The sequence below is a fragment of the Buttiauxella izardii genome (assembly GCF_003601925.1).
Taxonomy (GTDB): domain Bacteria; phylum Pseudomonadota; class Gammaproteobacteria; order Enterobacterales; family Enterobacteriaceae; genus Buttiauxella; species Buttiauxella izardii.
The window spans coordinates 1-53,125 of record NZ_QZWH01000011.1 but is presented as its reverse complement, the minus strand read 5'-3'; the positions used below and the strand labels follow the sequence as shown (position 1 = coordinate 53,125).

Sequence of the window (53,125 nt, the reverse complement as noted above, 5' to 3'; positions counted from 1 at the left end):
ATGACGCTAGCGCTTATCCACTATACAAAAACAAAGGCTTATGAAACCGAGTAGGCCGGATAAGCGAAGCGTCATCCGGCAAAACCCGGTTACTGAAACAACTCAGAACAACCCTAACGGTTTCTCGGAATAACTCACCAGCAGGCATTTCGTCTGTTGGTAATGCTCCAGCATCATTTTGTGAGTTTCACGCCCAATACCGGATTGCTTGTAGCCCCCGAACGCGGCATGTGCCGGATAAGCGTGATAACAGTTGGTCCACACGCGCCCGGCCTGAATGCCCCGGCCCATTTTGTACGCCAGGTTGCCGTTGCGGCTCCAGACGCCTGCGCCGAGGCCGTATTCGGTGTCGTTCGCCAGTTCCAGCGCTTCTTCCATGGTTTTAAACGTCGTCACGGCGAGTACCGGGCCGAAGATTTCTTCCTGGAAAACGCGCATGTTGTTTTTACCGAACAGGATGGTTGGCTCGAGGTAATAGCCCGCTTTCAAATCACCTTCCAGCGCTTTTCGACGCCCGCCGGTGAGCACGTCTGCGCCCTCTTTTTTGCCGATATCAATGTAATTCAGAATGGTTTCCATCTGGCCCTGGGAAACCTGCGCCCCCATTTGCGTGTGCGCATCCAGCGGGTTGCCGCTGCGGATGGATTCCACGCGACGAATTGCGCGTTCCATAAAGCGTTCATAAATAGATTCCTGCACCAGCGCGCGGCTCGGGCAGGTACACACTTCGCCCTGGTTGAAGGCGAACAGCGCAAAACCTTCCAGCGCTTTGTCGAAGAAGGCGTCCTCTTCGTCCATCACGTCGGCAAAGAAGATGTTCGGGGATTTGCCGCCCAGCTCCAGCGTCACCGGAATGATGTTTTGCGTGGCGTACTGCATGATTTGCTGGCCGACTTCGGTCGAGCCGGTGAATGCCACTTTAGCGATGCGTTTTGATGTCGCCAGATATTCACCGATTTCGCCGCCCGCACCATTCACCACGTTGATGACTCCCGGCGGCAGTAAATCCCCCACCAGCTCCATCAGCAGCAAAACAGACAGCGGCGTTAAACGCGCCGGTTTAAGCACGATGCAGTTGCCTGCCGCCAGCGCCGGAGCCATCTTCCAGCTCGCCATCAGCAGCGGGAAGTTCCACGGAATAATCTGCGCGACCACGCCGAGTGGTTCATGGAAGTGATACGCCACCGTGTCGCCGTCAACTTCGCTGATCCCGCCTTCTTGCGCACGAATACAGGACGCAAAATAGCGGAAATGGTCGATAGCCAGAGGCACGTCTGCGCCGCTGGTTTCACGAATCGGTTTGCCGTTATCCCAGGTTTCTGCCGCCGCCAGCAGCTCGATGTTTTGCTCCATGCGGTCAGCGATTTTTAGCAGGATATTGGCGCGTTCCTGAATCGACATGCCGCCCCAGCCTGCTTTGGCTTCGTGCGCCGCATCCAGCGCCAGATCGATATCGCCTTTGCTGGAACTGGCGATTTCACACAGCGGCTGGCCGGTAACAGGCGTCAGATTTTCGTAGTATTTTCCGTCGACCGGCGGCACCCATTGGCCACCAATAAAGTTGTCGTAACGGGGTTTAAGTTTGAGTGGGAAACCATATTCGCCGGGAATGATTCGGGTATTGGGAGGGTTATTTGTCATGGAGTTCTCCTTGTCGGTTTGCACTCTCAAGCGTAGTCGCCAGCGGTGATTTCTTCGCCAGTGTTTGGAGGCTTTACGACACAGGTCACGGATTAAACATCCCAGGATTAGGACGATTCAATCGGCAGGTTATTGGTTTTGATACATACTTAAAGATTACCTTTTCGCAAACCCCTGAGATTTTACAAGGATTGCTCATGCGCCTGTTTATAAGCTTCGACGTAGGCGGTACCCATGTTAAGCATGGTTTATTCACTGAAGAGGGGGAGGTGCTGATCGCCGAAGAGTACGACACTCACTATGACCGCCAGCAGTTTCTCGATGCCTGGCAAAGTGTGGTGGCGGGCTATCGGCAGCATAATGAAATTGCCGGTATCGCGATTAGTTTCCCCGGCTATATCAACCCGCATACCGGGAACGTCCCTAAGGCGGGGGCACTGGAATTTCTTGATGGTTGCAATTTGCTGGAGATTTTCGGCGAGTTGACTGACCTGCCGATCACGGTTGAAAACGATGCGAATTGCGCGGCACTCGGCGAAATGTGGCTCGGGGCGGGCAACGAATATGATTCGCTGGTCTGCGTCACCATTGGCACCGGCATCGGCGGCGGCATTATCGTCAATCGTGAATTAATGCGCGGTTCGCATTTTCGCGCCGGGGAGTTTGGCGTGTTGCCGGTGGGGAAATACGGCGAAGACATGCATCAGTTGGCCTCGGCCAAAGGGCTGATGGACGCCTGTCGCCGTGAGATGAACATTCCCGCTGATGAGAAAATCCGTGGGCAGGATATTTTTGCTCGTGCCGAAACGGATTTGCATATTCAGGGCGTTATCGACAACTGGGTGAAATACCTGGCGCGCGGGATTTATAGCGTGGTGTCGCTGTTTGATCCGCAGGCCATTTTATTGGGCGGTGGCGTCAGTACGCAGCCGATGTTGTACCCGATGCTGGAGCGTCATCTGGAAGGCTTCAAATTCTGGGATGTGCTGAAAGTGCCGATTCGCCCCTGCAAGCTGGGAAATAAGGCGGGCATGTTAGGCGCAGTCTGGCTGGCAAAACAGAAATAAAAAAAGCCCGGCGACAAGGCCGGGCAACGGACGATTTTGAAGCTTGTTATTCTATTTACTGCACATCAAAGATTTATTGCGGTTCGTAGGTCGGATGAGCGCAGCGTCATCCGGCAAACCCGTACCGTTACTGCTCGCCAGCAATCTCAACCACCACTCGGCGATCCGGTGCCAGGCAGTCAATAAGCTGAGATTTCGGCATGTTGTTATCGCAGCTATTACCCGTAATGGAATCACTCTCACCACGGCCTTCGGCACGCACGTTCTGAGCTGGCATACCTTGCGCCACCAGCGCATCAACTACGGCTTGCGCACGCTGAGCGGAAAGCTGCTGGTTGTAATCTTCTGAACCCAGGCGATCGCTGTAACCCACAACGGTGGTCGAGCTGTTTTTCGCCGCCTGCATTTCAGGGCTGCTGTACAACTGCGAAATGGCCGCGTGGCCTGAAGAAGTCAGTTCTGCTGAGTTAAAGCCGAACAGCACATCAGATTTCAGGTTGAATTTTTTCACTTCTGGGGCCGCTGGCGCAGGTGCTACAACAGGTGCGATAACTGCGTCGTCGTGCTGACCAAAGCGATACACCACACCGGCTGAGACAGAGCTTACATCGCTGCTGAAACCAATCTGGTTGGAGTTACCGACGTTGCTCACCCATTGGTATTCCAGGCGGCCTGCCCAGTTTTTGGTGAAGGCATATTCAGTACCGACTGCGGCCAGCGGGCGGATACCCGTTTCAAAATTGCTGTGACCTGCGTTGTTCACTTCTGCGCGATAACCCATCGCACCGGCACGGCCATAAATATCCCACGCGTCAGTCAGGCCGTAGCTTGCTTTCAGAGACAGTTGCAGGCCCTGGCTTTCCATTTTGCCGCCAGCAACGCCGTTATTACCGTTGATACCCATGTTGCCGAGGTAGTCATAACCCCCTTCAACCGCTAACCATGGCAGAACCTGATAACCAGCAAACACACCGCCGCTGACGTTGTCTTTATCGAAATCGAAGTCAGTTGCGTTGCTCACGTTATCGTTGAAATCTTTGTTGCCACTGGCATCAAAATAGTGCGACCAGCCCATTTTAGCGCCGCCGTACCAGGTATTCGCGTCTGCCGCAGCAAATACGTTAGAAACTGCGCAAGCGTTCAGCACGATTAAAGCTACAAGAGTCTTTTTCATATATTCCCTAACATATCCCGTTTCTGAGCAAACGACCCAGAATTAAAAAGCCATAAGTTTGTCGACACGGATAATAGAGGGAGAGTTCACGAATTTGAATTTTTAATAAGTTTATTTTTAAACGTTTTATTTTCAATATGATCAACTACTAGTGCCATCACATAATGGAAACCGGTAATTGACATAAAATGCTAAAGCCACATTTTGATTATTCGTGCTGGCGTCAGATTTTCTCTGGCAATTCATTCATCTCTATTAAATAACCACCTCTTTTTAGATCGAGATGATTCGCAGCCTTCAATGCAAACAAGACATTAAGAACACTGCTGCGTGATAAATGCGTTCTTTCTTGAATGTATTCAAGCACTGAAACACGCATTCTCGTCTCCAGCGGCAACTGAATAATTTCCTGTAGATGATTGCAAATAACGGAATAGGTTCGCTGCTGAACCACCAGATCGTCACGATAAAAGAGATAACTATTAAAGTAAGCTAATGTAATAGACACGTCACGCCACAGGTTTTGTTGGTCGAATATTTCCATGGCTTTTTTCGCGCTGACACGCAATATCGTCGACTCGGTATCGACGCGCAGAATATGGCACCGCAGCGTTTGCAGAGACTCTGCCAGGCCAAACAAATGGGGGTCGTAGGCCCCAGCAATCACCAGCCCGTCAGTGGCACGCAACACCGACAACTCGCCTTCCAGAAAGAGATAAAGCTGCGCTTCCCCTTTGTATTCCCAGTGCAATCTTTTACGCGGCACCACTTTCATTTCGCTGCTAAAAGGCTTCAGTGCCTCAAGTAAACGTCCAATAGATTCATCCGGTCGGACGGGCGCAGATAACGGCATAGTTATTCCTCGGTGAATGATTTCATTAATGATTATAGACATCTTGCCAGAAGTTTAAAATTAATTAAATTATTACTAGTCAGGATAACTATTTTACCCTACCTTTTCCGGTTCCCATTTCACTGGAAATTATTCTTATGTTCTTAGATTATTTCGCACTGGGCTTATTATGCTTTGCCTCTCTTGCGGTATTTTACGGAATAATTGTCATTCACGATATTCCCTACGAAATCGCCGTTGAGCGTAATCATCCTCATCAGGATGCTATTCACGCCGCCGGATGGGTCAGCCTGTTAACGCTGCATGTGTTATGGCCTTTCATCTGGATTTGGGCAATGTTGTACCGCGAAGACCGTGGCTGGGGATTCCGCGCCAAAGAGAACGACAATATGGCGCAACTGCAAGCCCGCCTCGCTTTGCTTGAACAACAACTCGCCGCACAAAGCACCAACAACCAGAAAGAGTTACCACATTCAGACTAATTAAATGACCAGGAAATATCGTGGAATTATTACTGATCCTTATTTATGCTGCCATTTGTATTTGTATATTCAAACTGTTCAAAATCCCCCTGAATAAATGGTCAGTGCCAACCGCAATATTAGGCGGGGTTATTCTGCTGAGTGGTTTAGTTCTGACGATGAACTACAACCATCCGTATACCGAACGCGCGCAGATGCTGACCGTGACGGTGCCGATTATTCCTGAAGTCCAGGGAACGGTTACTGCAGTCACATCCAATACCAATAAGATGCTGAAAAAAGGTGATTTTCTTTTCAGTATCGACCCCACGCCGTACCAGTCAAAAGTTGATGTGATTAAAGGCGAAATTGAAACCGCGCAGCAGAATGTCGAAGTGCTCAAAGCCCGACTCGCCTCGCAAAACGCCGATATCGAACAGTACAAAGCGAATCGTGACCTGGCGTTAAAAGATGCCAATCGCTACCGCAAAGGCAGCCGCGACCGCATGACAAGCCCGTTTACCGATCAAGAAGTGGTAACGGCGCAAGAACATTACCTGGCGACACAAGCGCAATGGCGTTCAGCTCAATCGAAACGCGACCAGACCAAAGCCCAGTTAGCCGCTCTGGTCGGCAATGAAAATGCCACGGTCTACAAGCTCAAATCCAGCCTGAAAGAGGCGCAATATAACCTCGACAGAACCACCGTTCGCGCACCAGAAGCCGGTTATGTCACGCAAGTTTTACTCAAACCGGGCATGTTCTTACGCCCGCTGCCGCTGCGCCCGGCGATGGTGTTTGTGCCACTGCAAAAAACTGATATTTATGCGGCATTCCGCCAGAATTCAGCACTGCGTCTGCATGCGGGCGACAAAGCTGAAGTGGTGTTTAACGGTATTCCTGGCAAAGTTTTCCCAGGCACGGTGAAGCAGATTTTGCCGGTGGTCGCCAACAGTAGCTTCCAGGCACAGGGGTTCTTGCAGGGATTGAGTCAAAATCCGGGACTCGACGGTATTTATGCCGACATTTCCTTAGACCCGAACCCTGAGATTAAAGCGCTGCCAAAAGGCACAACCGCGCAGGCGGCGGTGTATAGCGACCACGTTGAGCACTTGTCGATTCTGCGCAAAATCCTGCTGCGCATGACGAGCTGGACACATTATCTCTATCTTGATCATTAACAGATCAATGGGATCTCTGATTACAGAGATCCCAACGATCCCGCTTTACTCGCCGTTCACCCAAATGCGCATTTCCCCTTCCCCACGGTTCGCCCAACTAAACCACGGAATAAAGGTCAGCTTTTTGGCCTCGGCTTTTACTGGCGATTTATCATAGTGATACAACGCCTGTTGATTGGCTTGCTCGCAAGATTTGCGCTCGCCGTCCGCCTGAATCAGCACTTTGTGGGCGAAAATCCCTTTGCCTTCAATCAGGCTGAAAGTGCTCTCTTTCGGCAAATAAAGGTTATGCAGTTCCGCGCCGTTATCCGCTTCTTCGAGGCAATAAACCAAAGGCCCACGCTGCACCGCGACTTTCCCGGCCACATGGCGCAGCAGCGGGTTGCCATAAACGCGACGCACTGGCATCGGTAACGTCAGGCTGATGCGGTCGCCCTCCTGCCATTCGCGGTTAAGATGCAGATAACCTTTGCGAATTTCCCCTTCACAGTTTTCGCCATTTAACAGAACCTGCGGGTTTTCACACCAGTCCGGTAAACGCAGAGCAATCGTATGTTGCAGCGCGTGCGGCGAGGTCACGGTAATATCGACCTGCTCATCCCACGGGTAATTACCGCTGATTTTCAGGCGCAGTTCTTTCTCCCCCACAGGAACGGCCATTTCGTTGCCGACGTACAAATGCACATACAAAGCCCCCGGCTGCGGGGTGTAAATGTAGTGGCCGAGCGAAGTCAGCACACGCGCGATGTTCGGCGGGCAACAGGCGCAACCAAACCAGCGTTGGCGAACCGGTTTTACGTGGTCATAAATGTGGTTGAAGGCCAGCGTTTTCGGGTGAACTTCCAGCGGGTTCACGTAGAAGAAATGTTTGCCGTCCAGTGCCATGCCGCCCAAAACGGTGTTGTATAACGCGCGTTCCATCACGTCGGCAAAACGGCTGTCGGCTTCCATTTGCAACATGCGGCGGGCGTACATCATCAGGCCAATTGAGGCGCAGCTTTCGGCGTACACCGTGTCATTCGGCAGATCGTAATCCGAGCTAAACGCTTCGCCACTGCTTTGCGAGCCAATGCCGCCGGTGATGTACATCTGGCGCTGCACCATGTTGTCCCACAGGCGCAGACAGGTCTGGCGTTTCTCTTCATCTTTATGCAGCCGCGCCAAATGCGCCACGCCTGCCATCAGGTAAACAAAACGCACCGCGTGGCCGATTGCCGTTTGTTGCAACGCCAGCGGTTCATGCGCCTGGCTGTAAGCTTTGTCTTTCACCATCCACGCCGGGCCGTGAATGTTCCAGTGCGAGGTACGCCCACGTTTTTCATATTCGATATCGTAAAAATGCGGCTGTGCTCCACGTTCTTCGACAAAGTAATTCACCAGGTTCAGATAGCGCGGGTTGTCAGTGACTTCATATAAACGCATCAGCGCCAGTTCGATTTCCGGGTGGCCTGGATAACCGTGAAGCTGGCTCTCGCCGGGGCCAAACACGCCGTCGATATGGTCGGCGAGGCGGCAAACCACGTCTAACAGACGGCGCTTTCCGGTGGCCTGGAAGAACGCCACGCCAGCTTCAATCATGTGCCCAGCGCAGTAAAGTTCGTGGCATTCTGCGAGGTTCGTCCAACGCAGTTCTGGCGCTTTAACGGTGAAATAAGTATTCAGATAACCGTCTGCACACTGCGCCGCTTCCACCAGTTCGATGACTTCATCGGCGGTTTTTTCCAGTTCCGCATCCGGCTTCTGGCACAGCGACCACGCCACGGCTTCCAGCCATTTCGCCACGTCGCTGTCCTGGAAAACCATGCCGTAAAACTCGCCGTCTTTACGCCCCGCCGCGATTTCAAAGTTTTCGATGGCGTGGCTTGGATCAGCCTCGGTAATGCGGTCGTTCAGCGCATCCCACTGATACGGGATCACCACATCGCGCACCAGCCGCTGGTACTGGCCCAAAAACGCATCGGTCACTTTCAGTTGGTGCAGGTCTACTTCCTGTAAAATATCAGGCTGATTCATAACAACTCCTCAGGCGGTCTGGACATGGCGCTGACGTAAGTCAGTGGAAATCTGCGCCATCATGGGATTATTCAAACGGCAGCGGCGAATCGCCAGCGCCAGTAACAGGTGGAATGCGGCTGGCAGCAGGGTTTCCAGCGCGGTAATGCCGGAAAGCGATGCCGCCGTCTGGTGTTCCGGGCCGGGCTGGTAGGCCACGAAAATAAACACCAGGCTGATGATTCCCGCGCTGGCGGCCCAGGCCAATTTGATGAAGAAAAGGTTGAAGGCGAAGTTCATGCCCGAAGAACGCACGCCGGTTTTCCACTCGCCGTAATCATCGGCAAACGCCATGATGGAAAAGTGCAGCGGCAGTGTGAAGCCAAGAATGATGCCGTTTGCCAGAATCACGATTAACCATAAGCTCTGGAATGCCGCGCCCGTAGGCAGAAGCCACATTCCCGCTGCCAGCACCGCCAAAACCAGGTTGGTGTAGTAGTAAAGTTTGACGGTATCAAAGCGTTTAGCGAGCGGGTTAACAATCACCGCGCCGAGAATGGAGGCGAAAGTCACCATCGTGAAGAACAGCGAGGCAAACCCGGCGCTGCCTTGTAGCACGTAAGTGATGAAATACATGTAGCCGCCGCCGCGCAGGTTAAAGACGTTAATCAACAGAAACGACATCACCAGGCTCAGCAAAAGTTGGTCATTTTTACGCAAACCCGCCAGGTGTTCGCGCAGGGTAAATTTGCCCATCAACGCCAACGGCACTCGTTCGCGAACCCAGAAGAAACAGCACAGGAACATCACGACGGCGATGGCGCACAAAATGCCGACGCCCATCTGGTAGCCTTTCGCGGCATTCCCCTGGCCGATAATTTCCACCAACCACGGCAAACCCACCGACACCAAAAAGCCCGCCACGCCGCACAATACAAAGCGCCAGGATTGGCAGGAAATCACTTCATCGTGACGCGTGGTCATGGTGTTAATCAGCGCGCAATAAGGCACGTTGATGGCCGTGTAACCCACTGAAAGAAGAAGATAGGTGCCGAATGCCCAGAGTATTTTCATATTGGCGCTGAGATCAGGCACGGTAAACGTCAGCACGCCGATGACGCCAATCGGCACCGCGACCCACAATTGCCATGGGCGAAAACGCCCAAAACGGCTTTGCGTGCGGTCTGCCAGAATGCCCATCAGCGGGTCAGAAATAGCATCGAATACACGTAAGGCAATAAACAACGTGCCGACGATAGCCGGGGTTAAGCCAAAAACATCGGTATAGAAAAAGGTCAGGAAGTTCATGATAAGGCAAGTTATTACCGTCCCGCCTGCATCACCTAATCCGTAGCCTATTTTCTCGCGAATGGAGAGCCTGTCATTTAAATCGGAGGTCACAATATCAGTATTATTTATAGGGGTAGAGGTCATGATTTTATTTACACCTCGTTTCAGGTTAACAACCGGAAGTTTTTATTAGAATGCTGACAAAGGTCACTTCTGAACGGGTTTTGTAGGGTGGATAAGCGTTAGCGTCATTCACCATTTTCACCAGTTTTGTCGGATGACGCTGCCGCTTATCCGACCTACGAAGAGGTTTGTCTTCAGTCTCTTATTATTTTTTATTTGCAAAGTACCCCAATAAATTGGCACTCAATCTAAATACCAACAAGGCGAGAGAAAAGTATAAAAAGATGACAATTCCGACCTGAAGATAAAACTGTGAAGGAGATCGCCAAACGCCAGCATAGATCCCGCCATTCGGTTTATTTTATCTACACTAGGTCGAAGGAATGGATTAGGGAAAACTGTAATTGTTTGATTTAAATATATCTTTACCCATCAGCGTGCAAAACGGCGGCCTGTTTATTTCACGCGGCGTGGGTAGCCATCCGCAGCGTAAACTGGATTCATGGGAATTGATTTTCGTTGAAAAAGGGACACTTACGATCAGGGAAGATGACACGCTTTTCAGCGTCAAGGCGGGGGAAAGTTTATTACTCTGGCCACATCGAAAACATGTCGGGGTAGGAATCTTCCCGGCAGATTTAAAATTCTACTGGCTGCACTTTGAGCTTAATGCGCAATGCAAGCAAAACGCAGACAACCCGGTATCGTTAATTTCAATGCCACAACATGGGCAAGTGATTAATCCACAATATGTTATTTCGTTATTTCGCCAGTTTTTAAGCGAGCAGGAAGCGATTAACCGCAGCGGCTCGCTGGAGTTAATTCTATTGCTGATCATGCAGCAACTTTCCGTCGCGGCGAATAACCATACTCAAGCTGACGAAAGCGGCGCAGCGCTGGCGTACAAAGCGCAGCAGTTAATCCGCACGCAATTCCATTTGCCAGTTTCTACGTCATCACTCAGCCGTCAATTACATTGCAATGCGGATTATCTTGGGCGTGTTTACCGCCAGACATTCCAGTTAACGATCACCGAGGCTATTCACCGCCAGCGCGTTTTGAGCGCCGAGAAAATGCTGATTAGCGATTCGTGTTCGTTAAGCGAAGTGGCGCAGCGGTGTGGATTTCAGGATGTGGGATATTTCAGGAAGGTGTTTCGTAAAGCGATGGGATTGACACCAGCGGCGTGGAAGCGGCGCTATTGTAAGGTGCATATTAATTCGGATTAGGGGCGTTGAAGAAGGCGGGAAGCTGGCGCGTTCCCGCCCTAAGTAAAGATTAATAAGCTGGCTGTGCGCCTCGTGCATCCGTAATGTCATACAACGAGTAGCGTTTCTGCAGCGGCTGGCCGCCATCGCGCGTCAACGGTACCCAGTTGAAACCGGCTTGCGTATTGGTCGGACGGGAGCTCAACAAATCCAGAGGGATAGAAATATAGAACCCTTTGGTGAAGCTGCCTTCGCCATAATCGTGCGATGAAACGTTGGTCAGCGTCGCGTATGCACCGGCGGTTATCCCACTTGCGAAGCGACGAGAAACATCGAAGGTGCCGCCTTTATCGCCAGCCAGATAACGGCCTACGCTTACTTTGACGAGGAACTCGTCGGCAAACGATGGCTGCCAGTAACCCGTCAGATTCCCGGTCGTCACACTGTAATCGGCCATGCGCATCGGATCGTTCCAGTCACGCTGCTTCACCCAGTTCACGTCAGCACCCACGGCCCACTGGCTATCCAGCGGACGATAGATAACTTCACTGCCCACACCGGCAAACATCATCTCCAGATAGCCGCCGTAGTTCTGCATATACCAACCGTCACCCAGCGCGCCGATGCGCGTCAGTTGCAAGTTGTTCAGATACAGATCGCTGCTATCGACATACTCACGAATATGCGTTCGCACCTGCGGAATGTGGCTGTCCGGCGGTGGCGCGGTGAAGTTAAATTTATCGTAGTTGTTGTACAGGTTGAGCCAGGCGACGCCGCCGACTCGCCAGTTGTCGGTGAGCTGGTAATCGACACTACCGCTCAACGCAATCTGGTACATGTAGAACGATTCAGGCCCGCCAAACGACTGGTTTAAAATCGGTGACCAATCGAAGCTAAAGGCTGATTTTTTATCGGCGTAACCCGCCTGTACCTGCGCTGGCAGTTGCGGTTCCTGGTGAACGTCAATATTGGCAGGCTGTGGTGCGCCAAGCGGCACGCCGCTAAATGCATTATCCAGCGATTCGACATCACTGCGGTGGCTGATCAGTGGCAGACGCTCGTTTTTCTCGGTGACAACAATCTGACGCGTGCCTTCTGGCAGATTGTTCATCATGATTCTGTTGGCGCGCTCAACCCCTTCGACACGATCACGGTAATCAGTTTGTTCACCGCTGACATACACCGTATCGCCTTCCCGTTCGATTGCCGGGGACGATAACCCTGCGTTGTCACGCAATGCTGCAAGCTGAGCATTCGCTACTTGCGGGTCTAGATCCGCAGGCTGCGTGGAAGGTGCATAAGCAGGTTTCAAAGGTTTCTGAGCCGGGCTGCGCAGGGATTCAAAGTTGGTATTGAGCGTCACGCCAAAGGTCAGCGTGTTACCGCGTTCGTACCCTAAGTTGAGATCGCCCCAGTCACCCAGGCGGTAGAGCATCCCGACGTTAATCGGCGTGCTTTGTACCAGACGACCCGCGCGATCATCACGATAGTTATTGGCGTCGTATTCCACTTTAAAGCGCAATGGCTGCCATGGCGTTTGATATTCCACACCACCAAACAATGCTGCCGGGCCATGGAAGAAGCGTTCTGAATCAACCTTGCCGCCGCTGCCGCTGTAGCCTTCGTCACGCTCGCAAAAACGATCGCTGGCTTTGCAGAATGGGTTAGTGATATTGCCGCTGTTAGCAACGTAACCCCAGCCCATACCGAGCGTGAAATCGAACGGGCCTGCGGCTTTGGTCGCAACCAGGTATTCGCTATCGAACAAACCTGTGCCGCCAATATCTCGGAACCCGAGAGAGATATCCGGCGTCCAGCGCGTTTCTTCCCACAGACGAGCTTTAAGATCGATGGCTTTGTCTTTGTAGGTCTGGTCGCCACTAAAATCTTCCGCACCGTAGCGCTTTGTGCGCACATCGGTATAGCGGATGGTAGTTTCCAGCCACGGCATTAACTGCAACGACAGCGACCAGAAACGGTACTGGTCGTTATCACGATAGTTGACGCTGAATTCCCCAGAAGGTGCCATGCGCGCGGTCGTCGTTTGCAGCAATCCCACGCCACCAAAATCGGACTGCGACGGCGTGACATATGGCGTATACAACGGCGTGCCCCAGTCAGCATGGGCCGCCGCGCTGAAGCCGCCAAGGGACAGCGCAATCATAGAACTGAGAGTAGTGAGTTTCATGGCGCGACAGTCCGTTGTGTGAGCAGATGGATAATTTCCTGATTAAGCGATTGATACTCCTGCCCGAATGCAGAAGTTTGCAGGTTTAACCAAATTTGGCTGCCAGGCTGCGGCTCATGATAGCGACGGTTCCAGTAACCTGTTGGGACGGTTTCTGTGCTGCCGTCTGGTGCAATGACAGTGACGGTATCGGCATCAATACCCGGCTGCTGTTGCTCTATCCCCACATATTCGGAAGTCTGTTTTCCTGGAACCCAGGTCATCGAAGTGCGAGAACTGTTCCATAACGTGAGTTCACGCTGCGGGATGCTGCTGATAGTCAGTCGATAATCACCCGCAAGCTTCGGAGAGTATTCTGGCTTGAGGCGAACAACATCAGGATCCAGCGACAGCGGATACGCGCCAATCGCTTTCAACTCGGCAATGCGCTGACGCAGAATATTAATGCGTTGCGCCTGGATAACGTCACCCTGCTTTTGCAACTGTTCAGCAAGAGCGGCAAGTTTTGTCACCAGTTGCTGTTGATGCAATTGCTGTTCTGCATCACTTGCAGGTGTGGAAAGTTTTGCAGTTTGCCAGTCGATATTTGTAGGCAACGCGGGGTTCGTCACCAACTCGCTGAGCTCATTCGAGCTGACAGAGGGAACGGAACAAGCAGGCTGACAAATCAGGGTAATCTGCCCCTGACCGTAACTTAACGGGGCAACCGCCAGCAGAGCGGCAGCAATAAATAGAGGTTTCATCATCAGGAATAAGGCTTCAGAAGAGTGAGGGACCACACCGGGCCGTGAGGATGCAGAGTTTGTTCGCTATGAACAATCTGCCCGGTTTGTGCATCAACCCAGTAACGCTGGGTGTAGCTTGCGCCATCCGTCGTCGAGGACACTTGTTCTTCCAAAAGACGATAATTGCGCGTGGTGCCAACAATGGTGAAATCCTCTGTGCCAGCCCACTGGAAACGTGATGTCACAGATGCTGCGTGGAAGGAACCACTCTGCCATTGTGTTTGCGAAGTCCACTGCTGACCGTCTTTGATAGTTAACGGTTGGGCAAGCGGGTCTGGTTCGCTGCTTGCAAACGCCAGCAAGTTATCCGCAAAACCGATCGTCTTAATAATGCGACCATTTTGCGTAGCAACCATTTTGGCATCGGCAGTTAGCCATTTCTGAATGTTATTTTCATTCCAGGCCAACACAATAAATGCCAGCGGGCCATCATCCACTTTTAATGACATGGATGCATAAGGAACGCGTGCAACTTTATTACTGTCAATAACCGCGTCCTGCGAAGAAAAAGTCTGTGTAATAGTCTGTGAAACAATACCAGGGCGATACTGGTTGCAGGCGCTAAGTAAAATAACCGCGCCGGCCAGGCATATTTTTTTATACATATTAGAGGCCGTAAGCTGGCAAAAAAATGGGGTTCAAAAGAACCCCATGAATAGGAAAAAAGATTAGCGTGTAGAAGTTGTGGTGCTGGTGCTAGTGCTGCCACCATTGCTGCGGTTATTGCTGACAACTGCTGCGGTAACAGCAATCGCGCCAACAACACCAACACCAATGGCCGCTGCAGTACCTGCTGCCATACCTGCCGCTGCTGCAGAAGTCCCTGCCGCAGTACCAGTAGTAGAACCAGCAGTGCCAGTTGCTACTGGAGCAGCCATGGAAGCCATTGGTGCAGCCAGTACGCAAAGCATCAGCGCAGATAATTTATTCAATTTCATTGAAAGTCCTCTGTTATTGTTTCATTGGTGTATTTCTCCGGCGGAATAGGTTCCACGCAGACAAATGGGGGGGATTTTCATCCTTAATTTAGAAGGATATTCGTAAAGTAGTTCATCAACCATTTTGCCAATTTTGTAGGTGCCGAAAACGCTGGCACGACATACAAACCATATTTAATTTAAGATTATCTAATAGCCTTAAACTGAAATTGACTAATGCCTATTGAGGATGAAAGATGAAGGTAAAAATAGCCTCAATTATATTATTAGCTAATAAACTTACATATCACACCACATGGAATTAACAAATCGAAACTTTATTGATTTCCCGGTAGTTTATTTATTATGTTTGACGGTCTAGAAACCTCAATAGATACTGCATCCAAATTATAGCCACAATTAATATGTAGTGGTTGAGTAAGAATCTCAGTGTTTATAATTTAACACCAACAATTTTATAAAGACGAGTAAGTATGTGGTTTAATTTAGTTATTTTATGCAAAACAAATAAATAAGGTTTCATTTTGTTGTTAAAGAAGCTTAAGCCCGTGTGTTTTTTCCAGAGAACCAAACTTTGTTGTCGGGTTAAAGATCGAACAAGTTGGACAAGATCATTCGTTATGTTTTGTTTTATCAAAAATCTAGATCTTTTTTGAGGTATTTGAATACCCGCTTTCCTAGCTTTATTGACCCTATAATATAATCCCTTATGTCGATGGTTAAAACTTCCTTGCTGAGATAATTTAATCTCAGATAAGTCAATTCTATCTAATTTCAACTCTTTTAGCGCAATGCCATTTTGCAATAGTTCATCAGCCAGCTTGCTTCGAGAGATAATAATATTATTTCCTGCACCATCTTCTTTATATGGTTTTATCCAGGCATCACCAAGTGAGATATCAGCAAGTTCTGTCGCTACATCATCGCAAAAATCACAAGCTTTTGATTTGAACAAACCAGTCCCCCACATATCACCTAAACTTTTCATATCAACAGAGTGATATCTTTTGCTTTCAGTCTCAATACATGAAAATTGATAGTCTAATGCAATACTGCTATTATTTTTTACACGATATTCAGGCACCATATATTCAGTGACACACCCAGATGACTGCGCTAAAAAATCAGTATAATGCTTACTTTTCAACCCGCCGCATATTATACCGACTAAGAATGGTATTTTTTCTTTGAGTGTAGGATAAAAATGTTGTTTTAGTCTTATGGACTTTACAAAGCAAGCGACGCCAGAAATAGCAATTTTCCCATCTATATCATCTATAATGTCGAATAAAGATGATAGGGTTACCGGAAAATATCTTGTTTTTGAAATCTGTTGTATATCATCGATACTACTGAATATTTTATATCCATATTTACCATCTATCTCACTAACTACAAATAAATGATCAACATATTTATCTCTAAGTAACCTTTCAAATATATACGTTGCGAGACCACCAGAAGAAGATGTTTCTCTATACTTAGTTGAATAACCTGCATACAAATTATTATATAACCCTATTTCATTATCAGCTAACACTGATGTCGTGAGAAATTCTTTAGCTAAATGGTCTTCATTTAAAGTTTCATCATTATTTAGACTAAATGGACACACACGATCAAACTCAAGCGACTCTGAGTTGGTACTGTATATAAGGTTCGCTTCCAAGAATCCATCCGAGTTCCATTGCATGCGAGAGTCATCACTACAACTTTCGGATATACATGCACCGCAACCTACGCATAATCCTTGTTCAACTATTTTTTTGATGGTCATTTTTCTTCTCAAGAGATGAGTCGCAATCTAAATCTTTTTACTTTAAAAACTAAAAGAATATAAAAGAATGCAATAAATATAATTGAGCAAATAACTCCAGGTAAAAATGCCCAGTGAGTTTCACAAAAAATTCTATGATTTATTAAGCACCCAACAAGTAAATAAAATAGCAGGTGTTACTTGTAATATTAACAGGTTATCATGATAAATTGAAACCTGAAGTCACAGATGAAAACTTCATAAACAGTTTCAATATTGATATTGATATTGATGATAAATACTCTAATGTCAAAAATATGAACATAAGCATTCAAGCAGTCACATGAAAAACATTATATTCCCTGTAATTCCATGTTCATACATTATGAATAAAGAGTAATCAATGTAGATATAATCGTAACACTTACAAAGTGTAACCATGATTAGAAATTTACATTGCTAATCACCGAATTATTTTTCTCAAACTATGAATAAACACCAGCATCATTCTTGCAACAAAAAACTGTCGGAGTGCACCAGCATACAATATGATTTTATTATAAATAGGCAGAGGACTACGCCAAATAAAATCATTGGTCCCTTGGAATATATCCCATAACGATGTAGGAATATTATTTCTATTACAATATAATATCCAAGACTTTTGATTCAATTTAAAGAAAGCAAACTGCTTCGATAAACAACCGTATAGCTCGAATTTTTTTAAAATAGAAGAAATAACATCAGTGGCAGAGATTATTTCTTTAACTCTTTCTTCATTAATAATCGCAGTAATAGAATGCTCATTCATTTTATTATAATAAACCAAAGGAGATTCAATGTAAGAAATGATTTGTGCAGCAAAAAACACCTGCATAATAAGAATGAAATCCTCAAGGTAATTAACACCCGGGTAAAACCCGAAGTTATTATCAACATATAATTTACGTTTAACTAACTTGTTCCAGGTTGAGCCATGTAACTCTCCGCTCAACAATTTCCGGACACAATCAACACCATTGATAGCTATAGGTTGTTTAACATGTATATTTCTCGTTGAATATACTTCTGTATAATCACATATCACCACATCGGCATTTTCTGCAATAGATTTGGTGTGCATCGTCTCTAGCCAATTATCCTCGGCCCAGTCATCACTATCTAAGTGAATGATATAATCACCAGTAGCAAGAGTCATGCCTTCAGCACGGGTGGCAGCAACGCCACGATTTTCTCGGCTAATTAAGATAACATTATTTCTTTTCCCAGGATAACAAGCTATTACCTGATTGATAATAGCTAGAGAATTATCTTCAGAGCCATCATCAATAATAATAAATTGCACATCATCAAGGGTTTGTTCCAACAGACTGGTAATTGCTCTCTCTACATATTGCTCAGCATTGTAAACTGGCATTATAACAGACACTTTCGGCATGTTATTTCTTTTCCCCTTGCAGGGCTTCCTGTAAAAAAGTATATGCAATCTGTTGCTCTGCCATTTTTAACTTATTTACCGCACCGAAATTAACAGGCTGATTGATTTTATCTATGGTTAAATCTTGCAATGAAAATACCAATCGTTCTTCTAAGCCAAACTTTGCCAGAATTGAGGTGAAACGTGCAAGACCCCGATCATGATTACCAATAGCAATAAAGGGCTTATTAAAAATAATAGCGAAGGCAACACCATGAAACGAATCGGTGACAACATACTCTGCATCCATAAAACCACGGAGCCACTGTGTAACTGGTGGGTAAATACCGGTAGTTTCATCTTGCATTACAGTATAAGGGGTTAGTCCACGAGCGTTTGCAACCGTACTAATTATAGCCTGCTTTTCTGGATCCTTATCGAGCACATAGACCATCATATTCCCCATTGACGGCTGAATGTAATCCTGGTTAACCAAGGTACAATAGTCTGCTTTGTCCAGTAAAAGAGTGGGATCGATGACATGCACAGCATCAACCGCAAAATAGTCACGGCAAAGCTCTACGGCTGAATCTTCACGCACGCCAATTGCATCAAATTGCTGCAGCCGTTTGGCATAATGTGACAAGTCATTTTTACGAAATTCATTACAGTGGTCTACGCCAAAAGAGGCCGCATAAGCAATCCGCTTACTTTGGCGTTCGTCACCTAAAAAGTCTAAAAAAAAGGCAGGCATACCAGGGGAATAAAAAGGTCGCCATACCTGATCACTTCCCACTATATACGCATCAAATTGATACTGCTTGATGTAAGTAAACTCGTTAAGTGATGTAATGATTTGAGTGGTACGAATATGCTCAGAAGCAAAGCGCCTAGTGTGCTGACCATGAAATTGCTTTTTTTGTTCTGTTATAGGAAAGACATGTTTTACATGTCGGCAGAGTATATATTTTTGTATCGAATTAAGAATGATTCCTCTTATTCCCCAAAAGCGCGGTTTATTACGCCCTTTGAAGTCAACTGTTAATACTTCGTGCCCTTGCTTCACTAAATAATACTGCAGTGCATAGGCTTGTAAGAGACCACCATAGTTATTATGTAAGGGTTGGGTAAGTATGCCTATTTTCATTAGATAAGTGACACCTCAATTAAATTTCTCAATACTTCTTAACGGCTATTCGATAAACTAAATATATAAAGGTAACTCAACACTATCTGGCCATAAAAAAGCTAACTAGATATGAATCTTCTCGACCATCACATCAACAACCATTCCTATGGGACAAAGTAAACAATATAAACTTTAATTTTTTAAAAATAAATTCCCGTTCAACGGGTTCAAGTCCTAGTGAAGTAATAGCAAGTAAACAATATATAGAGATGAGCGTTGACCCACACCAAAATCCAAGTGTATCAAACAAAAAATAAATTGTGGCGTAATATAATGCAATGACTGCAATAATAATTAACACACTGCGTAAAACCACTTCTCTTAAATATTCCACAACGGGAAGAAATGTTATTTTTTTAAGAATAACCAACCTTACTAAAAACGCAACTACAGAGATAGTAATACCAACATATATCACTGTTTGAGGTTGCCCACCAGTCTTTAAAATAAAATAAGATAAAGGTAAATTTAGTAATAAAACACCACCCACTATACTTTGGTATAGTTTTATTTTCCCTGTAGCTTGAACTGATGTCATCAATGGTGCAGATATACAATCCACAAGTATATTAGCAATAATTAGCCGAACAAATATAGATGTATATTCGGGTGTAGATCCAAGCCAGGAATTTAATATAACATCAGTATTTATAATTACTGGCATGGATAGAAAAAACAAAAGAAAGAAATTGTATTTAGCCCCATAACAAACTAACTTATGCATATATGCCATATCCTGAGATGCATATGATTTTATAATTTGCGGATTAATTGCAACCTGTAGACTTTGCACGAAATTATTTAGCGCTGAGGAGACCAACATCGCAATAGCTCTGGCGGCGTTGACCGAGGGCCCAAAAAATATATTCAGAAGGATATTTATACCTTGCCCACTAATTACTGCCGCGATATTACCCCAAAGGTTCCACCCCGTATAAGAAAGCATAATCCTGAATAGTTTCTGATCCCAATAAATTCTAAACTTAGATTCAGAAAATATCTTCGTGCAATATGTTGCATAAATTGCACAAATAATAAAGGAAACAACAAGACTAAGTGAGCCATATAAAATTAGCTTGTCAATTTTCATTGAACCAAGAATAAATACGATCAATAGCTTCAGCATCACATCAATAATGCTTACCCACGCGAAGACACTCATTCGTTCATGAGCAATTATTAGAGCATTATAGGGAACACTGACGATGGTAATCATGAATGAGAAGAGTGCTAAATGAAATACCCATTCTGCTGCATATACTCTATCAGCCGGTATAGTAAGGTGTGTCTGAACGAACCACAAACCTACTGTTTCCCCAATTAATAGTACAAACAAAGCAATAGAAACATGAATATTCATACTCATGCTGAAAATACTACGCACGTCTTTATCTTCAGATTTACCTAACTCAAATGCAAGAAAACGTTGTGTCGCTGATGACATTGCACCGTGCAGGAATCCAAGCATCGTAACAAAACCGGCTACCACATTATAAATACCAAAATCATCGACTCCAAGGGTTTGGAGTATGACTCTTGATGTGTATAAAGAAACAGCCATTGTGAGTAGCATGCGAAAATACAACATCATTGCATTTTTAGCCATGCGTTTATATTTTCTATTTTGCATATTAATTAACATTTGTTTATATCAAAGTAGAGAAGAGCTGGTTGGAATTTTGCAGGAATAGGCATAATTTCCAAAGTATCCATATCGTGTTGCTAATTGGTGTTGTGAGTATACCAAAAAGAATCTTTGTCTATAGCCATTTTTTCATCTTTCTCTTTGGCACAAACGTTAATCCTTTATATTTTGTCAAGATATTACTGATAACATAATTTCCCTTCTCATCCCTTTTGTGGCTTTTTAAATGTATTTCCCCCCTCCCTGTTTATAGTTTTTCATGCTCTTCATTGTACGATGTAATAATAAAAATCAATCCTAACATGCAAAGTGCACTATTAAGAGAACTGACTGAAAACCCATTTAGCAAAATACATGCAAAGGCTATAATAGAAGATCTAACGGATAAATGTGTACTCAACAACCGCCACAAAATTAATAGTGTTAATATGAAACCTAAAAACCCAAAATCATAGATGACACGTAACACAAAAGAATGCAATATAACAGAGTAACATTCATAACTCCCATTATAACTAAAGAGAACTTGATAAAAAGATAAACGAGAACATGTGTAAGCATCTAAAGGCGCTAGAATATAATTTCCAAAAATATAATTTAATATACCCCAACCTTTAATCGAGTGCAAAAAACCCTCAAAAAAAACATATCTATCAATTTGCTGCAACTCCATCCCAACCATGCGAGATTCAAATATCTTAAATACTGTCAACGCAAGCAAAGATAAAAAAATTAGCTTTAGAATTATCTTATAATCTATTGTTTTGAACATATAACAAAACATCATAAATAATATACACAACAGGCCAGAACGTGATCCAGAAAGTAAAAAAACAGATGGTAATATGATCATTTCCAGCTTAGTTAACCCACCAACTCTTTCAATTTTTACAATCGATAAAAGAATCAAAAAAAGCAATTCGAAATTATTTTCAACAAAAATACCAGGCCGACTCGAATCGGATAAAAAATGCCAGAGTATATACTTAATTAAGAAGGAATAGAGTAGAAGCGTATATATATTTTTGATAAAAAGCGGACTAAAAGCACACTTACCACTTAAATAAAGGAGAATCATAAAATAAACAACAAACTTATTAGCCAAAAAATAATCTAAATAATTCACCCCCATTATCCCGACATTAATAATTGTCTTGATAACGATATAAATAGTAATTATATAAAAAACTGTTGCGCTAAATTTTGAATCAAACTTTGGCCTAAAGAAAAAAGATGTTGATAGTATTATCACTTCTAATATATTATCCACCGGAAGGATATTATATTGGCTATAACTAATTAACCCTCCGATGATGAAAGAAACCAAAGAAATAGAATATATTATTGTTAATGGCATAAATTGTCACAACTCTGATTTTTACTTGTTAATTTTACGACAAGTAGTAGCATTAATTTTACTTCTGAGTATCAAATATTTATTCTTCCCTATCAAAAAAACCATTGCAGATATTACTTTTTTTAATACTCTATGCTTTAATGTGAACCATGAGCCATTGAAATGATGTATGGATACACTATTTATATTCCTCGTTATTTTTCCCGTCATATGATTTTTTGGACTAAAGATAAACCAAGGATAGATATTCAATCCGCTTTTAAGTTGAATATGTTTATCAAAAGACTCAGAGATGTTAGTCAAACCATATTCTCTATTCAGTATTCCACTTATAATAACTGTATTAGGTATCATGCTGTATTTCCCACGTTCTTTAATGAAACTGTTTTTGGAATAATATTCTAAAACACGTTTTATTAATGGGTGATTTTTTTCAGCTCCAATTACAGCAGTAGAAATAAGCGCGTTATCTTCAAATCCAAGAAATGCATTATGTTCTAAGTATGGCGTTAATGGTTTTAAGAGCTCCACATCAGTGTCTAAATAAACCCCTCCGAACTCATTTATCACATAAACTCTAACAAAGTCCACCACAAAAGCCCATTTTTTAGTTTGGTAAGCTTCAAGGGCGAATTTATTTGCGCTAAAATCAAAATTATCTTCATTCCATTCAATTATATCATACTCAGGACACATTATTTTCCATGATGCAATACACTCCTGTATGAGTTTACTTTTCTCTTGCCTTCCAAACCAGCAATAATGAATGATTTTTGGAATCATGATCTTAGTCTTTTCTGAATTTTCATATTTATACTTTCATATATATATCTAATAATAAATCTTGGATATGTTTTAATGACCTTGACCCTAACATGTTTATGCATTATAATTCTTTGAACCCAACGCAACCCTGTTTTTTTCACTATGAAATTATAATACTCTTCTTTAATTGATGTTTGTGTAATAAATCCGCCACAAGTTATAACTAACCTGTGTTTATTAAGCATGTAAATATCTAGAGCAACCCGCTCTTGCCTTGGCGCCCCCATTGCTATAATTACAACATCAGAGTTTATTGTTTTCTCAGCTATGGTTTCTATATCGCCGTCGCCAAAATAACCATCATTACAACATCCCAGTCGTAATAATGGATATCTTTTTTTAAAAATAATCAAAGCTTTATCAAGTTCTTCTTTTTTAGCTCCAATAATAGAAATAATTAATTTATGGGATTCACAGAATCTAAAAAAATCGTCGGCAATAGAGGAAAAATCAAAGCTTATTCTTTTTACTTTTCTTTTATTAAAAATATTATGCATTAGACATAATAATGCACCATCAACAAAAAAACCATCTATACTCGATGAAACGCTCTTATCCTCTTTCAACATGTAATACGAGAATGGGTTGACGAATGACACTATTTGACCAGTTTCGTTGGTGATTATTTTTTCTTTAATATCTGAATAATCATTATAACTTAACAACCTCATACGCAGTCCTATGCTTTTGTCCTATTTAGATTTATTGCTCTACCCAATCAATTATATGAATAAGCTCCATATTCATAATAATTACTGGCCCTTTTTTCTACACCATTGAATATCACTCCATTAATTGCCAAGTTGTTTTGTTCAAAGCGCTTAGCTGATGCAGCCATTTCTTTCAACGTATTCTGCTGAAAACGAGCAACAAGCATAGTGGTTCCAGCATATTTAGCTGCAATACAAGCATCACTTACGGCTAGAACAGGTGGGGTATCGACAATGACTAAATCATAATTCTCTGAAGCCCATTCCATTAAGGTTTGAAAGTTTACATTCATCAACAATTCAGAAGGATTTGGGGGGACTTGCCCACGGGATATAAAATCAAGATTTTCAATTTCTGTTTTCTGAACTACTTCAGTGAAGGGCTTGGTACTAATTAGGGCATCTGAAAGACCATTCTTCTCATGGCAACCAATAACATGGTGTACTTGTCCCTTCCGCAAATCAGCATCAATCAATAGTACTTTTTTATCTGACTGAGCAATCACAGCAGCTAGGTTACAACTTACAAAAGTTTTTCCTGCTTCTGGAGTTGCCCCAGAAATTAGTAAAATATTATTTTCAGCCTGCATCATGGCGAAATGCAGACTTGTTCGGAGACTACGAATAGCTTCGACAGATAAATCGGTAGGGTTATCTGTTGCAAGCAAATTAATTGAACGCACTGTTTTTCGTCTGCTCTTTATAAGTCGCTGGTTTTTTTCTTTTAGCCATTTGGAATTGGGAATTGTGGCATACACATTTAGACCCAAACTCTCAATCTGCTCACTACTTTCAATACCGTTATGCAAAAATTTTCTTAATATACAATAAGCTAACGCACCTAACATCCCAGATACCACACCCAGCAAAACAACTAATGTTTTTTTCGGTGCAACTGCTTTTCTCTCCGCCACTGCCGTATCAATAATACGAACATTCCCAACAGTACTAGCTTTATTAATATTAAGTTCCTGCTGCTTATTTAACAGCAACATATAAACCTCCTGCCCGGATTGAACATCGCGCGTTAGGCTTAGTATTTCTTGCTGGGTTTTCGGCATATTACTAATACGAGCATTCAACTTATCGCGCTCTTTCAGCAATAATCCTTTCTTTTCCAGCAAGGTGCGGTAGGCCGGGTGGTCGCGGGTGTATAGTTTTGATATCTCTGCTTCTTTAAAGGTCAGCTCATTAATCTGTGTTTCAAGCGCAACCGTATTATCAAGAACTGATTTAGCTTCTAAGGATAAATCAACGGATTCATTTTGCTGGCGGTACTGGTTCAGGCGGTTTTCAGCATCATCCAGTTTGGCACGTACCAGAGGTAGTTGTTCTTTCAGGAAATTGAGGCTTTTAGCGGCTTCTTCAGATTTACGACCAACGTTTTGTTGGAGGTAGTTATTGCTGATGCGGTTTAAAATCTGGGTAGCTTGCTTAGCACTTTCCCCTTTAAAGGTTAGCTGCAACATGCCACTGTCTTTACTCAAATCTGTTACTGAGAAATTCTCCAGCAGGTTGTTAATCGCTGTCAGTTTATCCAGTTTGGTAACGACAAAGGTTGTACCCACTGGTGCAACAATTTCACTAACAAGTAAGTTTATATTGTCTTTGTCTAACAGAACTCCCGTCTGCCCTTGCAATATTGATCCATCGATACTGACTTCATACTGAGTGCGGGAAAGTACTTTCAGATAAAAGGGTTGATCTAACAATTCATCACGCAGCGTTAAACGTGAAATAGCGATCACGCCATCCTTGTTTCCTAATAGACGAGCCAGCCCTTTACCAATAATAGGGAAGTACTTTTCTTCTACTACGGTATCCAACGCCAGCTCATCAACCGTTTTCCCCAGCACCATACGAGATTTTAATAAGCCAATCTCAGTCTGCGATTCAGGTTTGCTATCCGGCATAATGTCGGATAGCTTGCTCAATACGCTGCTACCTGCACTTTGTTCAACTTGCACCAATGCGCTAGCGCTATAAATTGGTGTCGCGAGTAACGCATAAGCAATACTCACCATAGTGAATACCATGGTGATAATTGCTATCTTCCATTTGTTATCCTGCAGTACACCGACGAGCTCATGGAGTTCTATCTGATCGCTTTTATTATTGCTTTTATTAATACTAGAAATTTGTTCTGACATTTATTTAAATCTCTGTTCTGTATTTATTTCTTTAACGCCAGGACCCAGCGCGCGGTGCTTTGGGATAATTGGGTATAAACCAGTTGGTACATTTCACGGCTTTTCTTATACGGGTCGCCGATTTCCAGCTGGTTCTGCCAGTGGCCGAATAACATGGTTTTTCCGCTGACTTCTGGGAAACTCTTTTTAATCCGCTCGAGGTGAGATTTTTCCATCACCAGGATTAGGTCATATTGCATCGCGAGTTCTGATGAAAATGCCTGTGCGCAATGCCCTTCAAGTGATACCCCATGTTCGGCCGCCACTTCAGCGGCCATGGCGTTCGCTTCGTTGCCGACTAATGCACCCAATCCTGCGGAATCAATTTTTTTGCCAGGCAAAGCCTGACGCATTAAACGCTCCCCAGTAGGGGAGCGGCAGATGTTACCGATGCAAACCACTAAAATAGAATCAAACATAATCGTTACCAGGTCTTAATCATACGGACGGTTTCAGTCATGTCGTGAACACCGTTAATGGTTGGGACTAACTGGCCGATTACGCGGTTCCAGCGAGCAAGTGGCGCGGTAGTGACATACACGATGTCATACGGTTGCAGTTTGAATTCGGTGCCCATCACCAGCGCGGTGGCATCGGAAACATTCAATTGGTAGACGTTAGCAATCTTGCCGCTGGTGTCTTTGCCGCGCGTTGAGCGAATAACAAAAATACCGGTCGCGTCAGATGTCAGCTGGTCGATACCTTCTGCATTCCCCAGCGCTTCGGTCAGCGTCATGCCGCTGCGGTCCATTTTCAGGGTGGTTTGTTTTTTCACTTCACCCATCACGAACACTTTCAGGTCGTCGTTGCGCGGCACATACAGAATGTCGCCGTTGTACAGCAGGCGGTTTTGTTGCAGGTCGCCATTTTTCAACAGTGCCTGAAGGGAAATCCGCTCGTCTTTGCCGTTATGGGTCAGCACCGCATTGTTCCAGTCGGCATTTTCAGCAAGGCCACCGGCCTGGTTGATCGCATCCATAATGGTTAACGGCACGTTGGTAATTGGTTGTTGACCAGAACGGGCAACTTCACCGGTGATATAGGCTTTTTGAGAGCGGAAGGCTGCAACGCTGATATCGATTTGTGGGGTTTCAATATAGGCAGCCAGTTTATTGGTCAGCTCTTCACGCAGTTGAGCCAGTGTGCGACCAACCACTTTTACCTTGCCCGCATACGGATAGAAAATGGTGCCGTCGGACTGCACCCAGTTACCGGTGTCGGAAGCACTACGATACTGGCCTGCTGGCGTCGTCAGTTCCGGGTGATCCCACACGGTGACCATCAGAATATCGCCCACACCAATGCGGTATTGGTAGTTCTGCACTTCATCTTCTAACTGCGGATTGGTGCGCGCCACGACTGGAGCAGGGTTCAGGGAATCAATCAGTTTTGGAGTAACGGTATAAACGTTAACTTTGTCGTTGATATTTACGGTGTCGTCTTTATTGACGATGGTTTTGCCGGAAGTCGTAAGGTTGCTGCCAGGAACAATGGTGCAGCCACTCAGCAGAGCCGCCGAAATCAAAAGCGGAATTGCTGCTAATTTTACAGTCATCATGTTGGTCACTTGGTTCATCAAAGAGTGTAAAGCCCAGCGGCGCTGGGCTTTTATGCAAAGGGAATTCGGGAGTTAGCGATTGCCAGCGGGGATATTGGCACTCGCAGTGATGTTTTGCGGCTGGGTGTGCTTCGCTCTCAGGTCTGGGTTCCGTTTCTGTAGCTTATTGTTTGTGAACAAATAGCCTGTGAATAACCCGAGGAACAGCAGCAGAGAGAGCCACTCCGCAGTGCCAAGCTGGGAGAGAACAATCCCAAAACCGGCAAATAGAGCAGTGAGCAAAGTCATGACCAGCACCGTCTGGCGGCCAGTTAACCCACTGCGCATTAAAATATGGTGCAAATGATCGCGGTCCGGATGGAATGGGCTGTGCCCACGGCGGATACGGCGCACCATAATGGTGACCATGTCCATGAGCGGCAATGCGATTACCCACAGTGCGGTGACCGGTGCCATCACGGCTTTATTGCCTTGGCTACCAACAATCACGAGCCACAACATGGTGAAACCAATCACCATGCTGCCCGCATCGCCCATAAATACTTTGAGGCGTTTCGAGCCAATCAAGCCCATGTTGAGCATCAAGTACGGGATCAGGGCAACGATCATTAGCAGGCACCACATGGCACGCGCGTGAGCTCCAGCGAGTAAAAATACCACCATCAAAGCGGCGAATGTCGCGCTGGCAACGGAGCCGAGTAAACCGTCGACGCCATCAACCATATTGAAAGCGTTGATTGCGGCCCAGGTCGCGAAGAGTGTCACCAGGTAGCCGACGAGGCCAAGTGTGAGTTCGTAGCCGCCCAACACATGGCCGAATGTCTGGAGGTAAAAACCATCGACCATAATGATGACAGCAGAGAGTGCCTGGATGAAAACACGCGGCACGACTGGGAGGTCATAGCGATCGTCGGCAATCCCGACAAACAGCAATAAAGAGATGCTTATCAGGTACGGAAGGAAGTGCGCAGTGGTGTGAGGCAGAACTTCAGGCCAGAACAGGTAGAAAACCACTATCGCGCAGTAGAAAGAGATCCCACCGACCAAAGGAATTTCTCCTTTGTGCTGTTTACGCCCGCCGGGCTTGTCCACCAGACCACATTTCAAGGCTACGAAGCGAGCGATAAGCAGGAATGACATCGCTGTTAAAAACATGATGAAAATTTCTTTACCCATGGTCATACCTTATTTCTTTCAGGCAAAGCTACCGCCCATGGCGACTGCGGAAATACCCACATACCATTCTGGATTATCAATTAATGTGCATTTATGGACATTGCGACAATACCACCCACTTGCGTAGGATAATTCTGAAGCGGGTGCATTCTATTACGTCTGATTTTCAAGGTCAAAATTACAGCGCTCAACTTAAGCTGACCTTTAATTTATTTATCTACGTTACTATTTTTATTGAATATAATTTTTTTACATTAAAATCAAAGGTTTAAATTTATACAGCGCGTTTTCGTTGGATATCTTTCGATTATAACCAACAACCATGAATGTATATTCAAACCGAACTTAATAATAAGAGGCCGGGATATTATCCATCAATTTAATTTAAGTAATAGAATTAATAATTAATGATTAAATAGATTTAAATATGGAAATCGATAATTGTTAAATAACTTTATTAGTGCTGAATGGTAATTTTATTAAACTGGTACAACCAGATGCAGTAAAGAATCAAAAAATTTTAGTGTGGGAAATTTAAAAACGGGAATGGGGCTGATTGAGGATATAGCGAGGGCAAGAAGGGGAAGTTCATAAAAAACAACAATGGGTAGGTTCTTAGCTATTCGTGCTATAAATGTTAGTTATAGGAATAATCTCAGGTCAGTGACTTAAACACTACAGTGACTTTTTGCATCCAAGGGCTGCTTGATGCAGCGGCACGTATAACACCATTTACATAACACGCTGAAATATAGACATTTTTATATTTAAAATCTCATATTACTTTCCCGTTTAATATTGATTTAAGTGGTTAACTGATTGGTTTTCTGGTTTTTTAACGAATTTTTACAGTATACGTGTGAAGGAAATGTAGACCAGCAGGTCAATTTTGAGGGTGGTTATACCTAAAAGGAGGGGGATCATAAAACACATGGAGGTGGGCAGTTTTGTATTATAAATCACAATTCTGGAAAGGTTGGTTTGCAGAAATCTACGTAACCTTACAAAACATATTCACATCGTGAATAGATTTAAATTTAAACAAAAAAAATGCAGGTGAAGATTGGCAATTTTTAATCATTGTGCTATCTAAACCACACCGCCGTAGCCTGGTTGTTGAGGTGTGTGTGATGGCATTAATGAGAATAGTTCTCTAAAAGTTGGTTTATTTTTTAGCACCTAACAAAAATTTTTTTAAAAATTTTAAATAAGAGAAATTTAATGAGCAATGTCCTGTAGTTTATTTTTGATACTCCATTCAAAACATCAAGTTTAAACTAACAAAATCAATTACTTAAATAACGCGCGACGTTGACATACCCACATAGTTTACTCAGGATTGTCTGAGTGATGGCTCATTAACCTTTCGATAAATGAGAGGAAGCATAAATAATATTGCTATAACGCTCATAACAGGTACCCAACTTAAACTACAGGCAATGCAATGAGTGACAACATATCTACATCTTCGGCAACAAATCAGAACTTAGGCTTTTGGATAATCGAGAAGAGATCGAGCGCAGGGTGCTAGTTGAAAGGGTTTATAGAGGGATAAGAGAAGTCAAAGACCAGGGGGGCAAAGAAACTTAGCAGAAGAGATGAAAGAAAATGGGTCAGAAAATGCCAGTCGGCGCCGTAAGAGTGATAAATGCCAGTCTTACAGCGCCAGAGGTTTTGTTCTTGTGTCGCGCATATGCTCGCTGCCGCTGAGCATTAAGCTGATAGTGGATTACAAATTGAACGGGATTTCGCACCCCACTCCCACACCTGCATCGTTATCACTTTTGCTGGCGTCGGTGTACCACGCTCCAACTTTCAATCTTGCCGAGCGATAAACATCGCCGCTCCAGCCGAGTTGCAGCCCGGTCAAAGTATCTGACTGTGGGAAAGCCCGGTTAATATCTCTACTTTCAGGATTGACCCTTGCGTAAACCAAACGAGCACTCCAACGCTGACTATCTTCAGTAGCCAATTCTACCTTGCCCGCCAGTAGCCGCCCATCGCCACCAATCGCATCCCCCAACGGATACCCCTGCTGATAATAGCCATCGGTGTAAATATGATGGGTGTAGCTGGAACCCAGGCGCCCGAAGTTTCTGCGTGTGTCATGAGCTTCTACATACCAGTTAATGGCATCTTTTCCGGCTATATGATGACCTTCAACGCCACCGAGGAAGAGATTTCCACTAGGCATAAACCCCGCTTCGTCTTCGCCGATCATCTGACCATAAATGTTGACTGGCCAACCAAGCGTGGGTTGGAGCTTCAATTTGAAATCAAAGCCCGCCAGTTGGTTACCCGGCTCATTCCCCGTGCCGGTATTATCCTGGCCGGCAAAGCCGTTCATAAATGTACTGAATGACTTTGATCTACCATCCCCACCCCACTGCATCATGCGTGAAGCGCCAAGCTCCAGTGATGAAAGTGGAGAAAATGTTAGCCGCCCTCCGGTCAGCAGAGTATGGGGTACAGCGGTATATTGATTGAGTTGACCTGCCGTAATTTGATATTGCCATGGGCCAATCCAGTTCAGCCACCAGGTTTCGGGCGCAGTTTGCTCCGCACGCTGCATCAAAAAACCCGTTACCGGACGCGCAGCATCAGAACGAATCAGGCTACCTTCATAGCCCGGCCCCCACCACTGCGGGATCTGCCCAAACGCGAGCCATTGGTTCGCAAATCTAAAAGCACCGTAGGAATTATTGAGATTGTAGGGGGAACCATTACTGATCTGCATATCAGCTTCTGCATTTCCCTGCAGATGCACATCCCACGCATCGCCGCCCAAATTGAAGGCCAACGACGCCTCCTGTCCGGCATAAATCGCATTGCCAAATCCCTGCGGCGTACCGGGTTCATTGCTATATGAATGTGCGGTTATTCGGGCATCGGCTTTGAGGGTGTAAAGGCGATGATTCGCGCGTTCCACAACGGCACGCTCAGAAGGATATTCTGTCCGGGCATTTTTCAGAGCCCTCTCGACTTCATCCTGGCTAAGGGGCCAGGTGGATAATCCCAGATTGATAATGCCCCTTTCGGAAAGGAAGGCGAGATCGTTGCGTAGCATTTCATCGGGTAGAAGCAGGCCTGCAGTGTGCCCGGTAATACTAATACTTAATAAGGCGATACCGGTTGTTGCACGGAAAATATTATTAAATATAGAGTGCACAGAATATCCTTTCTGGTGAATGCAGAAATCCATTGAAGCAACGCGTGGTTTATTTTATTAACCAGTAGTTCTTAATTATCCCCAAAAATATCTCGCGTATAGATTTTATGTTCCACATCTAAAAGCTCTTCCATCATGCGATTAGAAATAATCACATCTGAGATTTTTTTAAATTCATCAAGCGAATGGATAACTCTGGAGTTAAAGAATTCCTTTTCTGGTAGTACAGGTTCGTAAACGACAACTTCAATACCTTTGGCTTTGATACGTTTCATGATCCCCTGAATAGAGGAAGCACGGAAGTTATCTGAACCCGCTTTCATTATCAGGCGATAAACCCCTACACACTTAGGCGAACGGCTAAGAATCGCATCGGCAACAAAGTCTTTACGGGTACGGTTTGCATCAACAATGGCATTGATAAGGTTGTTTGGCACATTGCTGTAATTGGCTAATAACTGTTTGGTATCTTTAGGTAAGCAATAGCCGCCGTAGCCAAATGAAGGGTTGTTATAGTGGGTTCCTATTCGCGGATCCAGACAGACACCTTCGATAATATGGCGAGCGTTCAAATTGTATGATTCAGCATAGCTATCAAGTTCATTAAAATATGCCACACGCATCGCCAGATAAGTATTTGCGAACAACTTGATGGCTTCCGCTTCGGTGGAGTCGGTAAATACAACAGGAATATCTTCGGCTACTGCACCTTCGACCAATAGGCTGGCAAACAATTCAGCACGTTTGGAACGCTCCCCCACAACGATACGGGATGGATATAGATTATCGTGCAACGCTCTCCCTTCTCGTAAAAATTCCGGCGAGAAAAGTATGTTGTCGATACCGAACTGTTCTTTGATACGCTTTGTGTAACCAACTGGAACTGTTGATTTAATAACGATTACTGCCGAAGCCGAAGGATTGATTGCCAAAACATCACTGATGACAGCTTCTACCGACGAAGTGTTGAAGTAATTTGTCTTCGGATCATAATCCGTGGGTGTTGCAATAATTACAAAATCAGCATTGCTATATGCTTCTTGTTTGTTGGTCGTCGCGAAGAAATTTAATTCTTTAGTTTTAAGATAGTGCTCAATATCTTTATCAACAATTGGAGAGCAACGATCGTTGAGTAAGTCAACTTTATGCTGAATAATATCTAATGCAACGACCTGGTGATTTTGGGCAAGTAAGATCCCATTGGATAGCCCAACGTAGCCTGTACCGGCTATGGTGATTTTCATTCTATACGCTCATTAAATTTAATTATAAAAGGTTCAAAGTGTTATTTGATTTATCAAAAACACTAAATGTTCAATTTTTAGTAATTGATGCTACGTCCTTTGTAACTCCCTTATTTACGCATGAAATCAAGCCAACAAAGATTATCAGAATTAAATGCTACGACTGCATAACCATCAGAAAGGCCAGAAATATTACAGAGATATATTTTAGAAATTTTATAATTCGTTATAGAATTATCATGAATGTCATAGTGCCATCCAGTTAATGTACGGATATCAAAAGCTTGTGACCTAATAAAAATACCACGATTGGTATTTTGGATTCTGTTCCCATAAATGAATATATCACTGATAACTGAGGACAATTTTGATTTGATACTAACCACAACAGCAGCTTTCCCACCAATATTTGAAAAAATATTGTTAGAGATCGTGATTCTTTTCACCACATGCTCTTTATTTCTGTTGGGCTCTATATCAATTGCACCGGGCATATCTCTTCTTGTTGTATTATAAAATTGATTGCTTGTTATTTTAATATTAGTACCGTCAATTATACTGATCGCATTTCTATTATTCTTAGTTATACCATCAAAAGTCGCGTCACTAATGGAAATGTTCTTATTGTGTTTACCATGAAAACCTAGATAAATACCATCCCCACGAAAACCACCGAGTTTTACATGATGAATATCAACATTACTTGCACCAAAGAGTTCGATCAAATGCACATGCTCAGAAAACCCCAGCACAGCAACATTACCTTGTAATGATAGGTTTTGAATCGTTAGATTTTCTGCTTCGTCAAAATTCTTATTTGTTATCAAACTATCTGGGTTAGAATCTTCACGCCCATCGACTATAAAAGTTTTGTCTTCACCCGCACCAATAATTAAAACATCACTTCCAATTTCTATTTCTTGTTTGAAAATACATTTCCCATTGGTAAGATGTAATCTTACATTCTCCAGAGTCAATTTTTCATTAATAACCGTCTCATTATTATCTTTTGAACAACTCAGAGTTAAATCTTGAGGTTGAGCGTAACCATAACCAACCCGAAAGATAAAAACTAAAAAAAACATTAATCTAATGATCATCTGCAATACCATTACAATATGCTTTAAAAAAATCATAACGTTTAATTGCAAGTATTCCTGCGTCAAATATTTTTGCTGTTTTTATTGAGGATGCAACACATTTGTTAAACTCACTTTCATTCCCGATAACTCTGGCAATAATATCAGCCAGAGACTGATAATCTCCGGGTTCATGGAGATATTCCGGTGTGACTAACTCAGGCATACCTCCCGCAGAGCTCAGGACTACTGGGCAGCCTCTCGACATCGCTTCAATAACAGAGCGCGGAAGTCCTTCCTGGTTACTCGGCTGCACATAAATATCAGTTGTATCTAAAAAATCGTAAATGTCTTTTCCTGGTTTGATATTCCCTTTAAAAAAGACTTTATCCTTAATACGCAGATTAGATAAAAGTGCTTCGTTTTTGTATTTATCCCCACCACCAACGATGTGCAACGAGATATCTATATTTCTATTGGTTAATATTCGCAAAGCATTATAGATAGTATCAAAACCTTTATGGGGACTATCCAGAGATCCAATCAGCCCTACTCTGATTGATTTTTTGGGGTAGGTTTTAGCTAACCGTTCTTGAGTTGAATCAAGCAGTTCAACGTTGGATACTGCAATCGCACGATTGTTAGGATAGCGCTTTTGCAGGAAATTATCCGTTACGTAGATTGCCCCCCATGCATTCTTCACCGCCAGCCTGGTTCTCAGGGTTAAGAACGGGGCATATAAATACCCTTTTACTGATTTGTATCCAGTCATCGCATCCCAGGGACATGCAACAACTTCGGCTATATATTTCTTCCCGAGTTCACGTGCAATTCCAGCAACCATAATTCCTATTTCACTGGGAAGTCGGACAACGATACCGTCAGCCTCTCTAACTAAAGCATAGAGTTCTTCAATTCTTTTTTTATCTTTAAGAAACAAACCGGATAAAGAGGATTGGTTTTCCATTTTGAAAAAGTCAATATTTGCACCACTGGATATAGACCAATTAGGAGCCACCGAGTCCATTTCTTTATAGCGGCTAACCACGCTGATACTATCAAAATGATTAAAATATCTTTGAAATGATGCATAGGGTAACTTCCCTGCTGAATATACATTTCCATTAACATGGTAAAAAAAGTGATCGTGGGCAAAAATCATCTTCATAAAATATCTTTCTTCTTTGTTGCAGGAATGCCCACATATAAGCCACTGGACAAATTATGTTTCACCACCGAATTCGCTCCAACGACTGTGTCCGAGAAAATTGTCGTTCCACCCAAAACCCTTACTCCACATCCAATCCAAACATTGGAGTGAATTTCTACAGGTTTCATAATGACTTTCTGATATTTGAATGGTGTGCTGCTTTTAACATAAGAATGATCGAATGTTAAAATAGATGTTCCATGAGCAATGGATACATCACTACCTATAGATAACTCGCCAAATCCATCAATGTAATTGTAGTCATGTATGCTGACGTTATCCCCAACACTGATGCTTCCAATGTTCTTTATATTGCACCATCGACCTATATATACATTATCACCACAGCACTTAGACAATGAGCTAAAGATTATATATCGCAGAACCACTCCAGGCTTCCCAGGTAAACCCGAGAACATTGTCATCAATGTTACCCTTATAGACGTGGGAAGGATGGAAACGATCTTTACTAAAAATTTAATAAGCCATTTCCATCTACTGAATTTCTTTCTTCCAGTTTCAAGCATTATAAATCTCTATTACCGATCGGATGTTATTTGAAATTGAATATCGACCAGAACAAATGTCATAGTTAACACTCTTCTGCATTTTTTTATTGCATAGAGTTTGTATTTTTTCTATCCATAGAGAAGGATTTGAAACATCTATGCTGTAATAATCGTTCGTTAAACAAACCTCGTCCGGGATGGATGATGATGCAATAACGGGTAATCCTGCAGCTTGAGCTTCAATCGCAGCTAAACCCAATCCTTCATTATGTGAAGGGAATAAAAATAAATCTGCGGCATCTCGTAGAATCCGTAAGACATCTTTTGACGCACCCGCAAAAAACACCCGGTGTTCTACATTCATTTCAGTCACAAGGATCATTAATTCTTTGTAAAGATTACCGTCACCGACAATTAGAAGTTTATATTTAGCATCAAGCTGCGGTAGTAAGTTTATTAAAAAAGATTGGTTTTTTACTGCAGTAAGCCTTCCGACATTGACCAAAACAAAATCATTCTCTTGAAAGCCAAATTCTTTCCTATCCAGTTTTTCTTCTATTCTAACTAAATCTGAAAAATCCTTACCACAGGGAATAATACTAACACCATTGACCTTTTTATAGTGGCAAAGAGCTGACTCTCTACTCACAGCTGTCTTATAGTTTGAAAATAATCTAGTCAAGAGTATCTGTATATTGATTAGTGCTTTCCTTGCTAATCCTTTATTTTTATAAAAATTACTTCGATCACTATGTGAGTAAGAAATTACTTTATTAACTCCACAGACCCTTGCGACTAATGATACTATTCCATTAGTAAAGCTCACATGACTATGGCATATATCTGGATTTATTATTTTTATAGTTGCGTATAAATCTTTAATATAACTGAGTTTGTTTTTTGGGGACGATATATGATATGTTTTGCAACCTAAATCAATCAGATGTTGTTCGTAATATCCCTTCTCGGGTCTATCAACAATGATATGATATTCATAATCCTGAGAGGTCTTATTTATAAAATCAACGAGCCATGACTCTATTCCGCCAATATTGAGCTGCCCCAATACATGCAATACTTTTTTCCTAATCTTCATTCAAATTCTTTCTCATTAACAGCATAAGTGAAAGCATTACCATTGGAATTATTAATAGCTGCTTTCTGAACATAGCATCACCAGCGCGTCCTAATTCATAAGTCCCTTCCTGGTTGTCAATAGAATAAAACCCAACCAAAGTCATAATTGCAGAGAATATGAAAACGACGATAAATGAATTAACTAAAAGTGAATCAAAAACAATACTTTTAGTATTTATAAATTTAACCAATAAATATAAAGCGATCCCAACAGTACAAAGGACAGGGATTAAAGTAAAACTGGAGTAGTTGGTAATCTGGATTGGGTTTGGAGCGAGATACATAAAGCCAGCAATCAACGGCCAGTTAACGATTACGGCAAAATCCTTTAATGTAAAATATAATATAATAACAGCAGTAGTAAGCAAAGATAGTTTAATGTATTTTTTAAAATCCGTGAAATAAAGACTATATAATATTGCCACAAATGGCGAGTATGGCCTCAGTAAAATACAGTAAGAAAATAATGCCATTATTACAGTAAATAAACCTATTTTTAGTCTGAGTGAATTACATGACAAAAATTTGATAATGGTTATACATAATAAAAAACACAACATCATGATGAAGATGTCCTTCCCCATCACGCTCGAAAAATATGTTATCGTTGGAGACACTGCTATTAGTACAACTATAAAGAATGAATATTTCTCTGAATGTAATGTGCTAAATATTTCTTTAAGCGTAAAGATCAATAGCATTTTGCAAATATTATTGAGAATGACAATATAGTAAACATTCTTTGAAGGCATTAATAGATAAAAATAATGCACCGGGATACCAAAGATAAAGTATGAACCAGGGCCACTTAAAACCCCATTATCTTGATTTTCACTTACCCTAAAGATCCCATCTCGTAAAATGTCTGAAATACTATTGTATGAGAGTAGAAAATCATAATATCTGGTCGCATCCAATCCTGGCATAATATCAAATTGATATATACATACCATGCTATAAAATAATGAAAAACTTAATGCCAATATAACTACAGTTACTCGAAATTTATTTTCTACATTAACAATAAATGGGATTTGTATAAACAAAGAAAAGAGTAAAAATACAAAGATAGAAACTCTCGGGTCAAAGTTAGCTAAAGCATTAGTGACAAGTAGAGCGATAAATAAGTTACATAGCCCAATAGTTAAAAACTTAGAATAAAAATAATTCAAAAATCACTCCACATTTTGAAAATTTAACTTCCTGAAAATCGCAAGATATATAAGGACTGAAATTGCAATATTAGAAGCCAACAATACCATTGGGATGTAAAATATATTTAACTTTACGCACACGAAATAGAGTAATAAAGCATGAATAACACCGCCAGCAAACGTACAGTATGAAATCTTCTTATTTTCATTGAAATACATGCACGTGGTTGCCATGATCATATAGAACCCTTGTGATAAAAATGCTGGCACCATCAAAAATGAAATATCTTTAACATACACGTAGCCCTTGCCTGTAATAATTTCGTATAACTGATGCGGTAGGAAATATGATAAAGAAGTAATAACCAGGCAGAGTAAAAAGTACTTAATGAATATGTTGTTAAAAAAGCTTAAGTCATATTTATTGTTTTTAAGGTTTTCGTATATATGTGGCGTCATGGCTTTATTGATAGCCATAAGCACCACTGTAATGAATACAGTTAGCTGAAAAGCCGCTGAATAGTTACCTAATAAAGATTTTGAAAAAAATTTCGCAATTAATATTCTATCCAATCCTGAACGCGCAAAAAAGCTTAGATTATGTATAATTAAAGGAAAACCAAAGGAAAACAATCTCTTAACCGCAACAGTAATATTGGCTTTCGTACTGATGTGGAAATACTGCTTACTTAAGTATATCGAGATTAATATTGAAGCTAGATAACTTGCGGCAACAGCATATACCCTAAGTTTGTATGTTATTGGTAGATAAGCCAGTAACAGAAGGGTCAACACAAACGAAATAATTGCATTTGAAACCTGTATCACTAAATATTTTTTCGCTTCCTTGCGCGCTTGTTGCTGCGATAATAGGTTGGTGTAAATACACTGTAATGATGTAGTTAATACTGCGAGCTGAAAAATTGCGCCAGAAAAAAAGATGCTTGAAATTATTAAAAACAATATGGTTAGTAATAAGACTATTATCAATGAAGCATTAAAATAATCACTATCTTTTAACCCATTGGGCACGAAGTAGAACTGAATAATTGCAGAAGAAGTATTGATACCGATGAATATAAATAGTATTGAAACATATGTGTTAAATAATGATATGTCACTATACCCCTCAGGACCTAAAGCTCTTGATAATATAGGCAAGAGCACGAAAGGGAACAGTTTGACTAATAGCTCACCGCCAACATATATCAATGTATCACTTGTTATCTTGCGCATTATGTCCTGCTAAAATTGGTGATGACTTCTAAAGAATAAAATTATGGTTCCAATACTCAAATTTCATAAGTTCGATTTATGCTAGTTATGCATATTAGAATCATCACCAAGTTTGAATTTACTAGTATTAGCTATGGTAGTTTACTTTATTACATAATTAAAAATGAATGATTTTATTTAACCGTTAATAATCTGCATATACTTATTAATAACGATTTTTTCATCAAAAATTTTCTCAATAATCTTTCTTCCTGCCATCCCAAGACTGAGTCTTTCCTGGTGGTTAACGTTTATAACCTTCTCCATTGCCTCAGCTAACGATACAGGATTTTTCTTTTCACATAAGAAACCGTTTACGCCATCAAATACCACATCACGACAGCCAACGTTATCAGTGGCTATCAGAGGTTTCCCCATAGCAGCCGCTTCAAGCAACGAACGAGGCACACCTTCACGATAATATGACGGAAGCACAACGCAGTCATAGTGCTCGACTATTGAAGCCACATCGTCACTGGTTCCCAGATAGTTAATAATATGCTGCGAATTACATTCAAACAGATTTTTTTCATCTATCGAATTGGGATTGTTGTGATCTATTGGGCCAAGAATTGCAAACTCAACATTGCTATATTTTTTTTGTAGCATTGTTGCTGCTTCGATATATTCAGGCACTCCTTTCTGTTTCAAAAGGCGAGCAACAAGAAGAAATCTTACTTTGTTGTCATCAGGAGAAGGTTTTACAAAAAACTCGTCCAGGTTAACTCCTGATCCTGGAATATTTTTTGCCTTATACTCTGGCACAATCTTATGCTTTAAGAAGAAATGTAGATCTTCATCATTTTGGAAGAAAATGGTGTTAGTAGCCAGGTTAGAAATTCTATATGCAAGACTAACAATTTTGGTTAGCAGGTTGTTTTTAATAAACACTGCTCCCAATCCTGAAATGTTATTAATGACCTTTGCTTTACAAGCCCAGGCACCGATACTGCTGTAAATGTTTGCTTTTGGTGTAAAGTTTAAAATAATGGAAGGTTTTTCTTTAAGATAAATCATTCCATAATTTAAAATGGTCTTCATTTCCTTAAAAATATTTCGTCCAGACCTGTCAATCTCGATTCCTATATGTCTACACCCCATAGATATTAATTTATTTTCATACCCATCCTTAGGTGTAATAACTATGACCTCATGACCTTTTTTTAGGAGTTCAGAGATTGTTCCTTTTCTAAAATTAAATACATACCACGAGGTGTTCGCAGAAATAACAATTTTTTCCATGATAGATCCATTATCTACGAGAGAATAATAATAAGGTTATTATCATTGCTGATTGATTTTTAATAAAAACGGAGAGTCTTACTTATATTCGTAACTGCCATATTCGTAATAATTGCTTGATCTTTTCTCGACACCATTAAAAATTATGCCGCTGATAGCCAAATTATTCTGTGAGAAACGCTTCGCCGAGACTTCGATTTCTTTTAATGTATTTTTTTGGAAACGCGCGACTAGCATTGTTGTCCCGGCATATTTTGCTGCGATGCAGGCATCACTGACGGCCAGAACGGGAGGGGTATCTATAATCACCAAATCATACTGGCTCGCCGCCCATACCATCAAATGCTTGAAGTTAGCATTCATTAATAGTTCAGAGGGATTCGGTGGTATTTTTCCTCGGGAAATAAAATCAAGGTTTTCAATCTCGGTTTTTTGCACCGCTTCAGCGAAACTTTTTCTACCTACTAATACATCTGATAAACCGTCTTTTTCATGACAGCCCATTACGTGATGTACCTGCCCTTTACGTAAATCGGCATCGATCAATAAAACTTTTTTATTTGATTGAGCGATCACTGCCGCAAGGTTACAACTGACGAAAGTTTTACCTGCTTCCGGTGTTGCACCGGAAATAAGAAGTATATTATTTTCTGCCTGCAGCATGGCGAAATGAAGGCTAGTACGCAGACTACGAATCGCTTCTACAGATAAATCTGTTGGATTATCTTCAGCAAGCAAAGTCACCGAACGAACAGACCGCTTTTTGCTCTTCATTAGCTTAAGGTTTTTCTCCTTGAGCCATTTTGATACTGGGATAGTGGCATAAACATTCAAGCCCAGATTTTCAATCTCTTCACCGCTTTCAATACCAGTATGGAACAATTTGTACAGCAGGCATGCCGCTACAGAAATGAATAATCCAGACACAACCCCAAGTATTACGATTAAAAACTTTTTAGGTGATATCGGTTTTTTCTCTGCAACCGCAGTATCAATGATCCTAACATTACCTACCGTGCTGGCTTTGTTTATATTAAGCTCCTGTTGTTTATTTAATAACAACATATAGACTTCCTGACCGGATTGAACGTCGCGCGTCAGGCTTAATATTTCCTGCTGAGTTTTTGGCATATTCCCAATGCGGGCATTGAGTTTTTCACGCTCTTGTAATAAAAGTGCCTTTTTTTCTAATAGGGTTCGGTATGCAGGGTGGTCACGAGTATAAAGCTTCGAGATTTCAGCTTCTTTAAACGTTAATTCATTAATTTGTGTATCCAAAGAAACGGTATTATCCAATACGGATTTTGCTTCAAGGGATAAATCAACGGATTCATTCTTTTGGCGGAATAAATTTAATTTATTTTCTGCATCATCCAGCTTGGCACGAACCTGTGGGAGTTGTTCTTTTAAGAAATCCAGGCTTTTGGCCGCCTCTTCAGATTTACGCCCCACGTTTTGCTGCAGGTAGTTATTGCTGATGCTGTTTAATATCTGAGTAGCCTGCTTCGCATTTTCGCCTTTAAATGTCAGCTTCAGCATTCCACTATCTTTGCTCATGTCCGCTACTGAGAAATTATCAAGCAATTGATTAATTGCCGTCAGTTTCTCAAGCTTCGTAATCTCAAAGGTAGTATTTTCTGGTGCATTTATTTCACTCACCAGAAGATTTATATTTTCTTTTTCGAGTAATTCCCCTGTCTTGCCTTCAAAAGTTTCATCATCAACGGTGATGCTGTAGCGTGTGGGAGAAATTACGGTCAGTGTAAATGTATTATCCAGTAATTCATTTGCTACTGTAAGGCGCGAAATAGCTATTTTCCCATCCTGGTGTCCTACCAGGCGGGCCAATCCTTTTCCAATAATTGGGAAGTGCTTCTCCTGCACCACAGTATCTAATGCCAGGTCATCTACTGTCTGGCCCAGAACCATACGTGACTGCAGTAATCCAATTTCAGTCTCTGATTCTGTTTTACTATCAGGTAAAATTTCAGAAAGCTTACTTAATACATTACTACCCGTATTCTGTTCAACTTGTATTAAAGCATTAGCGCTATATATCGGAGTTGCCAACAAGGCATATGCTATTCCCGCCATAGTAAATAGAAGGGTGATAATTGCGACTTTCCATTTATTATCGAATAATATTCCAAATGCATTTTGTAGGTCTAATTGTTCTATTCTGTTTGTATTGTTATTTCTATTAAGATAGGAAGTTTGGTCAGACATTTAACGACATCTCTTTACGGTATCTATTTCTTTAATGCCAGAACCCAACGCGCGGTGCTTTGAGCTAGCTGTGTATAAACCAGTTGGTACATTTCACGGCTTTTTTTGTAGGGATCGCCGATTTCCAGCTGGTTCTGCCAGTGGCCAAATAACATGGTTTTGCCACTGGCTTCCGGGTAGCTCTTTTTAATACGCTCGAGGTGAGATTTTTCCATCACCAGAATCAGGTCGTATTGCATCGCAAGTTCGGAAGAAAACGCCTGAGCACAATGTCCATCCAGCGATAAGCCATGTTCAGCCGCAATTTGCGTGGCTATTGAATTCGCCCCTTCCCCCACTAATGCACCCAATCCTGCGGAATCTATCTTTCTCCCCGGCAGTGCCTTGCGTAATAACCGCTCCCCGGTTGGGGAACGGCAAATATTGCCGATACAAACCACTAATATTGAATCGAACATAATTACCAATTCTTAATCATGCGGACGGTTTCAGTCATATCGTTAACCCCGGTAATCGTCGGAACCAACTGCCCCAGCACGCGGTTCCAGCGGGTAATCGGTGCGGTGGTAACGTACACAATGTCGTAGGGTTGCAGCTTAAACTCGGTGCCCATTACCAGCGCCGAGGCATCAGAAACATCCATCTGATAAACGTTGGCAATTTTGCCGCCGTTATTTTTGCCACGTGTTGAGCGGATGACGAAAATCCCGGTCGCGTCTGAAGTCATCTGGTCGATGCCTTCCGCATTGCCCAACGCTTCGGTCAGGGTCATACCGCTGCGGTCCATTTTCAGGGTGGTTTGTTTCTTCACTTCCCCCATCACGAACACTTTCAGGTCGTCATTGCGTGGCACAAACAAAATGTCGCCGTTGTACATCAGGCGGTTTTGTTGCAGGTCACCGTTTTTCATCAGCGCCTGAAGTGAGATGCGCTCGTCTTTCCCGTTGTGGGTCAGCACCGCGTTGTTCCAGTCGGCGTTTTCAGCAAGGCCACCGGCCTGGTTGATCGCATCCATAATGGTCAGCGGTACGTTGGAAATAGCCAGTTGGCCGGAGTGCGCCACTTCGCCCGTGACATACGCTTTTTGGGAGCGGAAAGCGGCAACGCTGATATCAATTTGCGGGGTCTCGATATAGGCCGCCAGCTTGTTGGTCAGCTCTTCGCGTAATTCGGCGAGTGTGCGGCCAACCACTTTTACCTTGCCCGCGTACGGGTAGAAAATAGTGCCGTCGGACTGTACCCAGTTGCCGGTATCTGAGGCGCTACGGTATTGACCGGCTGGCGTCGTCAGTTCCGGGTGATCCCACACGGTGACCATTAACACGTCGCCCACACCAATACGGTATTGATAATTCTGCACTTCTTTTTCAAGCTGCGGATTAGTACGCGCCACCGCAGGAGACGAACTCAATGACTCAATCAATTTTGGCGTCACGCGATAGACATTTACTTTGTCGCTGATATTCACAGTGTCGTCTTTATTGACGACAGTTTTGCCGGAGGTGGTGAGGTTACTGCCTGGGACAATCGTGCAGCCACTAAGCAACGCTGCTGAAATGAGTAACGGCACAGCAGCTAATTTTACAATCTTCATGTTGGTCACTTGGTTCATCGGATAGAGTAAAACCCAGCAGCGCTGGGCTTAAATGCAAAAGGGACGAGCGGGGTTAGCGATTACTCACTGACGCATCGGGCGGAACGATTTGGCTCTGTTTGAGTTGAGCTCTTGGGTCTGGGTTGAGCTGTTGAAGTCGATTGTTTGTAAACAGGTAGCCCATAAATACGCAGAGGAATAGCGCCAGCGAGAACCACTCCGCAATACCGATAATCGAAAGTACGATTCCGATAGCGGCAAAAATCGCGGTCAACGCAGTGATAAACATCACCGTCTGGCGTCCCGTTAACCCGCCGCGCATTAAAATATGGTGTAAGTGGTCACGGTCTGGATGGAATGGGCTTTGCCCTCGCCGAATCCGGCGCGTCATGATGGTGACCATATCCATTAACGGCAGCGCTATCAGCCACAATACGGTCACGGGTGCCATCACAGCTTCATCGCCCTGGCTTCCCAGCATCACCATCCACAGCACGGTAAAACCAATCACCATACTGCCCGCATCACCCATAAATACTTTCAGGCGATGGTGGCCTAACAAGCCCATGTTCAGTATCAAATAGGGGATCAAAGCGACAATCATTAACAAGCACCACATGGCATGCGATTGTTCGCCCGCAAGCCAAAACACCACCATCAGCGCTGCAAATACGGTGCCTGCCACCGAGCCGAGCAAACCATCCACACCGTCAATCATGTTGAAAGCATTGATAGCGGCCCATGAAGCGAACAGCGTCACCAGATAACCCACTGGCCCGAGCAGCAATTCTTGCTCACCCAGCACGTGGCCGAAGGATCGCAAATACAGACCGTCAACCATGAGAATCACCGCCGACAATCCCTGAATCACAACGCGTGGCGCGACCGGCAGATCGAAACGGTCATCGGCAATACCGATGCCTAGCAACAGAGACACGCTCAAGAAATAAGTCAGGAAATGGGCTTCGGTGTGGGGCAGCACTTCTGGCTGGAACAAATAAAACATCGCGATAGCGCTATAGAAGGAGATACCGCCCACCAGAGGAATTTCACCTTTGTGTTTTTTTCGCCCACCAGGTTTATCAACCAGACCACATTTTAAGGCCACCATTCGGGCGATAAGAAGTGCAGCCATCGCTGTGATAAACATGATGAGAATGTCTTTACCCATGATGGAAATACCTTAATTCCTTTTGACAAAGCTACCGCCGATAGTGAAACAGGAAATATCCCGCACCATTACTTAAATTCAATTTGTTCACACAGCAAAACAACCGCATCCATGCGGCGTTTTAATTCTAAAGAAGAGTGAATTGCGCGGATTCTATTACAGGGTTTTATAGGGATCAAAAAACACACAAGAGTCTTATAAAAATAAGACTCAAAACAAAAAATATTATTAAAAAATATTTAATTCATTAAAAACAATCAGTTATAATCATCATGGATAAAATGAAAACCTCACGTTAATTTCCATTTAAAGCATAACGAAAGGGGATTATTTAATTTTTAATAATGTTCAAACCATTAACCACCTAATTCAGTGAAGAATAATTGCTTATCTCTTTATGTTAATGTGATATTTTATTACGTTTATTTTTACTGAGCCAACTCTTGCTGGCCCGGTTAATAAAAACTTAAAAACAACACCACTATAAATATTATTTATTTAAAGTGAAGGAATAGATAATCATATAAATAAATTTAAAACTAACCCTCTATCTTCATTACATTTATTATTAAATATGGAAATTTTATTGAAGTAATCTGAATGTTTGCAGTTGGCAGCTGAACATTTATTTTAAATTAAATGACACGTTGCTAGCGAATAAATTTTAACAGTATAAACACATGATATTTAAGGGGTTTTTTATGGATCACAGTCTGGATGTTCAGCCTTGGTTTTCTTTTTGATATACAGACACGTTGTGTTGTTTACCAGATGGAAAAGTGAACAATTGAGTTATCCACATTAAAGCCATTATTCAATTGGAGGGGAATTTAAAGAGGATTGGAAAGAAACAGAGTGAAAAAATGCAAACCTGGCGTAGGGAGTCACCACTCTCTGAACCTGATTCTATGGAAAATGACGCTCATAATTTCGAAAAGTGAAGTGGTGGAAATGTAGTCAAAGATACAACTCAGGCCCTGAGCAAACGATCTCAGAATTTTCTTAGCCCAGCCTTTGGCTCATAATTTGGCTTCTGCGAAAATTCCGTAAACCGCTTGCGACTATTCTGTAAAAGCGATGGCAGCCCAACTGGAAGGAAAATTGAGTTGCCATGAGCGATTACTTCTTCTTATTCAACATCGATTTCAAATCGGCAAACGGGTTGTACGTTGCCTCACCGACATCTTTTTGCGCATCTTCACCTGCAACCACTGTCGAACCGTACTGGTCAGCTTCGGTGTATTTCGAGTGCTCATGGTCGTGGCAATACAGGCACAACAGCTCCCAGTTACTGCCATCTTCCGGGTTGTTGGTATGGTCGTGATCCATGTGGTGTACGGTTAGTTCGCGCAGGTTTGAATACACAAACTCACGCGAGCAGCGCCCGCAGACCCATGGGAACAGTTTCAGTGCTTTTTCACGATAGCCGCTTTCGAGGCGTGTGTAGTTTTTTGGGATCAGAGCCATTTTGATGTTACCTGGTCAATAAACGTAGGGTATCGAGAGAGTTTAAACCCCCTCTTTATCAATCCCCAAACGTTTCATACGCGAAAGCAGCGTGGTGCGTTTGAGCCCCAGCCGTTGTGCTGCGCCACGCGGGCCAGCAACCACGCCATTGGTTTCTTTCAATACGCGCAAAATTCTCTGGGCTTCATCTTCGCCTTCACGAATTTCTTCGCTTGCCACCAGTTTCGCGGGTTTTTCTTCCGCAACGGCGTAGTCCATTTCCGGCAGCGAAAGATGCAGCACATTGCCGCGAGTCAGCAACACCGCACGTTCAATCACGTTTTCCAGCTCACGCACGTTGCCCGGCCAGTCCATACGGCTGAGTGCGCGCAAGGTTTCCGCCGGAATACTGTCGATATTGCGGTTCATGCGATGCGCGATTTTAAAGGTGAAGGATTTCACCAGCAGCGGTATGTCTTCCGGGCGTTCACGCAGCGGCGGCAACATAATCGGGAACACGTTCAGGCGATAGTAAAGGTCGCTGCGGAACTCGCGCTCCAGCACCATCTCTTTAAGGTTGCGGTTGGTGGCGGCAATCAAACGCACATCCACCTGCTGAACCTTGTTGCTGCCAAGGCGTTCAAATTCTTGTTCCTGAAGCACCCGCAACAGCTTCGGTTGCAGCTCCAGCGGCATATCGCCCACTTCATCGAGGAACAGCGAGCTTTTATCCGCCAGCTCAAAACGCCCTATACGCTGGGTATTTGCGCCGGTAAATGCCCCGCGCTCGTGGCCAAACAAGTCGCTTTCCAGCAATCCGGCAGGCATCGCCGCACAGTTAATTTTCACCATCCGGCGGCTGTTGCGCTCGCTAAGGTTGTGAATAGCGCGAGCAATCAACTCTTTACCGGTCCCCGTTTCACCGAGGATCAGCACAGTACTGTCGCTTTTCGCCACCATCTCAACTTGTTTGAGCACGTTCGACATAACGTCACTGCGGCCAATAATCTCGCCAAAATCACTGGCGACATTGTTGATTTGCTCGGTGAGATAGAGGTTTTCATCCACCAGGTTTTCTTTCAGGCGGTTGATTTCCTGATACGCCAGCGCGTTATCCACCGCAATGGCGATACGCTCGGCAATCTGGCGCAGCAACTTGAGGTTAGCCGGGGAAAACACGCCCGCCTCGCATTGCGCCAGTTTGAGTACGCCCAGCATGTTATTACCGAAAGTCAGCGGCAACAGGCAAAGCGTTTGAATTTGGTTGCCCCACATCTCAAACAACATGCGTTCATATGGCGCAAGCTGGTCGCCTTGATGCAGGTTCAGCAGCAACATTTCGCCGCTTTTAAACACTCTTTCGGAAAGCGTGCCCGCCATTGCCACATCACTTTGGTCATGTATCGGCGACTGCTCTTCCACAAAATGAGTGGAATAGATGCTAAGACGATCTTTGCGGTTAGTGCGCAGCACGATGCTGATGGAATCGATGGAGAAATAGTGGTGAATTTCCCGGGCGATTTCGCTGATCAGTTCGTCGAGATCGAGCTTTGATAGCACCGCATTAGTCACCGCCACCAGAATACGGAAGTCGTCACGTTCCCGGCACAATTGTTGATAACCGAGGCTTGAGTCGATGCGGCTTTGAATTTGTTCCGCCACCAGCGCGACCACCTGCGCCATGGTGTGCAGGCGATTGAGCTCTTTCTCGGTCCATTCAACGTCGTTATTGCGAATAAACTCGCAGCCACCAAAAATTTTACCTTCGGCAGCCAGCGGCAACAGGCAGTAGCGGCCAAAGGGTGCGTATAACTCAAGGTTAAGCACTTGCGGCCAGGTGTCATTGAATTCTTCGTAGGTGCAAATCAATGCTTCCGGGCGGGAAAGCACACGCCGCACCGGGCCATTTGCCAGCACCATTTCATCTTCGTAATGCAACTCCTTGCCATGTTTATCCATGCCATAAAAGGCCACACGCTGATGCAGCGGATGATAAAGCAGGATATTCACTCTGTCCGCCAGCGCGCCCTGTTTTGCCATTTGCGTCAAACAGTGAGCCAGTGCCGGAAGGTCAGGTTGCTGCAACAGGGTGCGCGTAATATCAAAAAGACCCTGCTGCCCGAGATCGCTCATCGGTGTGTATGGCATTTTGCTTGTCCAAAAGATGGTAATTGAAGAGGGACTTTGTAGGGCGGATAAGCTTACGCCATCCGCCAAAGGCATTTGTCATATAAATGACGCTTAAGTGTAGTCAGGCGTTCGCTTGAAATACCTGGCTCAGGTCAACAAATACGCGGGAGTGGTTCGGAATGTGGCAAATCCAGCGTCCGTTTAACGCCATATAACCCAGCAACTCGTACACCTTTGCGCTCAACGACTTCACCAATAATAGCGGCATCTTGCCCCAATGGATTTGCCTGTAAAGCGGCAAGAACGCTTTCTGCGGCATTCCTCGCAACCGCGAGAACCAGTTTGCCTTCATTAGCAAAATTAAGCGCATCGAGGCCGAGCAATTCACACACACCGCGCACTGCCGGGTTTAATGGCAACTGGCTTTCCACCACTTCCATTCCACAACCGCAAGATGCGGCAAACTCATGCAGCACCGCATTCACGCCACCGCGTGTCGCATCACGCAACGCTTTCACACCGGGAATATTCACCAGCGGTGCGATTAACGGCGCGAGCACCGCGCAATCACTGGTTAACGCGCCTTCCAGGCCCAGTGATTCCCGGAGGTTAAGGATAGTCGCTCCATGGTCGCCCAGCGTTCCGCTGACGATTAACACGTCACCCGCGCTAATTTGCTGCGCGCCCCAATTCAGACCCGCCGGAATCGCGCCAATGCCTGCTGTGTTGATGAACAGTTTGTCCGCCGCGCCACGCTGTACCACTTTGGTATCGCCCGTCACCACGGGGATTCCTGCCGCTTTGGCCGTCGCCGCCATGCTGGTAACGACGCGCTCTAACGTTTCAAGCGGCAAGCCTTCTTCAAGGATAAACCCGCAGGATAACCAGCGCGGTGTGGCTCCGCTGACCGCAACATCGTTGGCGGTTCCGCAAATCGCCAGCTTGCCGATATCGCCACCGGGGAAAAACAGCGGGTCGATCACGTAGCTGTCGGTGGAGAACGCCAGACGGTCGCCGCTGGCGGTGAGTTCAGCCAGCGGTAAACGCGCCTGATCTTCTTGTTCTGCCAGCCACGGATTATCAAACGCCTGCATGAACAAGTCAGCTACCAACTTTTGCATGGCCTGGCCGCCGCTGCCGTGGGCCATTTCGATTGTTTTCATGCTTCACACTCCTGACCGCGATATTGATACCAGGCGGCGCAGGCTCCTTCGGAGGAAACCATCAATGCGCCAAACGCATTTTGTGGGTTGCAGGCTTTGCCAAACATCGGGCACTGGTGTGGCTTGCAGCGCCCGGTGAGCACATCGCCACAACGGGCGAGCGGGTCGTCGTAAACCTGTTGCGGCGCGGGTTTGAAATAGTCTTCCGCATCGAACTGGCGATAGTCGTCCGTTAATTGCACGCCGGAATCGCTGATAGTTCCCAGCCCGCGCCATTCCGCGTCACCCCGTACAGCAAATACCTCGGCAATCGCTTGCTGCGCCAGATTATTGCCCGCATCCGGCACCACACGTTTGTACTGGTTTTCCACTTTGCTGTGCTGATGGATTTTTTGCTCCACCAGCATTACCACGCCCTGCAATAAATCCAGCGGCTCAAAGCCTGCCACCACCAGCGGACGCTGATGCTGCGTGGCGATAAAATTATAGGCTGCGGTGCCGATCACCATGCTGACATGGCCGGGTGCCAAAAACGCATCAATGCCGTTATCCGGCTGCTCCAGCAAACTGCGCAAGGTTGGAATCAAGGTAATGTGCTGGCAGAAAAAGTAAAAATTGTTGATGCCCTGAGATTTGGCCTGTTGCAACGTAATTGCCGTCGTCGGCATGGTGGTTTCAAAACCCAGGCCAAAGAAAACGACTTTTTTGTCCGGATTCGCACTTGCCAAAGCGAGCGCATCCATTGGCGAGTAAACCACGCGCACATCCGCGCCGCGTGCTTTGGCCTGCATCAGCGAGCCATTTTTGCCCGGCACGCGCATCGCATCGCCAAAGGTGCAAAAAATCACATCCGCATGGCTGGCGATTTCGATGCAGGCGTCGATACGCCCCATCGGCAACACGCAAACCGGGCAACCCGGGCCATGGATAAACTCGATGTTTTCCGGCAGCAACTGGTCGAGGCCAAACTTGAAGATGGCGTGAGTATGGCCGCCGCAAACTTCCATAATGCGCAGCGGGCGCTCGGCGGTGTAAGGCAGTTTGGGCGCACGTTCACGCAGCACATCAATCAACTGCATCACTTTGTCGGGAGCGCGATATTCATCTACAAAATGCATCATCGACTTTCTTCCCCAAACAGCAGGCCGCCAACGTCAGGCTCAACTTCAAACATATTTTGCAATGCGTCGAGCGTATCGCGAGCTTCGGCTTCATCAATAATTGCCATCGCAAAACCGACGTGAACCAACACCCACTGGCCGATTTGCGCATCGCCCACCAGCATCAGATTGACGTCACGCTTGATGCCGCAAACGTCTACTTTGGCGCTGCCGTCCGGCAGGCGTTCAACGATTTGCCCCGGAATGCCTATGCACATCGTTCAGCCTCCAGCCAGTTCAGCCATTCGTCCATGCCTTCGCCGCTGGTCGCAGAAACCAGGATGATTTCAATATCCGGGTTCACCTGGCGGGCGTAATCGAGGCATTTGTCGACATCGAACTGCAAATACGGCAGCAGGTCGATTTTGTTGAGCAGCATTAATGAGGCAGCAGCAAACATATGCGGGTATTTCAGCGGCTTGTCTTCGCCTTCGGTGACCGAAAGCACCGCGACTTTATGACGCTCGCCAAGGTCAAAACTCGCCGGGCACACCAGGTTGCCGACGTTTTCGATAAACAAAATGCCGTCGCGTTCCAGCGGCAGGCGCTGCATCGCATCGCGGATCATCTGCGCATCGAGGTGGCAGCCTTTCCCGGTATTCACCTGAATCGCTGGCGTGCCGGTGGCGCGAATACGCTCGGCGTCGTTTACGGTTTGCTGGTCGCCTTCGATTACCGCGCAAGGCACGCGGCCAATCAGGCGTTTTAAGCTTTCGGTCAGCAGCGTGGTTTTGCCAGAACCCGGACTTGAAACCAGGTTCAGCACCAGTTGCTGCTGTTTAGCGAACTGTTCACGGTTATAGACGGCGAGCTGGTTGTTTTTATCCAGCACGTTGAGTTCGATTTCCAGCATCCGGCGCTGAGTCATGCCCGGCGCGTGGGTGCCCGCGGCACCATGGCCGTAATGTAAATCGCCCTGTTCATCGGCGGTTGGGGCAAACTTCACGCCAGTGATTGGCGTTAAGGCACGCGCGGCTGGCGCGAACGGTGCGCTGCGGAAACCCGAGTGCGGGTTGCGCTCGTCGCCTTCTATATAAAGGTTGCCTTCAGCGCAACCACAAGTACTACACATGATTTATCTCCTCCACTTCCAGACGCTTAATCTGCACGCCGTCATCTGCCACGATGCGTAAATTACTGCCTTCGCACAGCGGGCAGCGCCGCACCAGTTGCGTTAACAATGTGATGTGTTGCTGGCAGTCATAACACCAGCATTCCGCTTCTTGCTGATGAATATAAAGCTGACAGCCTTCGGCTACTGTGTCGCGGCACACCAATTCAAAACAGAACTCCAGCGCGCTTTGCTCAACACATGAGAAAGCGCCCACTTCCAGCCAGACGCCAGTGACGCGAGTCACACCGTGTTGTTGGGCTTGAGCTTCGATGAGTTCCAGTGCGCGTTGGCAGAGGGTGATTTCGTGCATGTTACCTCCGGGGATATCTGGGGGAGGTAATGCAAGGATGATGCCAGGTGCGCCCTCACCCCAGCCCTC

The 53,125-nt window shown here is 44.3% G+C and carries 44 protein-coding genes; 4 read left to right on the top strand and 40 right to left on the bottom strand.

Features of this window, described 5'->3' with window-relative positions:
- Positions 1 to 102: 102 nt before the first annotated feature.
- A complete protein-coding gene (gene exaC / locus D6029_RS07150) occupies positions 103 to 1,641 on the bottom strand; it encodes an acetaldehyde dehydrogenase ExaC (RefSeq protein ID WP_120064104.1) in 1,539 nt (512 codons plus the stop codon).
- A 197-nt stretch (positions 1,642 to 1,838) separates the two neighbouring features.
- Between exaC and D6029_RS07145 the strand changes: the two genes are divergently transcribed.
- Complete coding sequence (locus D6029_RS07145) at positions 1,839 to 2,708, top strand: ROK family protein (protein WP_120064103.1); 870 nt, start codon at positions 1,839 to 1,841, stop codon at positions 2,706 to 2,708.
- A gap of 127 nt (positions 2,709 to 2,835) precedes the next feature.
- On the opposite strand, the gene ompA is transcribed toward D6029_RS07145, so the two are convergent.
- Both ompA and D6029_RS07135 read right to left on the bottom strand, forming a co-directional pair.
- Positions 2,836 to 3,882, bottom strand: a complete 1,047-nt coding sequence (gene ompA / locus D6029_RS07140) for a porin OmpA (RefSeq protein WP_120064102.1) — start codon at positions 3,880 to 3,882, stop codon at positions 2,836 to 2,838.
- 223 nt (positions 3,883 to 4,105) lie between these two features.
- The gene (locus D6029_RS07135) at positions 4,106 to 4,735 is read right to left on the bottom strand and encodes a helix-turn-helix domain-containing protein (protein ID WP_120064101.1); all 630 of its coding nucleotides are present in this window, start codon (positions 4,733 to 4,735) and stop codon (positions 4,106 to 4,108) included.
- Positions 4,736 to 4,872: 137 nt separating this feature from the next.
- Here D6029_RS07135 and D6029_RS07130 point away from each other — a divergent pair, with 137 nt between their 5' ends.
- Together D6029_RS07130 and D6029_RS07125 are read left to right on the top strand one after the other, a co-directional pair.
- Positions 4,873 to 5,217, top strand: coding sequence for a DUF3302 domain-containing protein (locus tag D6029_RS07130; RefSeq protein WP_120064100.1), 345 nt, complete (start codon positions 4,873 to 4,875; stop codon positions 5,215 to 5,217).
- Between the two features lie 20 nt (positions 5,218 to 5,237).
- Positions 5,238 to 6,377, top strand: a complete 1,140-nt coding sequence (locus D6029_RS07125) for an HlyD family secretion protein (RefSeq protein WP_120064099.1) — start codon at positions 5,238 to 5,240, stop codon at positions 6,375 to 6,377.
- Between the two features lie 45 nt (positions 6,378 to 6,422).
- Here D6029_RS07125 and D6029_RS07120 read toward each other — a convergent pair whose 3' ends face one another.
- A complete protein-coding gene (locus D6029_RS07120) occupies positions 6,423 to 8,390 on the bottom strand; it encodes a glycoside hydrolase family 127 protein (protein WP_120064098.1) in 1,968 nt (655 codons plus the stop codon).
- 9 nt (positions 8,391 to 8,399) lie between these two features.
- Complete coding sequence (locus tag D6029_RS07115; protein WP_120064097.1) at positions 8,400 to 9,803, bottom strand: MFS transporter; 1,404 nt, start codon at positions 9,801 to 9,803, stop codon at positions 8,400 to 8,402.
- Between the two features lie 383 nt (positions 9,804 to 10,186).
- On the opposite strand from D6029_RS07115, the gene D6029_RS07110 reads away from it, so the two are divergent.
- Entirely contained in the window at positions 10,187 to 11,011 is an 825-nt protein-coding gene (locus D6029_RS07110; protein WP_120064096.1) for an AraC family transcriptional regulator, read from the top strand.
- A 49-nt stretch (positions 11,012 to 11,060) separates the two neighbouring features.
- On the opposite strand, the gene D6029_RS07105 is transcribed toward D6029_RS07110, so the two are convergent.
- The 35 genes from D6029_RS07105 to hypA form a co-directional block, all read right to left on the bottom strand.
- Entirely contained in the window at positions 11,061 to 13,178 is a 2,118-nt protein-coding gene (locus D6029_RS07105) for a YjbH domain-containing protein (RefSeq protein WP_120064095.1), read from the bottom strand.
- Positions 13,175 to 13,924 carry a capsule biosynthesis GfcC family protein gene (locus D6029_RS07100; RefSeq protein WP_120064094.1) on the bottom strand — a complete coding sequence of 250 codons (750 nt, stop codon included), beginning with the start codon at positions 13,922 to 13,924 and terminating at the stop codon, positions 13,175 to 13,177. The genes D6029_RS07105 and D6029_RS07100 overlap by 4 nt, the downstream gene beginning before the upstream one ends.
- On the bottom strand, positions 13,924 to 14,568 hold the full coding sequence (locus D6029_RS07095) for a YjbF family lipoprotein (RefSeq protein ID WP_120064093.1): 645 nt from the start codon (positions 14,566 to 14,568) through the stop codon (positions 13,924 to 13,926). The genes D6029_RS07100 and D6029_RS07095 overlap by 1 nt, the downstream gene beginning before the upstream one ends.
- 63 nt (positions 14,569 to 14,631) lie before the next feature.
- Positions 14,632 to 14,901 (bottom strand): hypothetical protein, encoded by a 270-nt coding sequence (locus tag D6029_RS22395; protein WP_147365223.1) that lies wholly within the window; start codon positions 14,899 to 14,901, stop codon positions 14,632 to 14,634.
- Between the two features lie 433 nt (positions 14,902 to 15,334).
- Positions 15,335 to 16,678 (bottom strand): Coenzyme F420 hydrogenase/dehydrogenase, beta subunit C-terminal domain, encoded by a 1,344-nt coding sequence (locus tag D6029_RS07090; protein ID WP_120064092.1) that lies wholly within the window; start codon positions 16,676 to 16,678, stop codon positions 15,335 to 15,337.
- Between the two features lie 442 nt (positions 16,679 to 17,120).
- Positions 17,121 to 18,095, bottom strand: coding sequence for a glycosyltransferase family 2 protein (locus D6029_RS07085; protein ID WP_120064091.1), 975 nt, complete (start codon positions 18,093 to 18,095; stop codon positions 17,121 to 17,123).
- 1 nt (position 18,096) lies between these two features.
- Positions 18,097 to 19,221 carry a polysaccharide pyruvyl transferase family protein gene (locus D6029_RS07080; protein ID WP_120064090.1) on the bottom strand — a complete coding sequence of 375 codons (1,125 nt, stop codon included), beginning with the start codon at positions 19,219 to 19,221 and terminating at the stop codon, positions 18,097 to 18,099.
- A gap of 133 nt (positions 19,222 to 19,354) precedes the next feature.
- A complete protein-coding gene (locus D6029_RS07075; protein WP_208642671.1) occupies positions 19,355 to 20,893 on the bottom strand; it encodes a lipopolysaccharide biosynthesis protein in 1,539 nt (512 codons plus the stop codon).
- A 262-nt stretch (positions 20,894 to 21,155) separates the two neighbouring features.
- A complete protein-coding gene (locus D6029_RS07070; RefSeq protein WP_120064089.1) occupies positions 21,156 to 22,265 on the bottom strand; it encodes a hypothetical protein in 1,110 nt (369 codons plus the stop codon).
- A 21-nt stretch (positions 22,266 to 22,286) separates the two neighbouring features.
- Positions 22,287 to 23,048 carry a glycosyltransferase family 32 protein gene (locus tag D6029_RS07065; RefSeq protein WP_120064088.1) on the bottom strand — a complete coding sequence of 254 codons (762 nt, stop codon included), beginning with the start codon at positions 23,046 to 23,048 and terminating at the stop codon, positions 22,287 to 22,289.
- Positions 23,045 to 23,761 (bottom strand): WecB/TagA/CpsF family glycosyltransferase, encoded by a 717-nt coding sequence (locus D6029_RS07060; protein WP_120064087.1) that lies wholly within the window; start codon positions 23,759 to 23,761, stop codon positions 23,045 to 23,047. Before D6029_RS07060 ends, D6029_RS07065 begins: the two co-directional genes overlap by 4 nt.
- 47 nt (positions 23,762 to 23,808) lie before the next feature.
- Entirely contained in the window at positions 23,809 to 25,950 is a 2,142-nt protein-coding gene (locus tag D6029_RS07055) for a polysaccharide biosynthesis tyrosine autokinase (protein WP_120064086.1), read from the bottom strand.
- Between the two features lie 23 nt (positions 25,951 to 25,973).
- Positions 25,974 to 26,408 (bottom strand): arsenate reductase/protein-tyrosine-phosphatase family protein, encoded by a 435-nt coding sequence (locus D6029_RS07050; RefSeq protein ID WP_120064085.1) that lies wholly within the window; start codon positions 26,406 to 26,408, stop codon positions 25,974 to 25,976.
- Between the two features lie 5 nt (positions 26,409 to 26,413).
- Positions 26,414 to 27,547, bottom strand: a complete 1,134-nt coding sequence (locus D6029_RS07045) for a polysaccharide export protein (RefSeq protein ID WP_120064106.1) — start codon at positions 27,545 to 27,547, stop codon at positions 26,414 to 26,416.
- Positions 27,548 to 27,619: 72 nt separating this feature from the next.
- A complete protein-coding gene (wecA, locus tag D6029_RS07040) occupies positions 27,620 to 28,723 on the bottom strand; it encodes a UDP-N-acetylglucosamine--undecaprenyl-phosphate N-acetylglucosaminephosphotransferase (RefSeq protein WP_167455981.1) in 1,104 nt (367 codons plus the stop codon).
- 1,729 nt (positions 28,724 to 30,452) lie between these two features.
- Positions 30,453 to 31,883 (bottom strand): capsule assembly Wzi family protein, encoded by a 1,431-nt coding sequence (locus D6029_RS07035; RefSeq protein WP_418230249.1) that lies wholly within the window; start codon positions 31,881 to 31,883, stop codon positions 30,453 to 30,455.
- An 80-nt stretch (positions 31,884 to 31,963) separates the two neighbouring features.
- Complete coding sequence (locus tag D6029_RS07030; protein ID WP_120064082.1) at positions 31,964 to 33,136, bottom strand: nucleotide sugar dehydrogenase; 1,173 nt, start codon at positions 33,134 to 33,136, stop codon at positions 31,964 to 31,966.
- A 110-nt stretch (positions 33,137 to 33,246) separates the two neighbouring features.
- Positions 33,247 to 34,236, bottom strand: a complete 990-nt coding sequence (locus D6029_RS07025; protein WP_120064081.1) for a right-handed parallel beta-helix repeat-containing protein — start codon at positions 34,234 to 34,236, stop codon at positions 33,247 to 33,249.
- Positions 34,226 to 35,383 (bottom strand): glycosyltransferase family 4 protein, encoded by a 1,158-nt coding sequence (locus tag D6029_RS07020; protein WP_120064080.1) that lies wholly within the window; start codon positions 35,381 to 35,383, stop codon positions 34,226 to 34,228. The genes D6029_RS07025 and D6029_RS07020 overlap by 11 nt, the downstream gene beginning before the upstream one ends.
- The gene (locus tag D6029_RS07015) at positions 35,380 to 35,952 is read right to left on the bottom strand and encodes an acyltransferase (protein WP_120064079.1); all 573 of its coding nucleotides are present in this window, start codon (positions 35,950 to 35,952) and stop codon (positions 35,380 to 35,382) included. The genes D6029_RS07020 and D6029_RS07015 overlap by 4 nt, the downstream gene beginning before the upstream one ends.
- Positions 35,945 to 37,030, bottom strand: coding sequence for a glycosyltransferase (locus tag D6029_RS07010; RefSeq protein WP_120064078.1), 1,086 nt, complete (start codon positions 37,028 to 37,030; stop codon positions 35,945 to 35,947). The genes D6029_RS07015 and D6029_RS07010 overlap by 8 nt, the downstream gene beginning before the upstream one ends.
- Positions 37,020 to 38,243, bottom strand: a complete 1,224-nt coding sequence (locus D6029_RS07005; RefSeq protein WP_120064077.1) for a hypothetical protein — start codon at positions 38,241 to 38,243, stop codon at positions 37,020 to 37,022. Before D6029_RS07005 ends, D6029_RS07010 begins: the two co-directional genes overlap by 11 nt.
- Before the next feature lie 3 nt (positions 38,244 to 38,246).
- Positions 38,247 to 39,461 carry an oligosaccharide flippase family protein gene (locus D6029_RS07000; protein WP_120064076.1) on the bottom strand — a complete coding sequence of 405 codons (1,215 nt, stop codon included), beginning with the start codon at positions 39,459 to 39,461 and terminating at the stop codon, positions 38,247 to 38,249.
- 177 nt (positions 39,462 to 39,638) lie between these two features.
- On the bottom strand, positions 39,639 to 40,742 hold the full coding sequence (locus D6029_RS06995) for a glycosyltransferase family 4 protein (RefSeq protein WP_120064075.1): 1,104 nt from the start codon (positions 40,740 to 40,742) through the stop codon (positions 39,639 to 39,641).
- Positions 40,743 to 40,820: 78 nt separating this feature from the next.
- Positions 40,821 to 42,968 (bottom strand): polysaccharide biosynthesis tyrosine autokinase, encoded by a 2,148-nt coding sequence (locus D6029_RS06990; protein WP_120064074.1) that lies wholly within the window; start codon positions 42,966 to 42,968, stop codon positions 40,821 to 40,823.
- A 23-nt stretch (positions 42,969 to 42,991) separates the two neighbouring features.
- The gene (locus tag D6029_RS06985; protein WP_120064073.1) at positions 42,992 to 43,426 is read right to left on the bottom strand and encodes an arsenate reductase/protein-tyrosine-phosphatase family protein; all 435 of its coding nucleotides are present in this window, start codon (positions 43,424 to 43,426) and stop codon (positions 42,992 to 42,994) included.
- Positions 43,427 to 43,428: 2 nt separating this feature from the next.
- Positions 43,429 to 44,562: a polysaccharide export protein gene (locus tag D6029_RS06980; protein ID WP_120064105.1), complete on the bottom strand. Its 1,134-nt coding sequence runs from the start codon at positions 44,560 to 44,562 to the stop codon at positions 43,429 to 43,431.
- Between the two features lie 73 nt (positions 44,563 to 44,635).
- Positions 44,636 to 45,733 carry a UDP-N-acetylglucosamine--undecaprenyl-phosphate N-acetylglucosaminephosphotransferase gene (wecA, locus tag D6029_RS06975; protein ID WP_120064072.1) on the bottom strand — a complete coding sequence of 366 codons (1,098 nt, stop codon included), beginning with the start codon at positions 45,731 to 45,733 and terminating at the stop codon, positions 44,636 to 44,638.
- Between the two features lie 1,119 nt (positions 45,734 to 46,852).
- Complete coding sequence (gene yajD / locus D6029_RS06970; protein WP_064561273.1) at positions 46,853 to 47,200, bottom strand: HNH nuclease YajD; 348 nt, start codon at positions 47,198 to 47,200, stop codon at positions 46,853 to 46,855.
- A gap of 42 nt (positions 47,201 to 47,242) precedes the next feature.
- Positions 47,243 to 49,327, bottom strand: coding sequence for a formate hydrogenlyase transcriptional activator FlhA (gene flhA / locus D6029_RS06965; RefSeq protein WP_120064071.1), 2,085 nt, complete (start codon positions 49,325 to 49,327; stop codon positions 47,243 to 47,245).
- 134 nt (positions 49,328 to 49,461) lie between these two features.
- Positions 49,462 to 50,472 carry a hydrogenase expression/formation protein HypE gene (gene hypE, locus D6029_RS06960; RefSeq protein WP_120064070.1) on the bottom strand — a complete coding sequence of 337 codons (1,011 nt, stop codon included), beginning with the start codon at positions 50,470 to 50,472 and terminating at the stop codon, positions 49,462 to 49,464.
- Positions 50,469 to 51,590 (bottom strand): hydrogenase formation protein HypD, encoded by a 1,122-nt coding sequence (gene hypD / locus D6029_RS06955; RefSeq protein ID WP_120064069.1) that lies wholly within the window; start codon positions 51,588 to 51,590, stop codon positions 50,469 to 50,471. Before hypD ends, hypE begins: the two co-directional genes overlap by 4 nt.
- Positions 51,590 to 51,850 (bottom strand): HypC/HybG/HupF family hydrogenase formation chaperone, encoded by a 261-nt coding sequence (locus D6029_RS06950; protein WP_120064068.1) that lies wholly within the window; start codon positions 51,848 to 51,850, stop codon positions 51,590 to 51,592. Before D6029_RS06950 ends, hypD begins: the two co-directional genes overlap by 1 nt.
- Positions 51,841 to 52,704, bottom strand: a complete 864-nt coding sequence (hypB, locus tag D6029_RS06945) for a hydrogenase nickel incorporation protein HypB (protein ID WP_120064067.1) — start codon at positions 52,702 to 52,704, stop codon at positions 51,841 to 51,843. The genes D6029_RS06950 and hypB overlap by 10 nt, the downstream gene beginning before the upstream one ends.
- Positions 52,697 to 53,056: a hydrogenase maturation nickel metallochaperone HypA gene (hypA, locus tag D6029_RS06940; protein WP_120064066.1), complete on the bottom strand. Its 360-nt coding sequence runs from the start codon at positions 53,054 to 53,056 to the stop codon at positions 52,697 to 52,699. The genes hypB and hypA overlap by 8 nt, the downstream gene beginning before the upstream one ends.
- Between the last annotated feature and the right edge of the window lie 69 nt (positions 53,057 to 53,125).

Bases quoted from the DNA above. Each gene is read 5' to 3' on its own strand.
- exaC (WP_120064104.1), bottom strand. From the start codon at position 1,641: ATGACAAATAACCCTCCCAATACCCGAATCATTCCCGGCGAATATGGT.
- D6029_RS07145 (WP_120064103.1), top strand. From the start codon at position 1,839: ATGCGCCTGTTTATAAGCTTCGACGTAGGCGGTACCCATGTTAAGCAT.
- ompA (WP_120064102.1), bottom strand. From the start codon at position 3,882: ATGAAAAAGACTCTTGTAGCTTTAATCGTGCTGAACGCTTGCGCAGTT.
- D6029_RS07135 (WP_120064101.1), bottom strand. From the start codon at position 4,735: ATGCCGTTATCTGCGCCCGTCCGACCGGATGAATCTATTGGACGTTTA.
- D6029_RS07130 (WP_120064100.1), top strand. From the start codon at position 4,873: ATGTTCTTAGATTATTTCGCACTGGGCTTATTATGCTTTGCCTCTCTT.
- D6029_RS07120 (WP_120064098.1), bottom strand. From the start codon at position 8,390: ATGAATCAGCCTGATATTTTACAGGAAGTAGACCTGCACCAACTGAAA.
- D6029_RS07115 (WP_120064097.1), bottom strand. From the start codon at position 9,803: ATGACCTCTACCCCTATAAATAATACTGATATTGTGACCTCCGATTTA.
- D6029_RS07105 (WP_120064095.1), bottom strand. From the start codon at position 13,178: ATGAAACTCACTACTCTCAGTTCTATGATTGCGCTGTCCCTTGGCGGC.
- D6029_RS07100 (WP_120064094.1), bottom strand. From the start codon at position 13,924: ATGATGAAACCTCTATTTATTGCTGCCGCTCTGCTGGCGGTTGCCCCG.
- D6029_RS07095 (WP_120064093.1), bottom strand. From the start codon at position 14,568: ATGTATAAAAAAATATGCCTGGCCGGCGCGGTTATTTTACTTAGCGCC.
- D6029_RS22395 (WP_147365223.1), bottom strand. From the start codon at position 14,901: ATGAAATTGAATAAATTATCTGCGCTGATGCTTTGCGTACTGGCTGCA.
- D6029_RS07090 (WP_120064092.1), bottom strand. From the start codon at position 16,678: ATGACCATCAAAAAAATAGTTGAACAAGGATTATGCGTAGGTTGCGGT.
- D6029_RS07085 (WP_120064091.1), bottom strand. From the start codon at position 18,095: ATGCCGAAAGTGTCTGTTATAATGCCAGTTTACAATGCTGAGCAATAT.
- D6029_RS07080 (WP_120064090.1), bottom strand. From the start codon at position 19,221: ATGAAAATAGGCATACTTACCCAACCCTTACATAATAACTATGGTGGT.
- D6029_RS07075 (WP_208642671.1), bottom strand. From the start codon at position 20,893: ATGCAAAATAGAAAATATAAACGCATGGCTAAAAATGCAATGATGTTG.
- D6029_RS07070 (WP_120064089.1), bottom strand. From the start codon at position 22,265: ATGCCATTAACAATAATATATTCTATTTCTTTGGTTTCTTTCATCATC.
- D6029_RS07065 (WP_120064088.1), bottom strand. From the start codon at position 23,048: ATGATTCCAAAAATCATTCATTATTGCTGGTTTGGAAGGCAAGAGAAA.
- D6029_RS07060 (WP_120064087.1), bottom strand. From the start codon at position 23,761: ATGAGGTTGTTAAGTTATAATGATTATTCAGATATTAAAGAAAAAATA.
- D6029_RS07055 (WP_120064086.1), bottom strand. From the start codon at position 25,950: ATGTCAGAACAAATTTCTAGTATTAATAAAAGCAATAATAAAAGCGAT.
- D6029_RS07050 (WP_120064085.1), bottom strand. From the start codon at position 26,408: ATGTTTGATTCTATTTTAGTGGTTTGCATCGGTAACATCTGCCGCTCC.
- D6029_RS07045 (WP_120064106.1), bottom strand. From the start codon at position 27,547: ATGATGACTGTAAAATTAGCAGCAATTCCGCTTTTGATTTCGGCGGCT.
- wecA (WP_167455981.1), bottom strand. From the start codon at position 28,723: ATGGGTAAAGAAATTTTCATCATGTTTTTAACAGCGATGTCATTCCTG.
- D6029_RS07030 (WP_120064082.1), bottom strand. From the start codon at position 33,136: ATGAAAATCACCATAGCCGGTACAGGCTACGTTGGGCTATCCAATGGG.
- D6029_RS07025 (WP_120064081.1), bottom strand. From the start codon at position 34,236: ATGATCATTAGATTAATGTTTTTTTTAGTTTTTATCTTTCGGGTTGGT.
- D6029_RS07020 (WP_120064080.1), bottom strand. From the start codon at position 35,383: ATGAAGATGATTTTTGCCCACGATCACTTTTTTTACCATGTTAATGGA.
- D6029_RS07015 (WP_120064079.1), bottom strand. From the start codon at position 35,952: ATGCTTGAAACTGGAAGAAAGAAATTCAGTAGATGGAAATGGCTTATT.
- D6029_RS07010 (WP_120064078.1), bottom strand. From the start codon at position 37,030: ATGAAGATTAGGAAAAAAGTATTGCATGTATTGGGGCAGCTCAATATT.
- D6029_RS07000 (WP_120064076.1), bottom strand. From the start codon at position 39,461: ATGCGCAAGATAACAAGTGATACATTGATATATGTTGGCGGTGAGCTA.
- D6029_RS06995 (WP_120064075.1), bottom strand. From the start codon at position 40,742: ATGGAAAAAATTGTTATTTCTGCGAACACCTCGTGGTATGTATTTAAT.
- D6029_RS06990 (WP_120064074.1), bottom strand. From the start codon at position 42,968: ATGTCTGACCAAACTTCCTATCTTAATAGAAATAACAATACAAACAGA.
- D6029_RS06985 (WP_120064073.1), bottom strand. From the start codon at position 43,426: ATGTTCGATTCAATATTAGTGGTTTGTATCGGCAATATTTGCCGTTCC.
- D6029_RS06980 (WP_120064105.1), bottom strand. From the start codon at position 44,562: ATGAAGATTGTAAAATTAGCTGCTGTGCCGTTACTCATTTCAGCAGCG.
- wecA (WP_120064072.1), bottom strand. From the start codon at position 45,733: ATGGGTAAAGACATTCTCATCATGTTTATCACAGCGATGGCTGCACTT.
- yajD (WP_064561273.1), bottom strand. From the start codon at position 47,200: ATGGCTCTGATCCCAAAAAACTACACACGCCTCGAAAGCGGCTATCGT.
- flhA (WP_120064071.1), bottom strand. From the start codon at position 49,327: ATGCCATACACACCGATGAGCGATCTCGGGCAGCAGGGTCTTTTTGAT.
- hypE (WP_120064070.1), bottom strand. From the start codon at position 50,472: ATGAAAACAATCGAAATGGCCCACGGCAGCGGCGGCCAGGCCATGCAA.
- hypD (WP_120064069.1), bottom strand. From the start codon at position 51,590: ATGCATTTTGTAGATGAATATCGCGCTCCCGACAAAGTGATGCAGTTG.
- D6029_RS06950 (WP_120064068.1), bottom strand. From the start codon at position 51,850: ATGTGCATAGGCATTCCGGGGCAAATCGTTGAACGCCTGCCGGACGGC.
- hypB (WP_120064067.1), bottom strand. From the start codon at position 52,704: ATGTGTAGTACTTGTGGTTGCGCTGAAGGCAACCTTTATATAGAAGGC.
- hypA (WP_120064066.1), bottom strand. From the start codon at position 53,056: ATGCACGAAATCACCCTCTGCCAACGCGCACTGGAACTCATCGAAGCT.